Source organism: Pseudoduganella lurida, assembly GCF_007830455.1.
In the GTDB taxonomy this organism is placed as follows: domain Bacteria; phylum Pseudomonadota; class Gammaproteobacteria; order Burkholderiales; family Burkholderiaceae_D; genus Rugamonas; species Rugamonas lurida.
The window spans coordinates 1-57,671 of the sequence record NZ_VLLB01000006.1; the positions used below are offsets into that span (position 1 = coordinate 1).

At 66.3% G+C, this 57,671-nt stretch carries 49 protein-coding genes and 1 tRNA gene (1 of these 50 running past the window's edge); 29 read left to right on the forward strand and 21 right to left on the reverse strand.

All coding sequences use genetic code 11. The features are described from left to right. Positions 1–256: 256 nt before the first annotated feature. The 4 genes from proB to rplU all read right to left on the reverse strand — a co-directional run bounded on the left by proB (position 257) and on the right by rplU (position 3,764). On the reverse strand, positions 257–1,375 hold the full coding sequence (gene proB, locus IP91_RS16945; protein WP_145650279.1) for a glutamate 5-kinase: 1,119 nt from the start codon (positions 1,373–1,375) through the stop codon (positions 257–259). Between the two features lie 558 nt (positions 1,376–1,933). Next, positions 1,934–3,043 carry a GTPase ObgE gene (gene obgE, locus IP91_RS16950; RefSeq protein WP_145650280.1) on the reverse strand — a complete coding sequence of 370 codons (1,110 nt, stop codon included), beginning with the start codon at positions 3,041–3,043 and terminating at the stop codon, positions 1,934–1,936. A gap of 109 nt (positions 3,044–3,152) precedes the next feature. Next, the gene (rpmA, locus tag IP91_RS16955) at positions 3,153–3,416 is read right to left on the reverse strand and encodes a 50S ribosomal protein L27 (RefSeq protein ID WP_145650281.1); all 264 of its coding nucleotides are present in this window, start codon (positions 3,414–3,416) and stop codon (positions 3,153–3,155) included. Between the two features lie 36 nt (positions 3,417–3,452). Next, complete coding sequence (gene rplU, locus IP91_RS16960; RefSeq protein WP_145650282.1) at positions 3,453–3,764, reverse strand: 50S ribosomal protein L21; 312 nt, start codon at positions 3,762–3,764, stop codon at positions 3,453–3,455. A 218-nt stretch (positions 3,765–3,982) separates the two neighbouring features. On the opposite strand from rplU, the gene ispB reads away from it, so the two are divergent. From ispB to IP91_RS16980, 4 genes are all read left to right on the forward strand, one after another. Then, complete coding sequence (gene ispB / locus IP91_RS16965; protein ID WP_259772465.1) at positions 3,983–4,966, forward strand: octaprenyl diphosphate synthase; 984 nt, start codon at positions 3,983–3,985, stop codon at positions 4,964–4,966. A gap of 170 nt (positions 4,967–5,136) precedes the next feature. Then, positions 5,137–5,832, forward strand: coding sequence for a FadR/GntR family transcriptional regulator (locus IP91_RS16970; RefSeq protein ID WP_145650284.1), 696 nt, complete (start codon positions 5,137–5,139; stop codon positions 5,830–5,832). Positions 5,833–6,009: 177 nt separating this feature from the next. After that, positions 6,010–7,413, forward strand: a complete 1,404-nt coding sequence (locus IP91_RS16975) for a glycoside hydrolase family 88/105 protein (RefSeq protein WP_145650285.1) — start codon at positions 6,010–6,012, stop codon at positions 7,411–7,413. A gap of 10 nt (positions 7,414–7,423) precedes the next feature. After that, on the forward strand, positions 7,424–8,644 hold the full coding sequence (locus tag IP91_RS16980) for a BT3233 family polysaccharide utilization protein (protein ID WP_229474583.1): 1,221 nt from the start codon (positions 7,424–7,426) through the stop codon (positions 8,642–8,644). Between the two features lie 168 nt (positions 8,645–8,812). On the opposite strand, the gene arsC is transcribed toward IP91_RS16980, so the two are convergent. Next, complete coding sequence (arsC, locus tag IP91_RS16985; protein WP_145650287.1) at positions 8,813–9,160, reverse strand: arsenate reductase (glutaredoxin); 348 nt, start codon at positions 9,158–9,160, stop codon at positions 8,813–8,815. Positions 9,161–9,292: 132 nt separating this feature from the next. On the opposite strand from arsC, the gene IP91_RS16990 reads away from it, so the two are divergent. The 7 genes from IP91_RS16990 to IP91_RS17020 all read left to right on the forward strand — a co-directional run bounded on the left by IP91_RS16990 (position 9,293) and on the right by IP91_RS17020 (position 15,125). Next, positions 9,293–9,369, forward strand: a tRNA-Pro gene (locus IP91_RS16990). Between the two features lie 151 nt (positions 9,370–9,520). Then, positions 9,521–10,036 (forward strand): hypothetical protein, encoded by a 516-nt coding sequence (locus IP91_RS16995; RefSeq protein WP_145650288.1) that lies wholly within the window; start codon positions 9,521–9,523, stop codon positions 10,034–10,036. 318 nt (positions 10,037–10,354) lie between these two features. Further along, the gene (locus IP91_RS17000) at positions 10,355–11,377 is read left to right on the forward strand and encodes a glycosyltransferase family 2 protein (RefSeq protein ID WP_145650289.1); all 1,023 of its coding nucleotides are present in this window, start codon (positions 10,355–10,357) and stop codon (positions 11,375–11,377) included. A 15-nt stretch (positions 11,378–11,392) separates the two neighbouring features. After that, positions 11,393–12,373 (forward strand): hypothetical protein, encoded by a 981-nt coding sequence (locus IP91_RS17005; RefSeq protein ID WP_145650290.1) that lies wholly within the window; start codon positions 11,393–11,395, stop codon positions 12,371–12,373. Then, positions 12,357–13,088 (forward strand): hypothetical protein, encoded by a 732-nt coding sequence (locus IP91_RS17010; protein ID WP_145650291.1) that lies wholly within the window; start codon positions 12,357–12,359, stop codon positions 13,086–13,088. The genes IP91_RS17005 and IP91_RS17010 overlap by 17 nt, the downstream gene beginning before the upstream one ends. Then, complete coding sequence (locus tag IP91_RS17015) at positions 13,085–14,194, forward strand: glycosyltransferase family protein (protein WP_145650292.1); 1,110 nt, start codon at positions 13,085–13,087, stop codon at positions 14,192–14,194. Before IP91_RS17010 ends, IP91_RS17015 begins: the two co-directional genes overlap by 4 nt. Positions 14,195–14,204: 10 nt before the next feature. Then, positions 14,205–15,125, forward strand: a complete 921-nt coding sequence (locus IP91_RS17020) for a fatty acid desaturase family protein (protein WP_145650293.1) — start codon at positions 14,205–14,207, stop codon at positions 15,123–15,125. A gap of 42 nt (positions 15,126–15,167) precedes the next feature. Here IP91_RS17020 and IP91_RS17025 read toward each other — a convergent pair whose 3' ends face one another. From IP91_RS17025 to IP91_RS17035, 3 genes are all read right to left on the reverse strand, one after another. After that, on the reverse strand, positions 15,168–16,532 hold the full coding sequence (locus IP91_RS17025; RefSeq protein ID WP_145650294.1) for a TonB family protein: 1,365 nt from the start codon (positions 16,530–16,532) through the stop codon (positions 15,168–15,170). A 272-nt stretch (positions 16,533–16,804) separates the two neighbouring features. After that, positions 16,805–17,947: a hypothetical protein gene (locus tag IP91_RS17030; RefSeq protein WP_145650295.1), complete on the reverse strand. Its 1,143-nt coding sequence runs from the start codon at positions 17,945–17,947 to the stop codon at positions 16,805–16,807. Between the two features lie 508 nt (positions 17,948–18,455). Then, positions 18,456–20,129: an ABC transporter substrate-binding protein gene (locus tag IP91_RS17035; RefSeq protein WP_158643164.1), complete on the reverse strand. Its 1,674-nt coding sequence runs from the start codon at positions 20,127–20,129 to the stop codon at positions 18,456–18,458. 259 nt (positions 20,130–20,388) lie between these two features. Between IP91_RS17035 and IP91_RS17040 the strand changes: the two genes are divergently transcribed. Then, positions 20,389–20,955 (forward strand): YdcF family protein, encoded by a 567-nt coding sequence (locus IP91_RS17040; protein WP_145650297.1) that lies wholly within the window; start codon positions 20,389–20,391, stop codon positions 20,953–20,955. Positions 20,956–20,976: 21 nt separating this feature from the next. Here IP91_RS17040 and IP91_RS17045 read toward each other — a convergent pair whose 3' ends face one another. After that, positions 20,977–21,417 (reverse strand): hypothetical protein, encoded by a 441-nt coding sequence (locus IP91_RS17045; RefSeq protein ID WP_145650298.1) that lies wholly within the window; start codon positions 21,415–21,417, stop codon positions 20,977–20,979. A gap of 221 nt (positions 21,418–21,638) precedes the next feature. On the opposite strand from IP91_RS17045, the gene IP91_RS17050 reads away from it, so the two are divergent. The 7 genes from IP91_RS17050 (at position 21,639) to IP91_RS17080 (ending at position 29,557) form a co-directional block, all read left to right on the forward strand. After that, positions 21,639–23,429 (forward strand): glycoside hydrolase family 2 protein, encoded by a 1,791-nt coding sequence (locus IP91_RS17050; RefSeq protein WP_145650299.1) that lies wholly within the window; start codon positions 21,639–21,641, stop codon positions 23,427–23,429. 106 nt (positions 23,430–23,535) lie between these two features. After that, positions 23,536–24,402 carry an STAS domain-containing protein gene (locus IP91_RS17055; protein ID WP_145650300.1) on the forward strand — a complete coding sequence of 289 codons (867 nt, stop codon included), beginning with the start codon at positions 23,536–23,538 and terminating at the stop codon, positions 24,400–24,402. An 8-nt stretch (positions 24,403–24,410) separates the two neighbouring features. Beyond that, positions 24,411–24,767, forward strand: coding sequence for an STAS domain-containing protein (locus IP91_RS17060; RefSeq protein WP_145650301.1), 357 nt, complete (start codon positions 24,411–24,413; stop codon positions 24,765–24,767). 47 nt (positions 24,768–24,814) lie between these two features. Further along, positions 24,815–25,201: an anti-sigma regulatory factor gene (locus IP91_RS17065; protein WP_145650574.1), complete on the forward strand. Its 387-nt coding sequence runs from the start codon at positions 24,815–24,817 to the stop codon at positions 25,199–25,201. Next, positions 25,186–26,244, forward strand: coding sequence for an ATP-binding SpoIIE family protein phosphatase (locus IP91_RS17070; protein ID WP_145650302.1), 1,059 nt, complete (start codon positions 25,186–25,188; stop codon positions 26,242–26,244). Before IP91_RS17065 ends, IP91_RS17070 begins: the two co-directional genes overlap by 16 nt. Continuing rightward, positions 26,241–27,989: an ATP-binding protein gene (locus IP91_RS17075; protein ID WP_145650303.1), complete on the forward strand. Its 1,749-nt coding sequence runs from the start codon at positions 26,241–26,243 to the stop codon at positions 27,987–27,989. Before IP91_RS17070 ends, IP91_RS17075 begins: the two co-directional genes overlap by 4 nt. An 8-nt stretch (positions 27,990–27,997) precedes the next feature. Continuing rightward, positions 27,998–29,557: an ATP-binding response regulator gene (locus IP91_RS17080; RefSeq protein WP_145650304.1), complete on the forward strand. Its 1,560-nt coding sequence runs from the start codon at positions 27,998–28,000 to the stop codon at positions 29,555–29,557. Positions 29,558–29,657: 100 nt separating this feature from the next. Here IP91_RS17080 and IP91_RS17085 read toward each other — a convergent pair whose 3' ends face one another. Next, on the reverse strand, positions 29,658–30,893 hold the full coding sequence (locus IP91_RS17085) for a M20/M25/M40 family metallo-hydrolase (RefSeq protein WP_145650305.1): 1,236 nt from the start codon (positions 30,891–30,893) through the stop codon (positions 29,658–29,660). An 8-nt stretch (positions 30,894–30,901) separates the two neighbouring features. Continuing rightward, the gene (locus tag IP91_RS17090) at positions 30,902–32,110 is read right to left on the reverse strand and encodes a urate hydroxylase PuuD (RefSeq protein ID WP_145650306.1); all 1,209 of its coding nucleotides are present in this window, start codon (positions 32,108–32,110) and stop codon (positions 30,902–30,904) included. Positions 32,111–32,222: 112 nt separating this feature from the next. Here IP91_RS17090 and IP91_RS17095 point away from each other — a divergent pair, with 112 nt between their 5' ends. Then, positions 32,223–33,161 carry a LysR substrate-binding domain-containing protein gene (locus tag IP91_RS17095; RefSeq protein ID WP_145650307.1) on the forward strand — a complete coding sequence of 313 codons (939 nt, stop codon included), beginning with the start codon at positions 32,223–32,225 and terminating at the stop codon, positions 33,159–33,161. A gap of 260 nt (positions 33,162–33,421) precedes the next feature. Continuing rightward, positions 33,422–35,173, forward strand: a complete 1,752-nt coding sequence (locus IP91_RS17100; RefSeq protein ID WP_145650308.1) for an allantoate amidohydrolase — start codon at positions 33,422–33,424, stop codon at positions 35,171–35,173. Here the strand turns inward: IP91_RS17100 and IP91_RS17105 are convergent. Further along, the gene (locus IP91_RS17105; protein ID WP_145650309.1) at positions 35,160–35,885 is read right to left on the reverse strand and encodes a sulfite exporter TauE/SafE family protein; all 726 of its coding nucleotides are present in this window, start codon (positions 35,883–35,885) and stop codon (positions 35,160–35,162) included. The genes IP91_RS17100 and IP91_RS17105 overlap by 14 nt on opposite strands. 85 nt (positions 35,886–35,970) lie before the next feature. Here IP91_RS17105 and IP91_RS17110 point away from each other — a divergent pair, with 85 nt between their 5' ends. Both IP91_RS17110 and IP91_RS17115 read left to right on the forward strand, forming a co-directional pair. Further along, on the forward strand, positions 35,971–36,879 hold the full coding sequence (locus IP91_RS17110; protein ID WP_145650310.1) for a LysR substrate-binding domain-containing protein: 909 nt from the start codon (positions 35,971–35,973) through the stop codon (positions 36,877–36,879). A gap of 51 nt (positions 36,880–36,930) precedes the next feature. Continuing rightward, positions 36,931–37,572: a CatA-like O-acetyltransferase gene (locus IP91_RS17115; protein ID WP_145650311.1), complete on the forward strand. Its 642-nt coding sequence runs from the start codon at positions 36,931–36,933 to the stop codon at positions 37,570–37,572. Between the two features lie 58 nt (positions 37,573–37,630). On the opposite strand, the gene IP91_RS17120 is transcribed toward IP91_RS17115, so the two are convergent. The 7 genes from IP91_RS17120 to aptA form a co-directional block, all read right to left on the reverse strand. Beyond that, positions 37,631–38,902 (reverse strand): Zn-dependent hydrolase, encoded by a 1,272-nt coding sequence (locus tag IP91_RS17120; RefSeq protein ID WP_307724425.1) that lies wholly within the window; start codon positions 38,900–38,902, stop codon positions 37,631–37,633. A gap of 13 nt (positions 38,903–38,915) precedes the next feature. Next, positions 38,916–40,307, reverse strand: coding sequence for a dihydropyrimidinase (gene hydA, locus IP91_RS17125; protein WP_145650312.1), 1,392 nt, complete (start codon positions 40,305–40,307; stop codon positions 38,916–38,918). Then, positions 40,304–41,797, reverse strand: coding sequence for an NCS1 family nucleobase:cation symporter-1 (locus tag IP91_RS17130; RefSeq protein ID WP_145650313.1), 1,494 nt, complete (start codon positions 41,795–41,797; stop codon positions 40,304–40,306). Before IP91_RS17130 ends, hydA begins: the two co-directional genes overlap by 4 nt. A 112-nt stretch (positions 41,798–41,909) precedes the next feature. After that, the gene (preA, locus tag IP91_RS17135) at positions 41,910–43,220 is read right to left on the reverse strand and encodes an NAD-dependent dihydropyrimidine dehydrogenase subunit PreA (RefSeq protein ID WP_145650314.1); all 1,311 of its coding nucleotides are present in this window, start codon (positions 43,218–43,220) and stop codon (positions 41,910–41,912) included. Continuing rightward, a complete protein-coding gene (locus IP91_RS17140; protein WP_145650315.1) occupies positions 43,220–44,587 on the reverse strand; it encodes an NAD(P)-dependent oxidoreductase in 1,368 nt (455 codons plus the stop codon). Before IP91_RS17140 ends, preA begins: the two co-directional genes overlap by 1 nt. Before the next feature lie 146 nt (positions 44,588–44,733). After that, a complete protein-coding gene (locus tag IP91_RS17145; RefSeq protein WP_145650316.1) occupies positions 44,734–46,248 on the reverse strand; it encodes a CoA-acylating methylmalonate-semialdehyde dehydrogenase in 1,515 nt (504 codons plus the stop codon). 385 nt (positions 46,249–46,633) lie between these two features. Further along, a complete protein-coding gene (gene aptA, locus IP91_RS17150; RefSeq protein WP_145650317.1) occupies positions 46,634–47,950 on the reverse strand; it encodes an omega-aminotransferase AptA in 1,317 nt (438 codons plus the stop codon). Between the two features lie 193 nt (positions 47,951–48,143). Here aptA and IP91_RS17155 point away from each other — a divergent pair, with 193 nt between their 5' ends. Together IP91_RS17155 and IP91_RS17160 are read left to right on the forward strand one after the other, a co-directional pair. After that, positions 48,144–49,625, forward strand: a complete 1,482-nt coding sequence (locus tag IP91_RS17155; RefSeq protein WP_145650318.1) for an aminotransferase-like domain-containing protein — start codon at positions 48,144–48,146, stop codon at positions 49,623–49,625. After that, positions 49,615–50,259, forward strand: a complete 645-nt coding sequence (locus IP91_RS17160; protein ID WP_145650319.1) for a TetR/AcrR family transcriptional regulator — start codon at positions 49,615–49,617, stop codon at positions 50,257–50,259. The genes IP91_RS17155 and IP91_RS17160 overlap by 11 nt, the downstream gene beginning before the upstream one ends. A 37-nt stretch (positions 50,260–50,296) precedes the next feature. Here the strand turns inward: IP91_RS17160 and IP91_RS17165 are convergent, their stop codons facing one another. Further along, positions 50,297–51,346 (reverse strand): choice-of-anchor A family protein, encoded by a 1,050-nt coding sequence (locus IP91_RS17165; protein WP_145650320.1) that lies wholly within the window; start codon positions 51,344–51,346, stop codon positions 50,297–50,299. Positions 51,347–51,618: 272 nt separating this feature from the next. On the opposite strand from IP91_RS17165, the gene IP91_RS17170 reads away from it, so the two are divergent. The 3 genes from IP91_RS17170 to IP91_RS17180 are packed head-to-tail and all read left to right on the forward strand — an operon-like array spanning position 51,619 to position 53,621. Beyond that, positions 51,619–51,900 (forward strand): hypothetical protein, encoded by a 282-nt coding sequence (locus tag IP91_RS17170; protein WP_199754633.1) that lies wholly within the window; start codon positions 51,619–51,621, stop codon positions 51,898–51,900. Positions 51,901–51,939: 39 nt separating this feature from the next. After that, positions 51,940–52,854 (forward strand): sensor histidine kinase, encoded by a 915-nt coding sequence (locus IP91_RS17175; protein ID WP_145650321.1) that lies wholly within the window; start codon positions 51,940–51,942, stop codon positions 52,852–52,854. After that, a complete protein-coding gene (locus IP91_RS17180) occupies positions 52,851–53,621 on the forward strand; it encodes a LytR/AlgR family response regulator transcription factor (RefSeq protein ID WP_145650322.1) in 771 nt (256 codons plus the stop codon). Before IP91_RS17175 ends, IP91_RS17180 begins: the two co-directional genes overlap by 4 nt. Before the next feature lie 70 nt (positions 53,622–53,691). Here the strand turns inward: IP91_RS17180 and IP91_RS17185 are convergent, their stop codons facing one another. Beyond that, the gene (locus IP91_RS17185) at positions 53,692–56,694 is read right to left on the reverse strand and encodes a TonB-dependent receptor (protein ID WP_145650323.1); all 3,003 of its coding nucleotides are present in this window, start codon (positions 56,692–56,694) and stop codon (positions 53,692–53,694) included. 746 nt (positions 56,695–57,440) lie between these two features. Between IP91_RS17185 and IP91_RS17190 the strand changes: the two genes are divergently transcribed. Beyond that, positions 57,441–57,671, forward strand: partial view of a VOC family protein gene (locus IP91_RS17190; protein WP_145650324.1) — the 5' portion only. The gene runs 213 nt beyond the window's last position; the window shows 231 of its 444 coding nt (coding positions 1–231); the start codon lies at positions 57,441–57,443; the stop codon falls past the right edge of the window.

Genomic DNA, 57,671 nt, shown 5'->3' on the forward strand with positions numbered 1-57,671 from the left:
TGTCGCTATAGGCTGACCCTCGGGCTCTTCAGGCCCCCAGACCCATCAAGCTGACATGCTCGCAAACACAATTTACGCCATCTTCAAGATATAAGACCCCGACACGGACACGGCCTCAACCAGAGATCGTCAGTCCGCCTGAGGTCTGGCGGCGTTGAAATCAAGGACGGATTCCGCAATCTCCAACGTCATGAGGACGCAGGCACGGTCGAGCTCGTGTCCATGTCGGGGTCTGACCCCAGGGTGGACACACGCTCTACAGCAGCACGAGATTGTCGCGGTGGATCAGCTCGGGCCCTTCGACGAAGCCGAGGATGCCTTCGATCTCCGCGGACGGTTTGCGCAGGATGCGCCGCGCCTCGCCGCTGGTGTAGTTGGACAGGCCGCGGGCAATGGGGATGCCGGCCGGGCTGACGCAGGTGATCACGGCACCGCGGCCGAATTCGCCGCGCACCTCGGTCACGCCGATCGGCAGCAGCGACTTGCCCTCGCGTGACAGCTTCTCCACCGCGCCCGCGTCGATCACGACCTGCCCCGCCGTGTGCAGATGATCGGTCATCCACTGCTTGCGCGCCGTGAGGTGGCCCGTCTGCGCCTGCAGCTCGGTGCCGATCGCTTCGCCTGAGGCGAGACGGGTCAGCACCTCCGGCTCGCGGCCGAATGCGATGACCGTGTGCGCACCGGATTTTGCGGCGCGCTTGGCGGCCAGGATTTTCGTAAGCATGCCGCCGCGGCCCAGGCTGGAACCGGCGCCGCCCGCCATCGCTTCCAGTTGCGGATCGCCGGCGCTGCCCTGCTCGATCAGGAATGCGGCCGGATCCTTTCTCGGGTCGGCGGAATAGAGGCCGCGCTGGTCCGTGAGGATGATCAGGGCGTCGGCCTCGATCAGGTTGGCCACGAGCGCGCCCAGCGTGTCGTTGTCGCCGAACTTGATTTCGTCCGTGACCACCGTGTCGTTCTCGTTGATGATCGGGACGATGCCCAGCGACAGCAAGGTCGTCAGCGTGGAGCGCGCGTTCAGGTAGCGCTCGCGGTCGGCCAGGTCAGCGTGCGTCAGCAGCACCTGCGCGGTACCGATGCCATGGGCGCGGAAATTCGTTTCGTAGATCTGCGCGAGGCCCATCTGGCCGACGGCCGCGCAGGCCTGCAGTTCGTGGATGCCGGTGGGACGGTGCTCGAAGCCGAGGCGCAGCATGCCCTCGGCGATGGCGCCGGAGCTGACCAGCACGACCTGCTTGCCGCGCAGCCGCAGCGCGGCGATCTGGGCGGCCCAGCGTTCGATGGCGGCCTGGTCGAGGCCACGACCATCGTTGGTGACGAGCGAGGAACCGACCTTGACGATCAGGCGGCCGGCGTTCTGGATGACGGAATTCATGGGGCGGCGAATCTCTTGTTCAACGGTGATCGGGTCGCCGGGCCGTTCGCCCCGCTTTGCCGCGGACGCAGCGCTCCACCGCGGTTGGCGGAAGGCGAGGTCACAGTCGAGAGAATTTTAACCGGTAACGCCGCGCTCCACCGAACAAGATTAGGATCGACGCGATAGTGGACCCGGCGACCTGGGCATCGAGGCACGCCACCCGCGTGATCGCCAGCCATCCCCCAGCTTCCAGGTGACAGAGCAAACGGTAACGCGCTGTCACCCGCGCCGGTGGAATCGAGACACGCCACGTCGGCGATTGCCGGCCCTTCCCCAGCTTCGGTGACAGAGCAAACGGTAACGCTGTCACCCGCGCCGGTGGAATCAGGACACGCCACGTCGGCGATGGCCGGCCCTTCCCCAGCTTCGGTGACAGAGCAAACGGTAACGCTGTCACCCGCGCCGGTGGAATCGGGACACGCCACGCCGGCGATTGCCGGCCCTTCCACAACTGGCGACGACAGCGCCAATGCAAAGGGCCCGCAGCGCGGGCCCTTCGTTACAACGTCTACCAGGTCAGTCGATGACCTTGAAGCGGGGATCGTCCGGATCGATCGACGAGATGCCGCGCGCTTCTTCCGTCATCTGCGTTTCTTCGGAACGCTGCACCGTGTGGCGCTTCTCTTCCAGGTACTGGTAGATGGCGGTGACGAGTTCCTGCGTGCCTTCGCGGGACAGCGCGGAGATCTCGAACACGGGACCCTTGAAGCCGAACTTCTTGACGAAGTCCTTCACGCGCTTGGCGCGCTCCGCTTCCGGCACCACATCCAGCTTGTTCAGCACCAGCCAGCGCGGCTTGTCCAGCAGCGCTTCGTCGTACTTCTCCAGCTCCTTGACTAGCGCCTTGGCTTCCTTCACCGGATCCACGGTCGCCTCGAACGGCGCCAGGTCGACGATGTGCAGCAGCAGGCCGGTGCGCGACAGGTGGCGCAGGAACTGGTGACCCAGGCCCGCACCTTCGGCGGCGCCTTCGATCAGGCCAGGAATGTCGGCGATGACAAAACTCTTCTCGTGCGACACGCGCACCACGCCCAGGTTCGGATGCAGCGTAGTGAACGGGTAGTCGGCGATCTTCGGCTTGGCGTTCGAGACGGCCGTGATGAACGTCGACTTGCCCGCGTTCGGCATGCCCAGCAGGCCCACGTCCGCCAGCACCTTCAGCTCCAGGCGCAGGGTGCGACGTTCGCCTTCCTTGCCCTCGGTCTTCTGGCGCGGCGCGCGGTTGGTCGAGGTCTTGAAGTGGATATTGCCCCAGCCGCCCTCGCCGCCCTTGGCCAGCAGCTCGGTCTGGCCGTGTTCGGTCATGTCGGCCAGCATCTCGCCCGTCTCGTCGTCGAGAATCAGCGTGCCGACGGGCACGCGCAGGGTGACATCGTCGGCGCCCTTGCCGTAGCAGTCGGAGCCGCGGCCCGGTTCGCCGTTCGACGCGCGGTGCATCTTCGAATAGCGGTAGTCCACGAGCGTATTGATGTTACGGTCGGCCACGGCCCAGATGGTGCCGCCCGTGCCGCCGTCGCCGCCATCGGGGCCGCCGAACGGGCGGAATTTCTCGCGCCGGAAAGAGGCGCAACCGTTGCCGCCGTCGCCGGCGATGACTTCGATACGTGCTTCGTCGATGAACTTCATGAATACCGCCTTAAACTAAGCGCCTGAAAATGAAAAAAGGCTCTACCGTCGGCAGAGCCTTTCGATAAGAAGGCTTGCGCCTTGCTTTACCGCGTTGTCTGGATACTGATTACTGAGCAGCCGGAACGACGGTAACGAACTTGTTGTTGCCAGCGCCCTTGGTCACGAACTTGACCACGCCGTTCACCAGTGCGAACAGGGTGTGGTCCTTGCCCGTGCCCACGCCTTCACCAGCGCGCACCGGGGTGCCGCGTTGACGAATGATGATGCCGCCGGCATTGATCGTTTGACCGCCGTAAACCTTCACGCCGAGGCGCTTTGATTCGGAATCGCGGCCGTTGCGGGTAGTACCGCCACCTTTTTTGTGTGCCATTTATTGCTCCTTGAAGACTAATTCAGACAACAGCGATTAGCCGTTGATCGAAACGATTTGGATTTCGGTGTAGTTCTGGCGATGGCCCTGGTGCTTCTGGTAGTGCTTACGACGGCGCATCTTGAAGATCTTGACCTTGTCGTGACGACCTTGGGAAACCACTTTCACCAGAACCGTTGCACCTTCAACCAGTGGAGCACCAAACTTGATGGTGTCGCCCGCGCCAACGGCGAGGACTTGATCGATGGTGAGTTCGGAACCAATGTCAGCAGGTATCTGTTCTACTTTGAGTTTTTCGCCAGCGACAACTTTGTATTGCTTGCCACCGGTTTTTATGACCGCGTACATGATTTGAAACCTCATCAAATGTTAAGAAAATCCCCCGCTCGACACCCTGGCAGCGATGAAAACTGCCTGGACGGATGCCGGGGAACCAACGATTATACATGGCAGGCAAAATCGCGTCAAAAACTATTCACAAAGGCATGCGCTCGTGGTATGTCGGCAACGAGAAGCGTGCATGTCGTATAATTCGCGGCAACTCTATCGACCCAAGCAGGCTTGCCTTGTCCACCCCCGCCACCAGCCAGAACAGCATCATCAGCACCATCGCGCCCGACATGGACGCCGTCAACGGCGTGATCCGCGCCCGCCTCCATTCGGAAGTGCCGCTGGTGAACCAGATCGCTGAATACATCATCAGCGCGGGTGGCAAACGGATCCGTCCCGTGCTGGTGCTCCTGGTGGCCAACGCCTACTCCTATCAGGGTGCCGCGCACCACGAACTGGCCGCGGTGGTCGAATTCATCCACACCGCCACGCTGCTGCACGACGATGTCGTCGACGAATCGTCGCTGCGCCGCGGCCGCGCCACGGCCAATGCGCTGTTCGGCAATGCCGCCTCGGTGCTGGTGGGCGACTTCCTGTATTCGCGCTCGTTCCAGATGATGGTCGCGCTGGACAATATGCGCGTGATGCAGATCCTGTCGGATGCCACCAACGTGATCGCCGAAGGGGAAGTGCTGCAGCTGCTGAACATGCATGACCCGGACGTGACGGAAGAGAGCTACCTGAAGGTGATCCGCTCGAAGACGGCCAAGCTGTTCGAGGCGGCCGCCGAACTGGGCGCGCTCGTTTCCGGTGCCAGTGATGCGCAGATCGCCGCCGCCGGCGAATACGGCCGCTCGCTGGGCACCGCCTTCCAGCTGATCGACGACGTGCTCGATTATGCGGGCGACGCCAGCGAGATCGGCAAGAACGTCGGCGACGACCTTCGCGAAGGCAAGCCCACGCTGCCCCTGATCTACCTGATGGAACACGGCACCGAAGCGCAGCGCCAGCTGGTGCGCGCCTGCATCGAGTCGGGCGACGAGCAGCACTTCGACACCATCCTTTCCGCCATCACCTCCGGCGGCGCGCTCGACTACACGCGCCGCGCTGCCGAAGCGCAGGCCGACCGCGCCATCGACGCGCTGGGCAACATGCCGTCCGGTCCGTACAAGGACTCGCTGCTGCAGCTGGCACGCTTTGCGGTGGACCGGACGCACTGAGCATCCGCCAGGGCCGCGGTACCGAGCGGCCCTTCCAAAATAAAGCCTTCTTCCGGGCAACGCGGATGTTAACATCCCTGCAAGTCGGCAGTACAATCGACCGCAGAGACACCGTGCACGACGCACGGACCACAACGATAAACGAGCGTTCCCACCGAGGGCACCCATCCATGAGAAAAAACTCCGCCGCCAGTGAGCCCCACGTCGCCGAGCCGCGGCTGTACCGCGTCGTCGCCGAACGCGTGCAGCAGATGATCCAGAGCGAGAAGATCGGCCCGGGCGAGCGCCTGCCGGCCGAACGGGACCTGGCCGGCAAGCTGTCCGTCAGTCGCGCCTCGCTGCGTGAAGCGCTGATCGCGCTGGAGCTGGGCGGCGTCGTCGAAGTGCGGGGCGGCTCCGGTGTCTACGTCTGCGAGAAGCCCCTGCCCGCCGCGGTGCCGGAAACGGGTCCCGGCCCATTCGAGGTGCTGGCCGCACGCAGGCTGATCGAAACCGAGATCGCCGGCATCGCCGCGAAGGTGGCTACCGGCGCCGCCGTCGACGCGATCCTGAAGGCTGTCGAGGAAATGGAACACACCCACCACGACCGCGCCAGCAACGAAGCGGCCGACCGCAACTTCCACCTGGCGATCGCCCGCGCCACCGGCAACACGGCCCTCGTCAGCGTCATCGAATGCCTGTGGAACAACCGCGGCACGCTGTGGCAGAAGCTGAAGGAACACTACCAGACGGACGAGCTGCGCCTGCAGACGCTGCCCGACCACCGCAAGATCCTGGAAGCCATCGCCTCCCACGACCCGGCCGGCGCCCGCCAGGCCATGCGCGCCCACCTCGAACGCGTCACCCGCACCTTCTCGCGCGGCTGACCCCCGCCTCTACAGCCGAGCCCGTGTCCACCTTGGGGTCAGATCCCAAGGTGGACACGGGCTGGACAATTGCGGCGGTTGGCCGCCTTGCGCAAGTGGCCAGACCAATCTAGAATGGCCTGACCAATCGTGACCTCGTTGGTCGCCCTCATTGGCCCCATAAAATACGGAGACAAGGTGAAGAAACCGACCAAACTGCTGGCCGCCCTGGCCTGCTGCACGCTGCTGGGCGCCGCCCATGCCGAAGGCCCCTACCGCAATCCGGACAACAAGAGCCTCAAGGATCCTTCCGAAGGCACGTATCCGATCCCGTACAAGATGCCCGTCGTGGCCGAGATCACCGAGCAGCTGAACCGCATCCGCGCCTACATGGACCAGGCCACGCCGGCCCACGTCGTCAACAAGAAGACGGGTGCGGAGATCACCGACTTCAAGACCCCGATCGCCGATGCCGCCATCGCGGAAAGTGCCGGCGACTACGGCCTGATGGTCTACGAGATGGGCGTGGTGCACGCCGGCCTGCTGAACGCCGCTGCCGCCACCGGCGACAAGAACTTCACCGCGATGACGAAGCGCCACTTCGATTTCTTCGCCAAGACGCTGCCCTACTTCCGCGCGCAGGAAGACAAGTTCCACCTGGAGCGCGCCAACAGCTTCGCCCGCACGCTGGACCCGCGCTCGCTGGATGACTCGGGCTCCATGTGCGCCGCCCTGATGCGCGCCAGGGCCGCCAAGGTCGGCCCGGACCTGTCGCAGATGATCGCCTCGTGCAGCGATTGGGTCGCCAACAAGCAGTTCCGGCTGGAGGACGGCACGATGGCGCGCAAGCGTCCGCAGGCCGTGTCGCTGTGGGCCGATGACATGTACATGAGCATTCCCGCGCTGGCCGAACTGGGCAGGATGACGGGCGAGCGCAAGTACTTCGACCTGGCCGTGGCCAATGTGATGGGCATGTCCTCGCGCATGTTCAATCCCGAGCTGAACATCTTCACGCACGGCTGGCACCAGCACGTGCCGAACTCGCCGCGCTTCTACTGGGCGCGCGCCAACGGCTGGGCGGTGCTGGCGATGAGCGACCTGCTCGACGTGCTGCCGAAGGACCATCCTGGCTACGAGAAGGTGCTGAACCAGCTGCGCCTGACGTTGAAGGGCGTCGCCGAACTGCAGTCCGGCAGCGGCCTGTGGCACCAGATGATCGACCGGAACGATTCGTACCTGGAGACGTCCGCCTCGGCGATGTTCGTCTACACGATTGCCCATGCGATCAACCAGGGCTGGATCAGCCCTACGGTGTATGGCTCCGTCGCCACGGCCGGCTGGTCGGGCCTCGTCACGAAGATCAACGACAAGGGCCAGGTCGAAGGCACCTGCGTCGGCACCACGCTGGCATCGGACCAGGTGTACTACTACCACCGCCCGACCAGCGTGCACGCGCTGCATGGCTACGGCCCCACGCTGCTGGCCGGCGCCGAGATGATCAAGCTGCTGAAGAACCCGAAGGTAAGCGTCGAGTACAAGCTGCGCACCTACCACTTCCAGCCGAAGGATGGCGGCAAGACCGACTACCGCGAACACCAGTAAAAGGATGATGATGACGACGATGAACCGCTCCTGCATGGCTGCACTGGTTGCAGCGCTGGCCCTCCCGGCCGCCCACGCCGCCACGCTGCGCGTGACGCTGACCCAGGATCTCGACACGGCCCGTCCTTCGGAAACCGTGGCGATCCCGTGGACCGACGTGAACGCCGCCCTGCCCGGCGCGCTGATCCAGCGCATCGCGGTGAAGGACGCCAATGGCAACGTGGTGCCGCACCAGGTGACCAACGTGGCACCGCAGGCCAAGGACCCGAAGAACATCGGCGCCGCCTACGGTGAACTGCTGTTCCAGCACAGCTTCAAGGCCGGCGAGAAGAGCGTCACGTACACGGTGGAGAAGATCGAGACGCTGGTGCCCGTCTTCCCTACCAAGGTGTTCGCCCGCTACGTGCCGGAACGCCTGGACGACTTCGCGTGGGAGAACGACAAGCTGGCGCACCGCACCTACGGCCCCGCGCTGATGGCGCCGGCCCCAAGCGGCAGCGGCAAGGAAGTGCTGCAGACGTCCGGCCTGGACCTGTGGTTCAAGCGCGTGCCGTATCCGATCGTCGACCGCTGGTACAACAAGGGCCATGACCACTATCACCATGACGAAGGTGAGGGCATGGACAACTACAACGTGGGCAAGTCGCGCGGCGCCGGCGGCACCGGCATCTGGGATGGCAAGACGCTGCACGTGTCGCAGAACTACGCGGGCTGGAAGGTGCTGGCCAACGGCCCGGTGCGTTCCATCTTCGAGCTGCGCTACGACAGCTGGGACGCGGCCGGCACGCCCGTCACCGAAGTGAAGCGCTTCACGACGGACGCCGGCAGCTACCTGGACCGCATCGACAGCATGTTCGAGTTCAAGGGCGCGGCCACGCTGACGGCGGCGGTGGGCCTGAACAAGACACCAAGCGACAAGGGCGAAGACGGTAAAGTCGCCGTCCGGCGCGACAAGACCGCCGGCACGCTGCTGCAGTGGGTCGAGCAGAAATCGAAAGGCGCCTTCGGCACCGCCGTGATCCTGCCGACGGCGCAGGACTTCGTCGACGACCCGCTGAACAATCTGGTGTACGCACCGGTCAAATCGGGCGAAGCGCTGCGCTACTACGCGGGCGGCGCCTGGAGCCGCGCCGGCGAGATCACCACGGCCGCGCAGTGGCAGGCGTACGTGGCCGATGCCGCCAAACGCTACGCCCACCCGGTCAAGGTCAGCCTGCAGACGCAAAACTGATCCTGCAGAACAGATCCTGCAGAACTGATGATGCAGAACTGACGCGCGGAACGGATCGCGCGTCGCAGCACCCAAGCGCGCCCGCCGTGACTGGCGCCGTTTCGAACGGCACCAGTCACGGCGGGCGTTCTGGCTTTCCAAGAGGATCTCCCTTTAGAGGATTTCCCTTCAGAGGATTTCCTGCACGGTCGCCGGCGGGCGGCACAGGCGCACGCCCTTGTCCGTCACGACGAACGGCCGGTTGATCAGCGCCGGATGCGCCATCATCGCGTCGAGCAGATCGTCGTCGGTGCGCGCGGGATCGGCCAGGTTCAACGATTCGTGCACATCGCCCTTGTCGCGCATCGCCCCGCGCACCGTCAGCCCGGCCTGCGCGATCATGTCCCGCAACCCCTCCCGCGCCGGCGGATTCTTCATGTAGTCGATGACGACGGGTTCGATGCCCGCCGCGCGGATCAGCGCCAGCGCGCCGCGCGAATTGCTGCAGGCATTGTTGTGGTAGATGGTGACGTTCATGGCGGTTTCCTGGATCCTTTGCAGAGAACGCAGGATGGTAATCCATGCGCGCCGGGGTGCCAATGAAACGCCATGCTCCGGTGGAACAGTTGCCATATCACCCCATTCTGGTCTAAAATTTGTCTCACCCGTCGGGGTGTAGCTTAGCCCGGTAGAGCGCTACGTTCGGGACGTAGAGGCCGGAGGTTCGAATCCTCTCACCCCGACCATTGATTCAATATGCGACAGCAGCCTGCGGGCTGCTGTTTTCGTTTACGCCACCTCCTTTGCGATGCTGCCTGGGACGGACTGTGAACATGGGTGATTTCAAGTAGGGAAGAATCCCGCTTCGAGCAGCGCCGACGGCGCAAAGGAATACAAGTGAAAACACCGCTTGCTGGACTGCTGCTGTGCGCCCTCGCTGTCCAAGCCGACGCCAGGCCAAGTTCCACCCTGATTGAAGCGTGCCTGCGTACCGAGACCATGCCGCCCAGCGTGCTTTACACCTCGTTAGCGGCAAATGCCTTCGAGGTGATGGAGGACGAGGATGCCGGCAAAATCCATATCACGCTGCAACACGGCCGCGACAAGGTCGGGATTTGGGAAGTGAAGAACTCGCAAGAGTTCGGCCTGATATTCAATGGAAAAGAGATGCCATTAGCACTTATCGAGCGTCTCGACCACGGCGAACCACCCGCAGTATTCAATCCATACGAAGCCATCTGGGGCAAAGCGCACGAGGGCCGCGAGTCATACATTTGCACCACGTTCAACTTTGGCGGCCTGGGGAAAAGCGGCACTTTCCAGAACCGGCGCGGGCTTTACCTGATCGAACGCCGCCCGCACCCGGGGGCAATTTTCTACACGACAGGCAAAGTTGTACTGGAAGAAAATTAATTTAGCCGCAGTGTCTGCACGACCGACAGGCGTCTTCCATGCGTTGAATGGCCCGTTTCGAGTCATCGCCTGCCCACCTTCCGCTTCTGTAGGCCTCCCGCCACAAAACCTGCATGAGCACGAGGGTGTTGCTCTAGAACAAGTCAAGTCTGCTGAAGCGAAGCAGAATGGCACCTCTACAGGCCGCGAAGCTTTCGCCGGCCTGACTGCCACGAATTCATTTCTCCAGTCGAATTGCTGGATCACCGACGGTCTGTCACACAAGTTCGCAGCATTCATCAATCAACGGCCCGCGTTTGGTCGGGCAACGGAATGCATATGCCACATGAATCCATCGCCGCGCGCACCGCACTGGTACTGGAGACGAACAATTTGCGCGGCGGCGCCGACCCGGATGCGGTCGGCGCCAGCCTGCTGCATGTGATCGGCCTGCTGACCCGGCAGACTGTCGCGCTGGACGCGCTGGCGCAAGTGATCGTCACGCACGATGGCCTGAGCGAGCGCATTCGCACCAGCGCCGAGGAACTTGCCGGCCGCAGCATCGACTTCGTGCGCATCGATGCCGGCACCGGCTACTACCAGGCGAAAAACGAAGGATTCGATGCCGTCCATGGCGACCGCTGCGACCATGTCTGCTTTGCCGACGCCGACTGCAATCCCGCACGCGACTGGCTCGAACAGCTGATCGCGCCACTGGCCAATGCAGCGCCGCCGGCCGTGGTGGCCGGGCGCACCAGCTACGCGGCCACCGTTGCAGGCACCGCCCTGACCACCATCGACTTCATGTACTTCCCCAGTCCCCTGGAGGCGGGTGCGACGCGCAATTTCTACGCGAACAACGTGGTGTTCTCACGCGAAGTATTTGCGCGGCACCGCTACCAGCCGCTCGACGGCATCTATCGCGCGCACTGCCAGGTACTGGGACTACGCCTTCAGGCCGCCGGCGTGGCCCTGCACTACGCGGCACGGGCACATACGGAACACAAGCTGCCTGATACCGGCTTCGAGCTGCTCAAACTGCGCTGGTTGCGCGGCCAGGACACCCTCGGTCTGACTCCCCACCTGGTGCACACCTATCTGCCCCGGTCGCTGCGATGGCTGGGACACAGCGGTCCGGTTGGCCCCCTTTGCGTGCTGACGGCACGGCTCTGGTACAGCCTGCGCGCACTCAATCACCAGGATGCTGCGCCAGTACGCGGCATGCGCCGGGTATCGGCCATTGTGCTGATCGGGATGTTTTCCGCGCTGGACATGCTCGGCGCCCTGTGCGGGGGCCTGGGTATCCGCACCTCGACCGCCAGGGGCGCCGACGCTCAGGCGCTCTCCTACCACCAACGCTGACGACTCGGAGACATCATGCGCTTGCACCTCTACAGGACCATCCTGCAATGGACAGCCCTCGGCGCGCTGGCACTGTCCGGCAACGCCGGCGCCAGCGACCTGGCGGGACAGGGATCGCACTACTTCGCCTCGGCGAGCGGCTGCCCGCTGCCGAAGATCAGCATGCGCGCCGTGCTGTGCAATCGCATCGCCCTCGACGACCAGGCCACCACGGCCACCGTCGATACCGGCACGCACCGCATTCACTTCGACAACACGCGCCGTTACGGCAGGAAGACCATCGTTGGCGACGTGCTGTTGCAAGGCTCGGCACTGGACGAGGCGGGCCGCCGCGTACCCGTAGGCGTGCACCTGATACTAAGCAAGGACGGCGACAGCTGGTCGTTCAGCGGCCATCCGCACACGCCGGTCATGGGACGGTTCAGCGAGGTCCGCATCGACCCGTATCTGGTGGATGTGCCGTCGGAAAGCGGCCGCCGCGTACTGATCTCGGCCGACCAGGCTGCGAAACTGGTCACCGATCCGGCGCTGGCGGCGCGCCTGACCAGCCACCTGGTCCAGGTACGCGACACCCGCGGCACGCATCCGGGCGACGCCGACATCACCATTTTCCTCGGCGCGGGAAAGGCGTCCAAGCCGGTGCTGCGCGCCAGGCTGCAGGGTACCGGCGCCGCAGACGCCCTGCTGGCGCAAGGCACCTGGTCGTTCGAGCTGGAAGCGTTGACCGGCAGGATCCCGGACCAGGTGGTCCGGCGCGAGCTGTTCCTGTATGGCCTGAGCGGCCAGCCGACGCTCGATCCGCTGATGCAGCATGGCTTTGCCTCGCGTGACAGGCTGACCATCGGCGCGGTGGACGGCCGGGGCTATCTGCGTTACGGCGACCGTCAGCAGGCCTTCGACGGCGCGGCAGACGCAGCGGCGGCCTTCCTGCAGCAAAGCTTTATCGGGCTCGTACTGGGTACCCGGTTCGCGGCAGCCGATGCATCCGCACGCTGACGAAGCGCCGCTGCCGGCGGGCCTGGCGGAGCCGGCATTGCGGGGCTGGCCGGCCGTGCAGGCACACTGGGTCGGTACCATCAAGCGTGCCGCCCTGCGCCAGCTGCACGCGAGCGTGGCCGGTGAACGGCTGCTGCTGCGTATCTACCTGATCGGCGAAGAGTCGAGCGAGATCGCGCTGCAGTCCGACCTGCTGGGACAGCCGCCCGCCTGGCTGGCGCGGCAGATGGGCCGGCACCTGGCGGACGAGCGGCTGCACGCTGCCCTGTTTGCTGCCGAGATCGAGGCGCGCGGCGGCATCGCGCAACTGCCTTTGTCTGCGCGGCCGGATGCGCTCACCCTGCGCAAGATCTCCCAATGGCGAACGCTTGCGCAGCGCTGCGCCACCAGCTTTTCCGCAGGCCACCTCATTCCCGCCTTCGCGATCGGCCTGTGCGCCGAACAGACCTTCGCGCGCGTGCTGCGGCGCCATTGCGCGCTGCTTGGCGAAGCGCATCCGCTCTTTTCCCTGCTGGCCCGCGTACTGCGCGACGAAGACCGCCACGTGCGCCTGTGCCAGCATACGCTGGCGCAACTCGTGACGCCTTCCGAGCATGGCCGCCTGGCTGCGCTGCTCGACGAGATTCGCGCCATCGACCGAGCCTGGGGTGTCACCGGTGCACTCATCATGTACCTGGCTGGCGCGGCGTTGCGCGTGTGGCCCGCACGCGCATGAAACCGCTCAGGCTCGCCTATCTGGCAACCGCCGACGCGCGCGGCCACCTGATGCGTGCGCAACTGCTCACTCATGCGTTGCGCGACCACGGCGCCCAGGTCGACGTGCTCACCACATCGGACGAGGGCGCCGCCTTCCTGGCCGGCTTCGGCATCGCTGCGCGGGTGCTGTCGCGCCACTACGCAGTCCAGTTCGACGCCCGGCAGAACATGCTGCGCGCAGAAACCGACGCCAATATCGCCAGCTATGTATTCCGGCCGTCGCGGATGTGGCGCGACATCCTGCACCTGCGTGTCGCCCTGCGCGGTGCAGACCTGGTCGTGAACGACTCGTTTCACCCGGCACTGCTGTTCATGGGCTGTATGCCGGCGTGGCGCGGCAAGATAGTCCATGTCTACGGCACCAGCTTGCGGCAGGCCGTGCAGAACAATTTTTCGGGGCGCTTGCCAGGCCTCCTGTCACGCCTCTTCCGACGCATCGTGGGATGGCAGATCGATGCCAGCCTGGCCCGCATCGAGCACGATTTCAGCTATGCGGCGACGCGCGACGGTGCCACGTTCCGCCTGCCGACGCCGGTCGTGGTGGCAGACACGGCACCACCCCGCGCCCAGCCCTGCGCCGCCGTCTACCTCAATCCCCATTTCCGCGATCCCCGCCTGGCCGACGGCCTGGAAGCAGGCCTGGACTGCGCCGGCGTGCACGCAACGCTGGTCGGCGAAGGCTATGCCGGCCGCGCTGGCTGGACAGCGCAGGACGCCGCCTGGGTGGAACAGGCTGCCGCAAGCAACCTGATCGTCTCGGCGCCCGGCATGGCGGCCTTGTCGGTGGCCCTGGTCTACCACCGCCCCATCGTGCTGGTGCTGACCGAGCAGCCGGAGCAGAAGATCAACGCCGCGCGCGCCGCCGAGCTGGGGCTGGCGCACCGCATCGTCCTCTGGCGGGGTGACGCGGCGGCGTTCGCGCGGCACATATCGACTGCCTGCAACGATCTGCTGCAGGGCACCGTCTGCCTCCCGGCACAGGATGGCCGCGCCGTTGCCGGCGCACGCCTGCAAAGCTGGGTCGCGCTGCTGCACGAGCTGGCCACGCGGGGGGAGCACCGATGAGGCAACCATCATGAGACATGCATTGCCCGCCCATCTCACCACGGTCAGCAATCCACGCGCGCTGCTCGCCATCGCTCTCGACTGGGCACTGATCATTGCCTGCTTCGTCGCGGCGATTCGCTTTCCCCATCCACTGGTGTTCCTGGCGAGCGCCATTCTCATCGCACGCACCCAGCTCGCGCTGGCGGTGCTGATGCATGAAAGTGCGCACGGCACCTTGCTGTCGCAGCAGCGCCTGAACGATATCGCCGGCCAGCTGTTCGCGGCCGCGCCACTGCTGCTGGTCATGGACTTCTACCGGCGCGGGCACCTGCAGCATCACCGTGCGCCAATGGCGGCAGACGATCCGGTTGCCATCACATTCGGCATCGACGACTATCCGGTCACGCGGGAGGAGTTGAGGTGGCGCCTGTTCAAGGACGCTACCGGCATTGGCTACTTCCTCAGCGTGCGCAGGCTGGTGCGCGCCCGGGAGCGTGCCCGCACGCCGCTCCGGACCGCCAGCCAGGGCAAGGCGTTCCACGCAATCGCCAGCATCGTAGCAGTACAGGGCACGATGATTGGCCTGCTGGCTGCAGCCGGCCATGCGGCGTTATATGCGGGCCTCTGGATCCTGCCGGCGGTCACCTTGCTGCCACTGTTCGGACGCATCCGCGCCATCACCGAACATGCCGGCTACCGGGCTTCGGAAGACCAGCGCCTCAGTGCCCGTACCGTCGTACGACGCAGCTGGCAGACCTTTTTCGTCGGTCCCCATGCCATCCATTACCACATCGAGCATCACGAATATCCGCGCGTGCCCTTTTATCGGCTGGCCCGGGTGCATACGCTGATGGCACAGCAAGGCCGCCTGCCGGCGGCCAACCTGTACCGCTCGTATGGCCAGGTGCTGAAGGACGTCAGCCAGCTCGCGAACACCGGCAGCCACTGAGCGCGCGTGCAGGCATGGCCAGCGCCCGCATTGAAGCTGCGCTCAATCCAGCGTAAACACATACTCCATCGTGGTCCACACCGGCTCAGCGCCATCGTTCCCCGCCACCTTGAACCGGCACTGCGACAGCGCCTTGCGCGCCGCGTTATTCAGCTCGCTCGATCCGCTGGACTTCTGCACTTTCGATTCCATCACCCGGCCATCGCTGCCGACCAGCAGCGCCAGCCGCACCGTACCGCTCTCGCCGTTCTTGTAAGCGTTCTTCGGATAGGCCGGCAGCGTGCAGGCCCGCGGGTCGGCAATCACGGCCTGGCGCAACCCGGCATTGGCATTGGGCGCGTTCGGGACATTGGCCGGCAGCGTGCCCGCCGGGCCGGCATCGGCCGTGTTCCGGCCGAGAACGGGCGCTACGCTTGCCCGGCCCGCCTCGCCCGCGATGACGGCATGGTTGCGAGCCGGCTCAGGCGGCGGCGGGCGCTCGCTGACCGACTGCGAATGTGGTGCTTCGGTTTGCGTGACCGTGGCGGCATTCGGGACGGGTGCCGCCGGCGTGCCGTTCGCACTGGCTGCCACGTCTGTCCGTTGTGGCGCCGCTTGCTTCGCCCCTGCAGCCGGTGCCGCCGCATTCGCTGCCTGTCTGGGCAGGTCGAGCTTGTGCAGGCCCAGGCCCATGCTCTTCAACATGGCCGTCAGGCGCTCGAAATCCGATGCCTTGGCCGCGGCGCTCGCTGCATCCTGCCCACGCGGCAGCGGCGCGGACGGGGATGGTGTCGCGCTGACCGATCGGGAAGCGGCGGCATCCGGTGCTGGCAGCGCATCGCGATCGGACGCCGTGCCCGACTGGCCAGGCTGGCCGGACGATGCCACTCGCGGCTGCTGCGTCGACGTGGTGGCGCTCGTCGCGCCCGGCGTGGTGGCATTACCGGATGCCTCGAGCGCCGCCTGTTCCAGCAGCAGCATTTGCCGGTTCTCGCGCCAGATCGACCAGCAAATGCCCACCGCAAGAACCGCCACGAGGCAGGCGGAAAACGCGGCGATGCGCCCGCTGCGGCCGGCCGCGTAGCGGCGCAGACGAGCCCGGACTGTGCCGGTGGCGGATGCCGCGCGCTCATCGGCGGCATCGCGCGCAGGATGGCCCGCTGCGCGTGCCTCATGAACACCGGCGTACTGCGTGGACGCACCTTGCCCTTGCTGGATCTGCAGATCGTACAGTTCCCTCCGGTCCGCATCGGACAACACGCTGTAGGCGAGGTTCAACCGCGCCATCACGCTTTCCGCGTCACCGCTCCCGACATTCTTGTCCGGATGATGCTTCTGCGAGAGCGAGCGGTAGGCTGCGCGGATGACTTCGGCGGGGGCATCGCGGGTGACTTTGAGCGTCTCGTAATGGCACTGGAAGTTTCGCATCGGAGCTGGATTCGCGATTCATGCCTGCACGCATCGACCGCGAAGTTACAAAGATGATAATGAACAAAAGATACTATAGGGAGTATCGGATGCTAACTAGCTTTTACTGTCATTATCAGCGCGAAAATTGCAAAAATACAACAATTCTCTTCAGCATCGCCCGGCAGCGTGATCGCGGTGCACGCTGCAATGCCCGACGGTCGGTGTCCGGGTCGCTCGGTTGACGTCGACTGAGGCCGGCAATGGCGCCCGTCGCCGGCCCGGCCCGCCCGTCAGCGTGCGAGGGGCAGCGTGTGCAGCAAAAGGCTGCCGTTGCTTTTGCGGGTGACGACGACCAGCCTGTCCTCCAGCGCCAGCACATTGACGGGTTCGCCACTGATGCCGGCGACCGCGGCCTCGGCGCCGCTCGGGCGCGCGATGGCCACCAGCCGCGCCGGGTCCTGCGAGCGGCCGCAGGGCGAGCGTATGGCGTACACGGTTCCAGCAGTGGCGCTGATGCTGCCGGTCTGGCAGAACGTGCTGGCCAGCGTGCGGCTGTCCTTCAACTTGCCGTCCGGCCCCACCACCGTCAGGGTCGTGCTTTTCCCCACCACGGCGAGCGATACCACATCGGCTGCCGCCGTCACCGTCGTGGCAATGTCCTCGGCCTTCGCTTGCACCGGGCGCAGACTGAACTGGTATTTGCCAGCCACGATTTTCGACACGGCGTAATCGTCCGCCAGAGCATCGGCAGCATCGGACGCCGGCAGGAAATTGCCCGCCACATGCAGCGCACCGTCGGCCAGCCGGGCCGAGGCGCCGCTGGCAAAGGCGCCTTTTTCCACCCGGCTCGTTCGGGCTTCCTTCAATAACGGGTCCACCCTGGCGAAGAAGATCGCATTGGCCTGGCGGCCGGCTTTCACGTCGTTCGTCATGCCGCTCACCGTGACGCCACCCGCATCCGCACCAAGGGCATACACGAAGGCATTTCCGGAACCGGTTGCAAGCGGCTTGACAGCGGCGACCCTGCCCTGGTCGTCGAACCGGTACAGGTACACCTGCGCACGGTTCAGCGAACGCTCCGAATGCGAGTCGACATTGGCCGCCACGTACAGCGACCTGCCATCCGAGCCGCAGGCGATGAAGCGGCTGGCAGCCTGGCCGTCCGGTGCCGCCACTGCCTGCTGCCACAGCACCTTGCCCTCGGCGAGGCTGTACAGCGTGACCGTGCCGCGCGACTGCAGATCACCATCCGGATCCATCGCCTGGCCGACGATGCACAAGCGGCCGCCCGCTACCGGCGCGATCTGCCGGACGTAGGTCGACAGGTGCGGCTGGCTCAGGACGACCGGCGCAGTGGTTGCAGCAGTTGCCGGTACCAGGGCGGCGACGCCCAGCCAGGCCAGCGCCAGCGTTTCAAGCGAAGCAAATTTCATCGAGCGTCGTCATTTAAAATTCTTAAAAGTTTATTTTATATTAATAATCAATTTAGAATATCGCCCTTCACGTCCTTCTCCGCCAACCCGAACCAGCCTCCGTTCGAACCACTCCTGGCCGGAAACGTCATCAAGCAGGACGAGTACGACCGCGCTGTCGATGCCAGCCGAACCGGCGCTCGACTCCACGGTCATGACACTGATCTGGAGGATGGTGGCAAAAGCGATCGGCCAGGAGTGCTGCTCTGCGCTGTTCGCCGGACTGGAAGCGTTGCAGGAGACCGGCATCCAACAAGGCAGCACCCGCGCATGGCCATCCCTGCCGAAGCGGACGACGTGCAGGCTGGCGGCCGGCCAGGCGGCGGCACGCGCTGCCGACGGGGGTGGCTGGAAGAGGATTGCCGGGCTGCTGCTGGCCGGCGCCGGCGCGTTCCGTTTTTCCTGCCGCCGGCCACGTGTCCGGCTGCGCGGACCCGGCCGTGCTCAGGAATCCGGCATGTGCACGGGACTACTTTACCGGCGTGCCGTCCGGCTCCAGCCACGCGCCCGTGAGGATCGGCGTGTTGTGCGTGGTATCGAACAGCACGCCATGCAGCCGTTTCGAATAGGCGATCAGGTGGTGGCTTTCGTGCAGCGGCACCACCGGCACCAGTTCGGTCAGCAGCTTCTGCGCCTGGCGGTACAGGCTGTCACGCTCCCCTGCATCCTGCGACTGGCGGGCGCGCAGCAGCAGGTCGTCCAGCTGCGGATCGGCGAGGCGGCCGGTATCCTGGCCAAAGGTGTTCTGCCGCGCGACCTGGCTGCCGTGATACAGCAGGAACAGCACATCCGGGGTCGCCGCCGACCACCAGCCGCCCGTCAGCGCATCGTACTGGCCGGCACGCACCGTTTCCGACAGGGCGTCGCCCTTCACCGGCTTCAGGCGCAGCTCGATGCCCGCCTTCTTCAGGTCCGACTGGATCGCCAGCACCGATGCCGGCGGCGTGCGCTCGTCGCCCGTCGTCAGCAGCTCGGCACTCAGGCGCCGGCCGTCCTTGCTGCGGATGCCGTCGGCGCCGCGCTGCGACCAGCCGGCGGCATCGAGCAGGCGCGCCGCGCCGGCCGGGTCGTAGGCCAGCACGTCCTTGTAGGTAGCCACGTAACCGGGCGTATTCGTGCCCAGGAAATCCGCTTTCGGGATGAACTCGCCGGAACTCATGTCGCGCGTGACCGTGGCGCGGTCGATGGTCAGCGCGGCGGCGCGGCGGATGCGCACATCGTCGAACGGGAAGCGCGCCGTGTTGAACGCCAGGCTGCGCATCGGGCTGCCGGGACGCACCCGGTTCGAAAACACCAGTTCGGGATCGGCGCGCAGCTTGCGGCCATCCGTCAGTGCCGCTTCGAAGGTGAGCTGGTGCTGCCCGGCCTGCAGGGCGGCCGTGCGCGCCGCATCGTCGTGTACCGCCTCGATGACGATGCCCTCCAGGTAGGCCGGCCCCTTGTGGCGCAGGTAGTCCGGCGCCCACGCATAATCGGCGCGCCGCTTCAAGACGGCCCGCTTGCCGGGCAGGTAGTCGGCCAGCACGAAGGGGCCGGTACCGACCGGACGCACCGCTATGCTGTCCGGGTCGGCGAGGATCTGCCGTGGCGAGATGAAGCCCAGCCAGGTCTGCGCCAGGAACGACAGGAAGGCCGGATACGGCGCGTCCAGCCTCGCCTCGAAGGTATAGCGATCGACCGCCACGCCCTCGCGATACGGCGACAGGTAGGCATTCGAGATGCGCGACTGCGTGCCAAGCTGCTTGATGCGTTCGAAGTTGACGCGCACCGCCTCGGCATCGAAGCGCGTGCCGTCGCTGAAGGTCACGTCGCGCCGCAGGTGGAAGGTGTAGACCCGCCCATCCGGCGAGACCTGCCACGATGTGGCCAGCCAGGGCGTGGCCACGCCGGCGTGATCGAGGTAGACCAGGTTGTCGAACACCAGACGGCTTTGCCACAGCAGGTTTCCGGCATGCAGCCGGTGGATGTCGAACGATCCCGCTTCGTAGGAGGCGCTGGTGTGCAGCACGCCGCCGCTGCGGCCGGCCGACTGTTCGATGTAGTCGCTGGCCGGATAGTGCAGCGACGCTGGCGCGGCCTGCGCAATGGCGGCGGCCATGCCGAACGTGAAGAGCAGGCTGGCGAGAAGACGGACAGGGGGCATGGATTGTGGGCGGCCGGTCGGGACAGCGGCGCGACGTTGTGATCGGGAGGGCAAGACTACCGCCCCCTCCCCGTCCGGCCAACCAAGAATTTTTGCTATCGATATTCCGGCCGATGGCTGTCCCGCTGCACCCGGACCAGCCGGAAGTGGCATCATGGCGCATGTCCCTGCTCATTGCTCGTATCGTGCCAGTCCTTCGCAGTCGCTCCCGGCCCCGGAGCGGTAACATGGAAGCATCAAAGCATGAAAGCATGAAAGCATGAAAGCGGTGAAAGCGTTCCTCTACCCCGTCATCCTGCTCCTCCTGGCCTGCGCCGCCGCCATCGCCGCCGACGGCCTGCGCGACGACGCCCGGGCAAGCGACGTTGGCGTGGTGCTGGGATCGAAGGTGATGCCGGACGGGACACCGTCCGGGCGCCTGCAGGCACGCCTCGACAGGGCCGCCGAACTGTACCGGCAGGGCCTGGTCAGGCACATCATCGTCAGTGGCGGCACGGGCAAGGAAGGCTTCAGCGAAGCCCGTGTCATGGCCGACTACCTGGCCGGCCGGCAGGCGATTCCCCGCGCCGCCATCCTGCTCGACGAAGCAGGCAACACGACGGAGGCAACGGCGCGCAACAGCGCGGCCCTCATGAAGGCGCATGGCTACACGAGCGCCATCGTCGTCACACAATTTTTCCACATCACGCGCAGCCGCTACGCCCTGCAGCGCGCCGGCGCCGCCACCGTCCATGGGGCGCACGCCCGGTATGCCGAGGCGCGCGACGCGTACTCGCTGGCGCGGGAACTGGTGGCGCTGCCGGCCTACTGGCTCGAGGCCCGCTGAGCCGGAGCAGCTGCCTGCCGGCTACTTCCGGAACATCACGGCCTCGCCACGCCCGGCGTGGCCGCATTTCTTCGGCAGCTTCTTCTTCATGGCAGCGTCGTCGAACGAGACCCATGCCGGCCGTCCCTTGCCGGGTACCGGCATGCTGAACACCACGCTCCCGTCCGCGTCGTAGAACACCGCGATCGGCGCCGTCTCCCTGCCGTCGTCGCCCTGGGGATTGAAGACTTCCAGCTCGACCTTGTCGCCCAGGTCCTCGAAGCCGGCCACGGCACGGCCGTCGCGCTGGTAGGTGCAGTCCGGCCCGCTCTGGCGGTAGTGGTAGTCGAAGGACGGCACGCCGCGCCGGTCGGTGCGCCAGTTCTGCACCGACAGCGAGCGCGTCACCGCGCCTTCCCGGAGAGTCAGGTCGAGCGGCGGCGGAGCGGCCTGCACGCCGGCGGCACCGGCAATACACAGCACAAGGGCAGTCCCCCAACGATCGCATCCCGTCATACTTACTATCCTCCTGTCGTGTCCACCCGTGTCGCCGCTCGGCAGCGGGACTTCCGGCAGTGGTGGCGCCAGATTGTACCGGCATGCCGGGCGCGGCCTTGCCCGCATGGCGCGACGGAGCAACGCCTTGGCGGCCGCACGCTTGATCCGTACCGCCCGCCATCGGTCATTCGCGCTACCATGCCGCGATGACAACGCCCGACCTCCACCCCACGCCCCAGTTCACCCGCCCGCGCTGGGCCAGCCTCGATGGCGCCTGGGAGTTCGCGTTCGACGACGCGGACCTCGGCCGCGGCGCGGGCTGGCACGATGGCCGCGCGCTGCCGCTGTCGATCGAGGTGCCCTTCCCCTACCAGAGCGAACGCTCCGGCATCGGCACGCAGGACATCCACGAAATCGTCTGGTACGCGCGGGGCTTCGAGGTGCCGGAGGACTGGCGCGACGACGACCTGCTGCTGCACTTCGGCGCCGTCGACTACAGCACCGAAGTGTGGATCAACGGCCGGCTGGCGGGACGCAACCGTGGCGGCCACGTGCCCTTCTCGTTCGACGTGGCACCGTTCCTGCAGCCCGGCAGCAACCGCATCACGCTGCGCGTCGAGGACCGCCAGGACCCGTGCCAGCCGCGCGGCAAGCAGTCGGCCTCCGGCAAGCCGGTGCGCATCTACTACTGGTGCACCACCGGCATCTGGCAGGGCGTCTGGCTCGAACCGGTGCCGGCCCTGCGCATCGATACGCTGCGCATCGTGACGGCCGAACCGGATGGCCGCCTGTCGGTACAGGTGCAGCTGCATGCGCCGAGCGCCGGCTGGACCGTGGAACTCGATGTGCTCGATGAATCGGGAAACCGCGTCGCGTTTGCCCAGGCGGAGACGCCGATGGCGACCGTCACGCTGGAAGCGCGCATCGATGCGGCGCGGCCGTGGTCGGACCGCGATCCCTACCTGTACGGCCTGCGGGTGCGGCTGGTGCGCGACGGTGCGGTGCTGGACGAAGTGGCGTCCTATTGCGGCCTGCGCCGCTTCGAGGCGCGCGACGGCCGGTTCTGGCTGAACGGCGAACAGACCTTCCTGCTGATGGCGCTCGACCAGGGCTACTGGCCGGACACCAACCTGGCCGCGCCGTCGCCGGCGGCGCTGCGCGAGGACGTGGAATGGCTGCGCCGCCTCGGCTTCAATGCCGCGCGCAAGCACCAGAAGATCGAGGATCCGCGCTGGCTGTACTGGTGCGACCGCCTGGGCGTGCTGGTGTGGGAAGAGATGCCGAATGCGCGCAGCTGGTCGCTCGATGCCGAGGAAGCGCTGCTGGCCGAATGGGAGCGCGCCGTGGAGCGGGACCTGAACCATCCCTGCATCGTGGGCTGGGTGCCGCTGGTGGAAAGCTTCGGCTTCGGCGCGCTGCACCGCCATCCGGGCCAGCACGCGTTCATCGAAAAACTCGTGCAGCGCACGCGCCGCATCGATCCGACCCGCCCCGTCATCGACAACGACGGCTGGGAACACACGGACCTGACCGACGTCTGCTCGATCCACGACTACACGCAGCCCGGCGAAAAGCTGGCCGCCCGCTATGCCGAGGCGAATGCCACCGGCGTGCCGCCGCTGCAGGGCTGGTACAAGGACAAGCCGCTGTTCCTGCCCGGCGGCCGGTACCGCGGGCAGCCCGTGGTGCTGTCCGAAGTGGGCGGGTTCCTGAGCGTGCCGGAGGAAGCCGGCGCGCCGCGCGACCGGCTGTTCGACTACTACGGCAGCGTCGGCTCCGCCGAGGAGCTGCTGGCCAAATACCGCGATCTGATGGAGCACCTGGGCACGCTCACCTTCCTGGCCGGCTTCTGCTATACGCAGTTCACCGACGTGGAACATGAAAAGAACGGCCTGCTCACCTTCGACCGGCAGCCGAAGATCGACCCGGCAGCGGTCGCGGCCCTGCACCGCGCCCTGCTGGACCGGTTCGGAGGCTGCGCTTGCGATGATTCGTGAACAATAAGATAACGTGTGGCTTGGAAATTGTTCCACCCCGTATCATGTGTTCGGTAGCGAACTGTTACACTAACCGGTTCAGATCGACATTTTTCTCGGAGAACGCATGAGCATGGCATCGACCGGCCACCTGGCCACCGTCATTAGCGCAAATCAGGAATCCCTGCTGGCAGGCTGGCTCGATGGCATGCTGTCGCGGCTGGTGCGTCGCGACAAGGCGGCCGAAGGCGAAATCCGCCAGCAGGCGGCCCGCTTCATCCCGCTCGTCGTCAAGGCAGTACAGCAGGGCCAGACCTACGACTTCGCCGCCCCGGCGTGGGCCGAAGTGCGCCAGGCGCTGGCGGAGATTTCCGCATCGCGCGTGCGCCAGGGCTTCTCGCCCACCGAAACGGCCACCTTCATCTTCTCGCTGAAGGAGCCTGTTTTCGCGCTGCTGCGCCAGCAGCTGTCGGGCGATCCGGCCACGCTGGCCGCGGAAGTGTCGGACACCGGCGCGCTGTTCGACCGCATGGGCCTGTTCACGGTCGAGGAATACCAGAAGGGCCGCGAAAGCGTGATCATGCGCCAGCAGCAGGAACTGCTGGAGCTGTCCACGCCCGTCGTGCAGCTGTGGAAGGATGTGCTGGCACTGCCGCTGATCGGCACGCTCGACAGCGCGCGCACCCAGGTGGTGATGGAAAACCTGCTGCAGAAGATCATCGAAACGGGCGCCTCCATCGCGATCATCGACATCACGGGCGTGCCTACCGTCGATACGCTGGTGGCGCAGCACCTGCTCAAGACCGTGGCCGCGGCGCGCCTGATGGGTGCCGACTGCATCATCAGCGGCATCCGTCCGCAGATCGCGCAGACCATCGTGCACCTGGGCGTGAACCTGGAAGACGTGATCACCAAGGCCACGCTGGCGGACGCCTTCCTGGTCGCGCTCAAGCGCGTCGGTGCGTCCGTCGTGCGCGTCGACGCGGCGAACTGAGGGCACACATGGAACGCATTCCCATTCTGAAGATGGGCGACCTGCTGCTGGTGACGATCCAGGTGGACATGCATGACCGCCTGGCGATGACCCTGCAGGACGACCTGACCGCCCGCATCGTGAAGGACCGCGCCCGCGGCGTGCTGATCGACATCTCGGCGCTCGACATCGTCGACTCCTTCATCGGCCGCATGATCAGCAACACGGCAGCCATGGCGCGCATTCTCGATGCGCGCACCGTCCTGGTGGGCATGCAGCCCGCCGTGGCGATCACGCTCGTCGAACTGGGCCTCACGCTGCATGGCGTGCAGACGGCGCTGAACGTCGAAAAAGGCGTCACGCTGCTGCGGCAGCAGGCCCTGTAATCTTCGAGAGGCGCACCTTGAGCTATACAGACGTCGACGTGCAGGTGATGCCGATCCATACCGACGAGGATGTCGTGCGGCTGCGCCAGGCCGTCCGCGAGCAGATGATCGCCGCGGGGTTTTCGCTGATCGAGCAGACCAAGATGATCACGGCGGCCAGCGAACTGGCGCGCAACATCCTCCGCTACGGTGGCGGTGGCGACACACATATCCAGAAAATGCTGGAAGGCACGCGCAAAGGCATCGAGCTGACCTTCATCGACCAGGGCCCCGGCATACCCGATATCGACCGGGCACTCACCGACGGCTACACCACCGGCGGCGGCATGGGTCTCGGCCTGTCCGGCGCCAAGCGGCTGGCGGACGAATTCGACATCGAATCCTCACCAGGCAATGGCACCAAAGTCAGAATCAGTAAATGGAAACCATACTAGCGGCGGAACATCGCCAGAGCTGCCACCCGCTGAGCGATGCCAGCCAGGTGGCAGCGGTCCGCCGCGCCGCGGTGGACCTGTGCAACAGCCTGGACTTCGATGAAACGGCCGCCGGCGAAGTGGCGATCGTCGTCACCGAGGCCGCCACCAACCTGCTGAAACACGCCGGCCATGGCGAGATCCTGCTGCGCCCCCTGCAGCACAACGGCGCGCACGGCATCGAGATCCTGGCGGTGGACAAGGGCCCGGGCATCACCAACCTGGCCGCCAGCCTGGCCGATGGCATCTCCACGGCCGGCAGCTATGGCGTGGGCCTCGGTGCCATGCGCCGCCTGTCGTCCGAATTCGACATCTACAGCAGCCCGGGCCGCGGCACCGTCATCCTGATGACGCTGTGGCCGCGTGCCGTGAAGGCGCTGTCGCCGGCCGAGGCGGCACGCCGCGCGCCTGCACTGCGCTGCGGCGCCGTGTGCCTGCCGATGCATGGCGAGCATATTCCCGGCGACACCTGGTCGCTGGCCCTCGATGCCACCAGCGCCACCGTGGTGGTGGCCGATGGCCTGGGCCACGGCCCCCTGGCCGCCCAGGCCTCCGAACTGGCCGCCGCCACCGTCGCGCGCGATCCCGCCCTGCCCGCCGCCACGCTGCTGGAAGACATGCACGGGGCCATCCGTGCCACGCGTGGCGCCGCCGTGGCCGTGGCCCGCATCGACATGCTGGCCGGCGTGGTGCGCTTCGCCGGCGTCGGCAATATCGCCACGCACCTGATCAGCGGCCCGGAACGGCGCCAGCTGGTCTCGCACAACGGCATCGTGGGCAGCAATATCCGCAAGGTGCAGGAGTTCGATGCGCCGTGGGACGAATACACGCTGATGATCCTGTGCTCGGACGGCATCGGCACGCGCTGGCACCTGGACGACTACCCCGGCCTGGCGTCCTGCCACCCGGCCATCATCGCGGCCGTGCTGTACCGCGATTTCAGCCGCGGCCGCGATGACGTGACGGTCGTCGTGCTGCGCGACCAGCAGGGCTGGCGGCCATGACGCTGCGCATCCTCAGCCTCGGCATCGGCCAGGAACTGGACGTGGTGGCCTCGCGCCAGCGCGCGCGCCAGATCGCCGCGCTGTGCGGCTTCAACACGCAGGACCAGGCGCGCATCGCCACCGCCGTCTCGGAACTGGCCCGCAACGTCTACAACTATGCCGGCACCGGCCGCGTCGAGTTCTCCATCGAAGGCGAAACGGTGCCGCAGCTGATGGTGATCCGCATCGAGGACAAGGGCCCCGGCATCCCGCACCTGGCCATGGTGCTGGCCGGCCGCTACCAGTCGTCCACCGGGATGGGCATGGGCATCCTGGGGGCGCGCCGCCTGATGGACCAGTTCGACATCGTTGCGGAAGCCGGTGCCGGCACCACGGTCACGCTGAAGAAGCTGCTGCCGCAGGATGCCCCGCTCGTGACGCCGGCCGCGATCGGCGCGATGGGCGGCGAGTTCGGCGCGCTGGCGCCGGACGTGACCGTGTCCGAGGTCCAGCAGCAGAACAAGGAACTGCTGGCCACGCTGGCCGAGCTGAAGACGCGCCAGGACGAACTGGTGCAGCTGACCCGCGAGCTGGAAGACACCAACCGCGGCGTGGTGGCCCTGTACGCGGAGCTGGACGAGAAGGCCGACCACCTGCGCCGCGCCGACGAGATGAAGACGCGCTTCCTGTCCAACATGACGCACGAGTTCCGCACGCCGCTGTCGTCGATCCGCGCGCTGACGCGGCTGCTGCTGGAGCGCATCGACGGCGACCTGTCGCCCGAGCAGGAAAAGCAGGTGCGCTTCATCGCCAAGGGCGCCGAATCGCTGACCGAGCTGGTGGACGACCTGCTCGACCTGGCCAAGATCGAGGCCGGCAAGATCGACGTGCGCGCCGCGCCGTTCGAAGTGAGCGAAATGTTCTCCGCGCTGCGCGGCATGCTGCGCCCGCTGCTGCTCTCGAGCACGGTGGAACTGCTGTTCGACGCGCCGGCCGAGCCGATCACCATGGTCACGGACGAGGCAAAGCTGTCACAGATCCTGCGCAACTTCATCTCGAATGCGCTGAAGTTCACCGAGAGCGGCCATGTGCGCGTGACCGCGACCCTGCTGCCGAACGGCGATGCGGTGCGCTTCGACGTGGAAGACACGGGCATCGGCATCGCGCCCGAGCACCAGCAGATCATCTTCGAGGAATTCTCGCAGGTCGAGAACCGGCTGCAGCATCGCATCAAGGGCACCGGCCTCGGCCTGCCGCTGTGCCGCAAGCTGGCGCAGCTGCTGGGCGGTTCCGTCACGCTGCGCAGCACGCCGGACCAGGGCTCCACCTTCTCCACCACGATCCCGCTGGCCTTCGATGCCATGCCGGAGCCGCACGTGTTCCGGCCCGATACGGCCGATACGGGCGGCGTGCCCGTGCTGGTGGTGGAAGACGACCGCACCACCCAGCTGCTGTACCGCAGCTTCTTCCGCAACACGCCGTTCCGCGCCGTCATCGTGCGCAGCGTGTGGGAAGCCGAGCAGGCCTGGGCCGTGGAAGCGCCGGTCGCGGTGCTGCTCGACCTGTACCTGGTCGGCGGCGACAGCTGGCGCTGGCTGGCGCAGATCAAGGGCGACGAACGCCGCAAGCACGTCCCGGTGATCATCGCCTCCGAAGTGGCGGACCAGCAGAAGGCGTTCTCGCTGGGCGCCGACGCCTACTTCTGCAAACCCGTCGCACGGGACGAGCTGCTTGAACGGCTGCATGCCCTCTGTCGTATAAACTAGAGACCATCATGAAGGCACCTTCTTCCGAACCCCTGATCCTGAACGTCGACGACACGGACGCGGCACGCTATGCGAAAACGCGCATCCTCCAGCGTGCCGGCCTGCGCGTGATCGAGACGGGCAGCGGCACGGAAGCGCTGCGCCTGGCACAGGAAGAATCGCCCGACCTGGTGCTGCTCGATACCAAGCTGCCGGACATCAACGGCTTCGAGGTGTGCCGCCGCCTGAAGCAGAATCCGCTGACCACGCCCGTGCTGGTGCTGCAGACGTCCGCCTCCTACCTGGCTTCGCCGGACAAGGTGCGCGCGCTGGACAGCGGTGCCGACAACTACCTGTTCGAGCCGATCGAGCCCGAAGAACTGGTGGCCAATGTGTGCGCACTGCTGCGCCTGGGCCGCGTGGAGCGCGAGCTGCGCGACATGGACCGTCGCAAGGACGAGTTCCTGGCCATCCTCGCCCACGAGCTGCGCAATCCGCTGGGCCCGATCCGCAATGCCGTCGAACTGCTGCGCAGCCTCGACCCGCATTCCTCGCCGGCCCAGGAGAACGCCCGCCAGGTGATCCTGCGCCAGACCGACCACATGGTGCGGCTGGTGGACGACCTGCTGGATGTGTCGCGCATCTCGCAGGGCAAGATCACGCTGCGCCGCGCCGAAGTGGAGCTGTGCGCGCTGCTGAAAAGCGCCGTGGAAACGGCCGATCCGAACATCCGCGCGCGTCAGCATGCGCTCACGCTGCAGCTGCCGGACCACGAGATCTGGGTGGACGGCGACAGCGTGCGCCTGACGCAGGTGGTGGGCAACCTGCTCAACAACGCCGCCAAGTTCACGCCGCCGGGCGGCCGCATCGCGCTGTCGGTCTGCACCGAAAGAGACGATGCCGCGATCCGCGTGACGGACAATGGCATCGGCATCGCCGCCGAGCAGGCCGGTTCGATCTTCGACCTGTTCGCGCAGGCCGGCCATGCGCCGGACCGCGTGCAGGACGGCCTGGGCATCGGCCTGTCGCTGGTGCGCACCTTGGTCAACCTGCATGGCGGCACCGTGACCGTCACCAGTCCCGGCCTTGGCCAGGGCAGCACGTTCGAGATCCGCCTGCCCACGCTGGCCCGCTCGCCGGCGGCGGACGCCAGCGACTGCCCGGCCGAAGGCGTCACGGCCGTGCCGGTGGCGCAGCCCGCCGCGGCCCCCGCCGATACCTACCGCATCCTGGTGGTGGACGACAATGTGGACTCGGCCGAAATCGTCGCGGCCCTGCTGCAGTTCTCTGGCCACGAAGTGCACATGGCGCACGACGGCGCCGGCGCCATCGAGGCCGCGCTGCGCCTGAAGCCGGACGTGGTATTCCTGGACATCGGCCTGCCGGACATGAGCGGCGTGGAAGTGGCCGCCACGCTGCGCGGCCATGCCGAGCTGGCGAAGACCGTGCTGATCGCCCTGACCGGCTACGGCCAGGACAAGGACCGCATGGGTGCCATGGCCGCCGGCTTCAACCACCACCTCACCAAGCCCGTGAACATGGAAACGCTGAACGACACCATGCGCACGTTCATGCGGCCGGAGAAGTAGACACCGGAAGCATCATGAAGGGGACAGGCACCTATTTTGGAGCAACACCCGGTGTTGCTCCAAAATAGGTGCCTGTCCCCGATGTCCGCCGGCCTGCGACCTAAGGCGCGCCCAGCAAATCCAGCAAGGTCAACGCCACCACCTTGGTTGCCTTGCGCAGATCCTCCAGCAGCAGCCGCTCGTCGGCCTTCTTCGCATTCGACTCCGGCACCGTGCGGGGCCCGGCGCCATACAGCACCGCCGGAATGCCCTGCTCGCCATACAGCCGCGCATCCGCGTACAGCGGCGTGCCCTGCGCCGTGATCGCTTCGCCCATCACCGCCTGCGCATTCTGCTGCAGCGCCGTTACCAGCCGCTCGGAGCCCGGCAGGGGCCGCAGCGCATGCGACAGCAGCAGCCGGCGGATCTCCAGGCGGATGCCCGGCTCGCCGCGCACCGAGTCCTCGATCAGCGCTCGCACCTGCGCTTCCACCGCCACCGGATCCTCTTCGGGAATCATGCGGCGGTCCATCTTCATCACCACCTTGCCCGGCACGACGTTGGTGTTGGTACCGCCATCGATGCGGCCCACCAGCATCGTGGGCGAGTCGATGCCCGGCACGTTCGACTTGATCTTCTTCAGTTCCGGCAGCTGGCCGTAGACCGCGTTGAGGATCTTCGCGGCCGCCTGCAACGCGTCGACGCCCGTCTCCGGCATCGCGCCATGGCCCGACTTGCCGTGCACCGTGATCTCCAGCTGCAGGCAGGCGTTGTGCGCGGTGACGATGTTGTACGCGAAGCCCGCCGCGATCACCAGGTCCGGCCTGGTGATCTTCTGTGCGAGCAGCCAGCCGGGGCCCAGCAGGCCGCCGAACTCCTCGTCGTACGTGAAGTGCAGCTCGATGCCGCCCTTCAGCGGAATGCCCAGCGCTTCGAGCGCGCGCGTGGCGAAGATGTAGGTCGAGAAATCGCTCTTCGACACGGCTGCCGCGCGGCCGTAGATGTAACCGTCCTCGATCACGCCGCCGTAGGGTGGACGCGTCCAGCCATCGCCGGGCGGCACCACGTCGCCGTGCGCGTTCAGGGCCACGGTCGGCCCGCCCGCTGCATAGGGACGGCGCACCACCAGGTTGGTGATGCTCTCCATGCCGTAGTCGCGCACCACATCCGCCGGCACCGCGTGCTTCTCGGCACGCCAGCCATACGCGCCCACCATGTCCGCCACGCGGTCCGCATGCGGCGCGTTGTTGCCGGGCGGCGTATCGGTGGGCACCTGCAGTACCTGCTGCAGGAAGGCCACCTGTTCGTCGAAGTGGGCGTCGATCCAGCCAATCAGTTGATCCTTGTGTGACATCATTTCGCTCCTCATTTGGCACCACCGGCCAGCCACGCGGCGACCTTGGTGCGCTCGTCGTCCGTCATATTGGTGAGGTTCCCGATCGGCATGGCCTTCAGCTCCACCACCTGCTTGTGGATCTGCTGCGCGTGCTGGCGGATCTGGTCCGGCGTATCGAACACCACGCCGGCCGGCGCCGTGGCGAAGCCGGGCTGCGTGGGATGCGCGGAGTGGCAGGACAGGCAGCGCTGGTCCATGATCGCCTTCACTTGCGCGAACTGGTCAGGCACCGCGGCGGCAGCAGGTGCGACGGCGACCGGCTTCGGTGCGATCGCGATCGCCACCAGGGCCAGCAGCGCCACGCCGATGACCGGATAGCGCCATTCCACGCGGCCCTTGTGGCGCAGGTTGAAGAAGTGGCGGATGAACACGCCGGCCGCCATGATGAAGGCCAGCACCAGCCACGCGTGTTCGTGGCGGTAAGTCATCGCATAGTGGTTGCTGATCATGATGAACAGCACCGGCAGCGTGAAGTAGTTGTTGTGGACGCTGCGCTGCTTGGCGCGGATGCCGTGGATGGCATCCGGCCGGCCGCCGGCGCGCATCGCGTCGACCATCTTGCGCTGGCCGGGGATGATCAGCATCGCCACGTTGGCCACCATGATCGTGCCGATCATCGCGCCCACGTGGATGTAGGCGGCGCGGCCGGACAGCAGGTGCGTGAGCGCATACGTGGCCGCCACCAGCAGCAGGAAGATGACGATGCCGAACCACAGGTCATGCTTGCCCAGCGGCGAGCGGCACAGCAGGTCGTAGACGATCCAGCCGGCGACGAGGAAGCCTATGCCGATGCCGACCGATTGCCAGGTGGTCAGATCGGCGACGGCGCGGTCGATCATCATCGCCTGCGCGTTGAAGTAGTAGGCGATCGTCAGCAGCGCGAAGCCGGACAGCCAGGTGGAATAAGCCTCCCATTTGAACCAGTGCAGTTCCTTCGGCAGTTCGGCGGGCGCCACCAGGTACTTCTGCGGGTTGTAGAAGCCGCCGCCGTGCACGGCCCACAGCTCGCCCATCACGCCCTTGTTCGCCAGGTCCGACCCGGGGGCCGGCGGGCGGATCGAGTTGTCCAGCCAGACGAAGTAGAACGAGGCGCCGATCCAGGCGATGCCGGTGATGATGTGCAGCCAGCGCACGAGAAGGTTCAGCCATTCGAGGCCGTAGGGGAGGAAGGCTTCCATGCAATGAGGTCAGAAGAGTGGCAATGTATAGAAGATATAGGGTCGGGGCGGTACGCGACATGAAAATTCGCGTATATTCGACATATTCGTATAGCTATAGCAACAGTCGCCCATGTCCGCCCTGCCGCAACACCTCGATATCCACCTGATCCGCATCCTGTACCTGCTGCTGGTCGAGAAGAATGTCTCGCGCGTGGCGCTGAAGCTGAACCAGCCGCAGCCCTCGATTTCCGCCTCGCTGCGCAAGCTGCGCGAACTGACGGGCGATCCGCTGCTGGTGCGCGGCGCGCGCGGCATGGTGCCCACCCAGCATGGCGAGAGCCTGCTCAAGCCGGCCAAGCGCATCCTCGACGAGACGGAGAACCTGTTCGTCAAGAAGACGCCGTTCGTGCCGCAGGAAGAAGCGCGCACCTTCAACATCGCCGCGCCGGACTACCTGGACAGCCAGTTCCTGCCGAACGTGGTGGCGCTGCTGCGGCGCGGCTCGCCGCGCAGCCGCGTCGTCATCCACAGCCTGGGCCCGGGCGTCGATTACGTGCGCATGCTGTCCGATGGCGACATGGACCTCGTCATCGCCAACTGGGACGAGCCGCCGCAGCACCTGCACATCTCCAAGCTGTTCGAGGATCCGATCGTGTGCGCGATGAACGCCGCGTCGCCATATGCGAAGCGCACCGCCAGCGATGCGATGACGCTGGAGGATTACCTGTCGCTGCCGCACGTGGCGCCGTCGCAGATCGTGCAGGGCCACGGCGGCGTGATCGACTCGTTCCTGGAGCGCCAGAACCTGCGCCGCAACGTGGCCGTCGAATCGGCCTACTTCGGCCTGATCCCCTACATGCTCACGCAGACGGACCTGGTGCTGACGACCGGTCGCCAGTTCCTGCGCTTCTACGAAAAGTCCCTGCCGCTGAAGACGTTCACGGTGCCCATCAAATTCCCGCCGATGCGCTTCTACCAGCTGTGGCACGAGCGCGTGCACCAGGGCCCGGAACACAAATGGCTGCGGGACCAGGTCACTGTCGCCGCGAAGGCGCTGGCCACGAGATAGCCACCGCCGAGCTCGTGTCACACCGTAGGGTCAGGCGTAGTGACACGAGCTCTACAGTAGTTGGATCCAGGCATTTATAGGTAGCTCTGCCTAGAGTGGCAGAAATTCCTCAGGAAGCCTAATGCTGAGTGCGTGTCACTACGCCTGACCCCATGGTGTGACACAGACTCATCAGTAAGGTGGCATAGGAGCTATACGTTCCAGGCGAGTCGTTAGCCCGATGGGCGGTTTATCATTTGTACTTAACCTAGGACCCTGCGATGCCGACACTGACCGACCTGAACGCCCTCCCCGCCGACGCCTTCGTGCACGCCCTGCACGGCATCTACGAACACTCGCCGTGGATACCTGAACGGGCAGCGCCGCAGCGGCCGTTCGCCAGCGTGGCGGCGCTGAAGCAGGCGTTGCAGGCGGTGGTGACGGCGGCCACGGCGGACGAGCAGCTCGGCCTGATCCGCGAGCACCCGGAACTGGCGGGCAAGGCGGCCATCGCCGGCCAGCTCACGGCCGAGTCGACCAGCGAGCAGGCCAAGTCCGGCCTGAACCTGTGCAGCCCCGAGGAATTCGCCACGCTGCAGGGGCTCAATGCCGACTACAACGCGAAGTTCGGCTTCCCCTTCATCCTGGCCGTGAAAGGCCCGACGGGACAGGGCCTGACGCGCCAGGCCATCATCGCCACCTTCGCGCGGCGCCTGAAGAATCCGCGCGGTGCCGAAGTGGCCGAGTGCCTGCGCCAGATCCACCGCATCGCCGAGATGCGGCTGAACGACCTGCTCGGCGTGCAGCTCGCCTACGGTCCGCAGATCATGCAGTGGGCGGAAGACCTGGCCCAGTGGAGCGACGACGTGGATGGCCTCACCTGCGCCTACATGACGAACGCGCACCGCCGCACGGCCACGCAGCTGGCGGACTGGATGCGCGACGCCGGCATGCAGGTATCGATCGACGCCGTCGGCAACGTGGTGGGCCGCTACCCGAGCGATGCGCCCGATGCAAAGACGCTCATCACGGGCTCCCACTACGACACGGTGCGCAACGGCGGCAAGTACGACGGCCGCCTCGGCATCCTGCTGCCGCTGGCCCTGGTGCGCGGCCTGCGCGCGCGCGGCGAGAAACTGCCCTTCCACCTCGAAGTGATCGGCTTCGCGGAGGAAGAGGGAGTCCGCTTCCGCAGTACCTTCCTGGGCAGTAATGCCGTCGTCGGCCGCTTCGACATGAACCTGCTCGATGCCGCCGATGCGGAAGGCGTGACGATGCGCCAGGCGCTCGAAGCGGCCGGCCACGACGAAGCGGCCATCCCCGCCATCGCCCGCAAGGCCGAAGACATCCTCGCCTACGTCGAAGTCCACATCGAACAGGGCCCGGTGCTGCTGGGCCGCGGCCTGCCGCTGGGCGTGGTGACGGCGATCGCCGGCAGCTCGCGCTATCTCGTCGAACTGACGGGCCTCGCCAGCCACGCCGGCACCACGCCGATGGACATGCGCAAGGATGCCGCCGCGGCGGCCGCCGAGACCGTGCTGCTGGTGGAGGAACGCTGCGGCCGCGTGCCGTCGCTGGTGGGCACGGTCGGCCAGCTGGCGGTGCCGAACGGCTCCGTCAACGTGATCCCGGGCGCCTGCAAACTGTCGCTTGATATCCGCGCGGCCGAGGATGGCGTGCGGCTCGATGCGGTGAAGGACGTCCTGGCCGGCATCGAGGCCCTCTGCGACAGGCGCGGCGTGGAATTCGCGCTGCACCCGATCGTCCAGGCGCCCGCCGCACCATGTGCGCCATGGCTGATGGACCAGCTGGGTGATGCCGTCGAGCGCAGCGGCCTGCCCCGCTTCGACCTGCTGTCCGGCGCCGGCCACGATGCGATGGCAATGGCGGCGCTGACGGACGTGGCCATGCTGTTCACCCGCTGCGGCAACGGCGGCATCAGCCACAACCCGCTGGAGACGATGACGGCGGACGATGCCGACATCGCCGCCACCGTGCTGCTGGACTTCCTGCGCAGCTTCAAGCAGCGCTGAAGGACAGGTGCGCGCCCAGCGCGAACAGCGTGACGAAGAAGCAGCGCCGGAACAGCGCCGGTTTCAGGAGCAACCGCAGCCGCTCGCCCAGCAGCAGGCCCGCCAGCGCCGGCAGCTGCGCCGCGAAGGACATGCCGGCCGCCGCCGGTTCCCAGGCGCCGTGCGTGGTCAGCGTAACGGCCAGCGCCAGCGTCGACACGGTGAACGACAGCCCCATCGCCTGCACCAGCTCCTCCTTGTCCAGCCCGAGCGCCTGCAGGTAAGGCACGGCGGGGATCACGAATACGCCGGTTGCCCCCGTCAGCAGGCCGGTCGCCGCACCGACGATGGGGCCCAGCCAGCTTTCCTGCCCGGGCCGTACCTGCCAGCGCCACGTCGACAGGCCGAGCAGCGCATACAGCACCAGCGCGATGCCCAGCAAGCCCTTGCCATCGGCCTGCGCGAACAGCGCGCCGCCGACCAGCGTGCCACCGCAGACGCCCAGCAGCATCGGCCGCAGGCGCAGCCAGACTTCGTACAGGCCGCGCCGCGCCAGCATCTGCCACACGTTCGTGAAAAGCGAAGGCACGACCAGCAGGGCCGCGGCCTGCAGCGGCGGCATCACCAGTCCCAGCAGGGCCATGGCCACCGTCGGCAGGCCCATGCCCGTCACACCCTTCACGAAGCCGGCCAGGGCGAACACCGCGCAGATATAGAGTAGATTGTTTTCCATGGCCGCAGTATGCCGCCCCGCCAGCCATCGGAAAATCTGGAATATACTGCTCCAGCCTTCGTGCTATCCGAAGGCTGGAGATCGCATGCGCTTTGACCTGACCGACCTGAAACTGTTCCTGCGCGTGCTGGAGACCGGCAGCATCACGGCCGGCGCCGCACATGCCCACCTGGCGCTGGCCTCGGCCAGTGCACGCATCCGCGGCATGGAGGATGCGCTGGGCGTGCCGCTGCTGCAGCGCAGCCGCCGTGGCGTGGAAGCCACCGCCGCAGGCCGCACGCTGCTGCACCACGCGCGCCTGATCACGCAGCAGATGGAGAAGATGCGCGCGGACCTGGGCGAATATGCTTCCGGTCTGAAAGGGCACATCCGCCTGCTGTGCAATACGTCGGCGCTGACGGAATTCCTGCCCGATGCGCTGGCCGCCTTCATGGCCACGCACCCGCAGGTGAACGTGGACCTGGAAGAGCGCCTGTCCAGCGACATCGTGCAGGCGATGCGCGAGGACCTGGCGGACGTGGGCATCATCACGGATTCGGTGGACAGCAGCGGCCTGGAAACGCGCCTGTTCTGCGAGGACCGGCTGGTGCTGGTGCTCGGCCCCGGCCACCCGCTCGGCAAGGGCCTGCGCCGCAACGGCAGCCTGCCCTTCGCCGCCACGACGGAGCACGATTTCATCGGCCTGGCCGGCGACAGCGCGCTGCAGCAGTTCCTCGGCGAACAGGCCAATCGCCTCGGCAAGCGCCTGCGCTACCGCGTGCGGGTGCGCAGCTTCGACGCCGTCTGCCGCATGGTGGCCAGCGGTGCGGGCCTGGCCGTGGTGCCCGAGTCGGCCGTGCTGCGCTCGCGCGACGCGGCCAACGTGAAGGTCGCGAAGCTGGCCGACCCATGGGCCAAGCGCCGCCTGCTGCTGTGCATGCGGGGCTACGCCGACCTGCCCGGCTACGCGCGCGAACTGGTCGATGCGCTGGCCTCCTTCCACGACACGGCATGAAGGCATGCGACAATGCCGCGCCCGGATCGACACGACTTACACGGAAATCGCATGGAACACTTCGAACGGCGGCGCGACCGCTTCCAGCTCTTCGACGGCATGGACAGCGCCGCCGTCAACCTGTGCTTCACGATGGAACTGCCGGATTTCCGGCCCTGGTGCAGGGAACAGGGCCTGCCGCCCTTCCACGTGCTGCTGTGCGCCGTGCTGCGCAGCGTGCTGAAAATCGAGAACTTCCGTTATCGCGTCTTCGAGGGCGAAGTGATCAGGGTCGATGCGCTGGTGCCGTCGTTCACCGTGATCAACCAGCACAACGACCTCAATTTCGCGATGTTCGACTGGTCGGACGACCTGCGCACCTTCGTCGCACGGGGCGTGGCGGCGCGCGAACAGGCGTCCGGCATGACGGAGCTGAACAGCTTTTACCGCACGCTGTCGCCGCGCGCGGCCAAGAACCAGGTTTTCATCACCTGCATCCCCTGGCTGAACTTCCACTCGATCCAGCATCCGGTCGCCGCGCTGGACTGCCCGGACATCCCGTCCCTCGCCTGGGGCAAGTTCCGCGACGGCGCGCCCGGCGAGCTGCTGCTGCCCTTCTCCGTCCAGGCCCACCACGGCTTCGTGGACGGCTTCCACATCCACCAGCTGGCGCAGCAGATCGCTGAAGAGCTACGGCAGATCATGGCCGACTGAGACGCTGGCCGGACAGGCCGCAATGGCGGCGCGCCGGCCTGCGCGGTCAAAGCAGGCGTCAAACCACCTTTGCCCGCTCCAGCATCGCATGCAGCAGCACATTGCAGCCGGCCTCCAGGTGGCCCGGCTGGGCGTCTTCGATCTCGTTGTGGCTGATGCCGTCCTTGCACGGCACGAAGATCATGCCGGACGGGGCGAGGCGCGCGGCGTAGATCGCGTCGTGGCCGGCGCCGGAGACCACGTCCATCGCCGAGTAGCCCAGCTTTGCGGTGGCGCTGCGCACGGCGCCCACGACATCGGGATGGAACGGGCAAGGCGGGTAATACGATACCCGTTCCAGCTTGATGGAGAGCCCCGATGCCGCGGCGGTGTTCTCGACGAACGCCGAGATTTCCTCGTGCATTTTGTTCAGCAGCTCGTCGTTCACGTTGCGCAGGTCGATGGAGAATTTCACTTCGCCGGGAATCACGTTGCGGCTGTTCGGGAACACCTGCATCATGCCGACCGTGCCGCGGCCGTACGGCGGATAGCGGTTGGCGATCGCCACCACTTCCGGGATGATCTGCGCGGCCACCTGCATCGCATCGCGGCGCAGGCCCATCGGCGTGGGCCCCGCGTGCGCTTCCATGCCGGTCACCGTGCAGTCGTACCACGACAGGCCCATCACGGCCGGTACCACGCCGATCACCTTGTCGGCATCTTCCAGCACGGGGCCCTGCTCGATGTGCGTCTCGAAGTAGGCGCCGATCGGATGATCGCCTGGCACCTGCGTGCCCTTGTACCCGATGCGTTCCAGTTCCTCGCCGACCGTCTTGCCATCGACATCCTTCGCGGCGTAGGCCGTCTCCAGCGAGAAGGCGCCGCAGAACACGCCGGAGCCCATCATCACGGGCACGAAGCGCGAGCCTTCCTCGTTGGTCCAGAACGCCACCTCGATCGGCGCCTCCGTGCGGATGCCGTGGTCGTTCAGCGTGCGCACCACTTCCAGGCCGGCCAGCACGCCGTAGTTGCCGTCGAACTTGCCGCCGGTGGGCTGCGTGTCGATATGGCTGCCCGTCATGACCGGTGGCAGCGCGTCGTTCGTGCCGGCGCGGCGCATGAACACATTGCCGATCTGGTCGATGGTGACCGTCATGCCGGCCGCTTTTCCCCAGCCGACGACGAGGTCGCGGCCCTGGCGGTCCAGGTCCGTCAGCGCCAGGCGCTTCACGCCGCCCTTCTCCGTGGCGCCGATCTGCGCCAGTGCCATCAGCGCATCCCACAGGCGCTTGCCATCCACGCGCAGGCCGTTCAATACACTCATTTTCTCTTCCCTACTGAGGTCGTTCATATCGATTCCTTGTTCAGGCGGTGACGGGGACAAAGGCGGGGCGGTCGATATGGCGTCCGGCGCCCTCGACAGCCATCAGTTCGCCGCGGTGGAACACCACCTTGCCGGCGGCAACGGTGGTACCGGGAATGCCCTGCACGGTGCGGCCTTCGAAGACATTGAAGCCGCCCTTCGAATGCTGCGTCTTGGCCGAGATGGTGCGCGTGCCGGCCGGATCCCAGACGACGATGTCCGCATCCGCGCCGGCCTGGATCACGCCCTTGCGCGGATAGATATTGAAGATCTGCGCCGCATTGGTCGAGGTGATGCGCACGAATTCGGAGGGCGTCAGCAGGCCCTTGTTGACGCCTTCGTCCCAGATCACGGCCATGCGCTCCTCGACGCCGCCGCAGCCGTTCGGGATCTTCGTGAAGTTGTCGCGCCCCGCCGCCTTCTGCTCGCCGCAGAAGGTGCAGTGGTCGGTGGCGGTCGTGTGCAAGTTCCCGCCCTGCAGGCCCTGCCACAGCGCACGCTGGTGCTCCTTGCTGCGGAACGGTGGGCTCATCACGTGGCCCGCCGCGAATTCGAAATCGGGCGACTGGTAGACGCTCTCGTCGATCAGCAGATGCCCCGCCAGTGCCTCGCCGTAGACGCGCTGGCCCATCGCGCGGGCGCGCGTGATCGCATCAAGCGACTCCTTGCACGACACGTGCACGATGTACAGGGGCGTTTGCAGCACGTTGGCAATGGCGATGGCCCGGTTGGCCGCCTCTGCTTCCACGGCCGGTGGACGCGACAGCGGATGCGACGCCGGCCCCGTCAGGCCCTTCTTCAGCAGGTCCTGCTGCAGCTGGTAGACCAGCTCCCCGTTCTCCGCATGCACGGTGGGGATCGCGCCCAGCTCCAGCGAGCGGCGGAAGCTTTTCACCAGCGTTTCGTCATCCGCCATGATGGCGTTCTTGTACGCCATGAAGTGCTTGAAACTGTTCACGCCATGGTCGCGCACCAAGGTGCCCATCTCCTCGTGCACGAGATCGGACCACCAGGTGATCGCCACGTGGAAGGTGTAGTCGCCGGCCGCCTTCGCCGCCCAGCCGCGCCACTGGTGATAGGCCTCCAGGGGGGACTGCTGCGGATTCGGGATGACGAAGTCGATGATCGTCGTGGTGCCGCCCGCCAGGCCGGCGGCCGTGCCGGTAAAGAAATCGTCCGCCGTGACGGTGCCCATGAACGGCAGGTTCATGTGCGTGTGCGGGTCGATCCCGCCCGGCATCACGTACTGGCCGCCGGCGTCGATGGTCTGTGCGCCAGCCGGCGCCTCCAGGTTGTCGCCCACGGCGACGATGCGGCCGCCGTCGCACAGCACGTCGGCACGGAAGGCGCGGTCGGCATTGACGACGGTGCCGCCGCGAATCAGGATGCTCATCGGGTTTCTCCATTCAGTACTGGCGTGGCGGTGTCCAGCGCCGGAGCACGCATCAGCGCACCGTAGACGATGGCGGAAATGGCGATGCCGACGAACCAGGCGTACGTATAGATCGTCTTGAACAGATCGCTCACGGTCGGGAAGGCGGCCGGGAACGCGGCGTTCAGGAAGCCCGGCACGTTCGGCGCCACGCCCACCGCGAACGCGGCGATCGCGGCCAGGTTCCAGCCGTTGCGGTACGAGTAGATGCCGTTGTCGCGGTACAGCTCCGCCACCTGCAGCTCCGTCTTGCGCACGAAGTAGTAATCCACGATCAGCACGCCGGCGATGGGGCCCAGCAGCGCCGAGTAGCCGATCAGCCACGTGAAGATGTAGCCCTGCGTCGTCTCCAGCAGCTTCCACGGCATCATCGCCAGCGCGATGCCGGCCGTGATGAAGCCGCCGGTGCGGTACGAGATCGTCTTCGGCGCCAGCGCGGAGAAGTCATATGCGGGACCGACCAGGTTCGCGGCCAGGTTGACGCTGACCGTATCGACCAGCAGCACGACCAGCGCCACCAGCACGGCCACGCCCGTCATGCGCGCGGCCAGGTCGACCGGGTCCCAGATCGCCTTGCCATACAGGACGACCGTGGCGGAGGTGACGATGACGGCCAGCGCCGCCAGCAATCCCATCGGCACCGGCAGGCCGACGGACTGGCCCACGATCTGGTCCTTCTGCGAATGGGCGAAGCGGGTGAAGTCGGGGATGTTCAGCGCCAGCGTGGCCCAGAAGCCCACCATCGCCGTCAGCGAGGGCCAGAACGCCGTCCAGAACTGCCCGGCCTTGGCACCGCCCGGCGCGAACGCGGACGGCTGGTCCAGCAGCGGGCCGAAACCGCCGGCCTTCTCGTTCACCCACCACAGCAGCACGAAGCAGATGGCGATCTTCAGCGGCGCCGTGTACGTCTCCAGCTTGCGGATCGAATCCATGCCGTGCACGATGTACCAGAACTGGATCGCCCAGAACGCCAGGAAGCAGGCCAGTTGCGCGCCGTTGATGCCCAGGCCCGCGATCTTGTCGCCGCCGATCTCGTGCCCCATCAGGACACCGAGCAGCGTGTAGATCATCTGGCCGCCGAACCAGGTCTGGATGCCGTACCAGCCGCAGGCCACGATGGCGCGCATCAGCGCCGGCAGCTTGGCGCCGGACGTGCCGAACGAGGCGCGTGCCAGCACGGCGTACGGGATGCCGTACTTGGTGCCGGCATGGCCGATGGCCAGCATCGGTACCAGCACGATCGCATTGGCCAGGAACACGGTGCCAACGGCCTGCCAGGCCGACATGCCGCCTTCGACGAGGCTGGCGGACAGCGTGTAGGCGGGAATGCACATCACCATGCCGACCCACAGCGCGGCGAAGTGGTACCAGCGCCAGGTGCGCTGGGCGGCCGTAGTGGGGGCGAGGTCTGCGTTCCAGAGGTTGGGGTTGGCGTTCGGTTCGTGGGTCACTGGGGGCTCCGGATAAATGGCGACAGTTGCGTTGGTGGGGTCTGGCGACGAGCCGATGACTTTCGCAGACATCGGGGTCAGTCCCCGAACGGCCGGGGACAGACCCCAAAATTCACGCGGCGGTGGGCACCTTCTCGGCGCGGGGATTGCGCGGATCCTGCGTCCAGTTCATGTATGGCTTGCCAGTCTGCTGCGGCAGCATCGTGATGCAGTTCTGTACCGGGCAGGTGATCTCGCACAGGTTGCAGCCCACGCACTCTTCCTCGATGACCTCGTAGGTGCGCTTGCCCGTCGCTTCGTCCACCAGCCGGGCAATGGCCTGGTGCGACGTGTCCTCGCACGCCACGTGGCAGCGCCCGCAGCCGATGCAGTCCGCCTGGCTGATGTGCGCGATCGTCTTGAAGTTCATGTCCAGGTACTTCCAGTCCGTCGTGTGCGGCACGGCCTGGCCGCGGAAGTCCTCGATCGTGCGGTAGCCTTTGGACTCCATCCAGCGCGCCAGGCCGTCCTTCATCTCTTCGACGATGCGGAAGCCATGCAGCATCGCCGCCGTGCACACCTGCACGCAGCCGGCGCCCAGCGAGATGAACTCGGCCGCGTCGCGCCAGTTGTTGATGCCGCCGATGCCGGAGATGGGCAGGCCCAGCGTCTCGGGATCGCGGGCGATCTCGGCCACCATGTTCAGCGCGATCGGCTTCACGGCCGTGCCGCAGTAGCCGCCGTGCGTGCTGGCGCCGCCAACGACGGGCAGTGCCACCATCCGGTCCAGGTCGATCGACGTGATCGAGTTGATCGTGTTGATCAGCGAGACGGCATCCGCGCCGCCCTTCTGCGCCGCACGCGCCGGCTGGCGCACGTCCGTGATGTTCGGCGTGAGCTTGACGATGACGGGCAGGCGGCTGTGCTTCTTGCACCATGCGGTAACCATCTGCACATACTCCGGCACCTGGCCGACGGCAGCGCCCATGCCCCGCTCCGGCATGCCATGCGGGCAGCCGAAATTGAGCTCGATGCCGTCGGCACCCGTCGCTTCGACCTTCGGCAGGATATCGGCCCAGTAGTGCTCCTCGCAAGGCAGCATCAGCGAGACGACGATGGCGCGGTCCGGCCAGGCTTCCTTGACGGCGGTGATCTCGCGCAGGTTGATGTCCAGCGCGCGGTCCGTGATCAGCTCGATGTTGTTGAAGCCGATGACCTCGCGGTTCTTGCCGTAGATGGCGGAGTAGCGCGACGACACGTTGACGGCCGGCGGATCCTCGCCCAGCGTCTTCCACACGACACCGCCCCAGCCGGCTTCGAAGGCGCGGATCACGTTGTAGGCCTTGTCGGTGGGCGGCGCGGAGGCCAGCCAGAACGGATTCGGCGACTTGATGCCGCAGAAGTCGATGCTCAGATCGGCGCCGCTGCTCGCGAAGGTACTCATTATGCTGCCTCCAGTTTCATCAGGATGTCGGCATGGATCGCCATGGCCGCGAGTTTGCCGTGCTGGACCGCCTGCACCGTCAGGTCCTGCCCCGGTGCCACGCAGTCGCCGCCCGCATAGATGCCCGGCAGGACGGTGCGGAAGTGTTCGTCGACGTGGATGCGGTCGCCGTCGCGCTGCAGCAGCGTGGCCAGCGGATCGGCCAGCGAGCCGTCGTCCATCGTCTGCCCGATCGCCTTGAAGATGGCGTCCGCCGCGATTTCGAAGGTTTCGCCCGTGCCGGCCAGGCGGCCGCCATCGAGGCGGGTCTTTTCGAAGCGCATGCCCCTCACGCGGCCGAAGCCGTCGAGCAGCACGGCCAGCGGCTGGGCCCACGTGACCATGCGCACCTGGTTGGCCTTGGCGATGTCCTGCTCATGGTGCGTGGCCGTCATCGCATCGAAGCCGCGGCGGTAGACCAGCGTGACTTCCTCGGCACCCAGGCGCCCGATCTGCACGGCCATGTCGATCGCCGTGTTGCCGGCACCGATGACGATGGCGCGCTTCGGCACCGGCAGCGCGGCCAGGTCGCGGGCCTGGCGCAGTTCGGCGATGTAATCCACGGCCGCCAGCAGGCCGGCGGCTTCCTCGCCCGTCAGGCCCAGCTTGCGGCTGGCGCCCAGGCCCAGGCCCAGGAACACGGCGTCGTAATTCGCGTGCAGGTCCTTCAGGTGCAGGTTGTCGCCCAGGCGCTGGCCGTGGCGCACTTCGATGCCGCCGATCGACAGCAGGAAGTTCACTTCGCGCTGCGCGAAATCTTCCGTGAGCTTGTACTTGGCGATGCCGTATTCGTTCAGGCCGCCGGCCTTTTCCTGCGCTTCGAAGACGACGACATCGTTGCCCAGCATGGCGAGACGGTGCGCGCACGACAGGCCCGCGGGACCGGCGCCGACGACGGCGACCGTCTTGCCGGTGGACCGGGCGCGCTGGAACGGCTGCTCGGTAAAGCTCATGTTATCGAGTGCGTAGCGCTGCAGCAGCGCGATCTTCACCGGCTGGCCTTCCGCATCGTGATTGCGCACGCAGGCATCCTCGCACAGGATCTCGGTGGGACAGACGCGTGCACAGCTGCCGCCGAAGATGTTCTGTTTCAGGATGCCAATGGCGGCGCCGTCGACATTGCGGTCGTGGATATTGCGGATGAAGCTGGCCACGTCGATATCGGACGGGCAGATGCGCGTGCACGGCGCGTCGTAGCAGTACAGGCAGCGCGCGCTTTCGATCGCGGCCTGGCGCGCGTTCAGCGGCGGCATCAGGTCGGTGAAGTGCGTGGCCAGTTCCGCGTTGGAGGCGCTGGCGTGCGGGATGTAATTGAGTGAATCGAGCATGGCTGGGGTTCCTGGCTTGGTGGCTTGAATCCTGAATCCTGTTGAGACTTCACTGTGCGGGCAAAGGGCCGGGGTCAGTCCTCGATGGGGCAAAACCCGGCGGGACGGCCCCCGGTGCGCAGCAGTCCCGGGCGTCGAAACTGCCTTTACTTCATTTGAGGGAATGCAAATTCCGCGCCAGCGCTGGCAGTGCTGTTGACCGATGCGGGCCAGCGCTGCATCACGGCCTTGTGGCGCGTGTAGAAGCGCACGCCCTCGGGACCGTAGGCATGGTGGTCGCCGAACAGGCTGCGCTTCCAGCCGCCGAAACTGTTGAACGCCATCGGTACCGGCAGCGGCACGTTCACCCCCACCATGCCCACTTCGATCTGCCGCACGAACTCGCGCGCCACGCCGCCATCGCGCGTGAAGATCGCCACGCCGTTGCCGTATTCGTTGCGGTTGATGAGTTCCACGGCGGTGCCCACGTCCGGCAGCCGCATCACGCACAGCACGGGACCGAAGATCTCTTCCTTGTAGATGGTCATGTCCTCCGTCACGTGATCGAACAGCGTGCCGCCCACGAAGAAGCCGTTGGGCCGGTCGGCCACCTGGTAGTTGCGGCCATCGACGAGCAGCTGGGCGCCCTGCTCCACGCCGCTGCCGATCAGGCGCTCGATGCGCCCCTTCGCCGCAAGCGTGACGACAGGACCCATCTCGGCATCGTGCGCCGCGCCGTCGCGTACTTTCAGTGCAGCCGTGCGCTGTTGCAGTGCGCTCACGAGCTTGTCGCCCGCATCACCGATCGCGACGACGACGGAGATCGCCATGCAGCGTTCGCCGGCCGAACCAAACGCGGCGCCCATCAATGCATCGACGGCCATCTCCATATCCGCATCGGGCATCACGACCATATGGTTTTTCGCACCGCCCAGGGCCTGGACGCGCTTGCCGTTGGCACTGCCTTTCGCATAGATGTATTCGGCGATCGGCGTCGAGCCCACGAAGCTGACCGCCTGAACGGACGGGTGTTCCAGCAAGGCGTCGACCACCAGCTTGTCGCCCTGGACCACGTTGAACACGCCGTCCGGCAGGCCCGCCTGCTTCAGCAACTGCGCATGCAGCAGCGCCGGCGACGGATCGCGTTCGGAGGGTTTCAGGATGAAGGTATTGCCGCAGGCGAGCGCCACGGGGAACATCCACATCGGCACCATCACGGGGAAGTTGAACGGCGTGATGCCGGCCACGACGCCGAGCGGCTGGCGCATCGACCACGCATCGATGCCGCGCGCGATCTGGTCGGTGAATTCGCCTTTGAGCAGTTGCGGAATGCCGAGCGCGAACTCGACGACTTCGATGCCGCGCGCCACCTCACCGCGCGCATCGGCCAGCGTCTTGCCGTGCTCACGGGTCAGCATGGCCGCGAATTCCTCCGTGTGGTCCTGGCACAGTTGCAGGTACTTTGCCAGCACGCGGGCACGGCCCAGCGGCGGCGTGTTGGCCCAGGCAGCAAAGGCTTCCCTGGCGGCGCGTGCGGCGGCATCCACTTCTTCCGCCGTACCCAGCGCCACGCGGGCCACCGGTTCGCCGAGGGCGGGGTTGAAGACATCGGCGTAGCGGCCGCTCGTGGTATCGGACTTGGCGCCGTTGATGAAGTGGGTGATGGTGTCCAGGGTGCTCATGGGTGCCTCGGTTGGTGATCCTGCGTTGTGATGATGTGGGCAATGGCCCGTGGCGGTGGCGCCACGGGGTCTGGCTCCGCCACTGTTTGCCTGCGCTGTTACACGTTGCCTGTGCTGCGGTGCCTGACCCCAGCTTTTACTTCGCGCTCCTGCACCGCGCGAACTTGCGTTGAAGGCTGGGGTCAGGCACCGCGGCCACTGCCGCCGACTTCGGTCAAGCACGTTGCCGGCGGAGCCAGACCCCGGCTGCTCTACGGTCCTCGCCCAAAGGCTGGGGTCAGGCACCGCAGCCACTGCCGCCGACTTCGGTCAAGCACGTTGCCAGCGGAGCCAGACCCCGGCGGATCCACCGCTGCGACTCATTCCGGCGAATCCGCCGCTGCGGTTAATCCAGCCCCTTCAACACCTTGGCCAGCTTGCCGAACAGCTCGTCGATATGCTGTTTCTCGAACACCAGCGGGGGAGACAGCGCGATGATGTCGCCCGTCACGCGGATCAGCACCCCGTCGGCAAACGCCTGCTTGAACGCGGCATAGGCACGCGCGCCGGGCTTGCCGGGAATCGATGCGAGCTCGATGCCGGCGATCAGGCCGATCACGCGCAGGTCGATCACGTGCGGCAAGTCCTTCAGCGAATACACCGCGTCGGCCCAGTAGTCCTGCAGGCCTTTCGCATGGCCGAGGATGTCCTGTTCCTCGAACACTTCCAGCGTGGCGAGCGAGGCCGCGCAGGCCAGCGGGTGGCCGGAGTACGTGTAGCCGTGGAACAGCTCGATGCCGGCCGGCGCATCCAGGAACGCGTCGTGCAGGAAGGCCTTGGTGAACACGGCGCCCATCGGCACGGTGCCATTGGTGAGGCCCTTGGCGGTCGTCATCATGTCCGGCTCGACGTCGAAGTAGTCGGCGGCGAACGGCGTGGTCATGCGGCCGAAGCCGGTGATCACTTCATCGAAGATCAGCAGGATGCCGTGCTTCGTGCACAGCTCGCGCAGCCGCTTCAGGTAGCCCTTCGGCGGAACCAGCACGCCGGTGGAGCCGGCGACGGGTTCCACGATCACGGCGGCGATCATGGACGCATCGTGCAGCGTGACGAGGCGCTCCAGTTCATCGGCCAGGTGCGCGCCGTATTCCGGCTCGCCGCGCGTGAAGGCATTCTTCTCCAGGTTGTGCGTGTGCGGCAGGTGATCGACACCGGGCAGCAGCGGGCCATACGGCTTGCGGTTCGCGGCGATGCCGCCGACGGAAATGCCGCCGAAGCCCACGCCGTGGTACCCGCGTTCGCGGCCGATCAGCCGGGTACGCGAGCCCTCGCCCCGTGCGCGGTGGTAGGCCAGCGCGATCTTCAGCGCCGTGTCCACTGCCTCGGAACCGGAGTTCGTGTAGAACACGTGGCCGTAGCGGTGATTGGTGTAGGCCATCAGCTTGTCGGCCAGTTCGAACGCGGCCGGGTGGCCCATCTGGAAGGTGGGCGCGAAATCGAGCTGCCCCACCATCTCGCGCACGGCCGCCACGATCTTCGGCTGCGCGTGGCCGCAAGGGACGCACCACAGGCCCGCGGTGCCATCGAGGATGGCATTGCCGTCGACGTCCCGGTAATGCACGCCGGCCGCGGAGACCAGCAGCCGCGGGCTCGCCTTGAAATCGCGGTTGTTCGTGAAGGGCATCCAGAACGATGCCAGGGAGTCGGGACGGGTTTCGTTCATGTGGTCTCCAGTGGGGCGGGTCGGGCTGCAGCTGCCCGTGAATTTGTTTGCCGATGCCAGTCGATTCTTTACCAGTTGGCAAAACCTTGATGCAATAATAGACACGCCACCCGCGCTGGCACAGATACACAATCGCGAAAGCGCTCCAACCGTACAGGTCTTAAAACCACTACAGTTTGACGGGGAAGGTCCGATGGCAGTCAGCCGCAACATTGCGCAAGATCAAAACGCAGAAGCATCAAAAAGAGTTGTTTCGTGGCCGGTCATCCCGATTTCCCGGGCGGACAAGGGCAGTCTCGTGGAAAAGATCGTGACGGTTCTCACCGGCATGATTTCGGGAAAGGAATTGCGGATCGGTGCAAAAATGCCCTCCGTGCGGCAGTTCGCGAAGTGTAATGGCGTGAGTACCTTTACAGTTGTCGAGGCCTACGACCGGCTCGTCACGCTCGGCCTGCTGTCCTCGCGGCGCGGTTCCGGCTACTACGTGGCCCGCCAGGACGTGCCCTCGCAACTGCCGCCCGCCGCCGCCGCGGGACCCGTCACGATGGATGCGCTGACCTCCGACCTGTACTCAGGCATGTCCGATGCGCTGCCCGTGGGCGCCGGCTGGCTGCCGCCCGAATGGTATGGCGACGATACGATCCTGGATGCCGTACGCCACGCGATGCGCATCCCCGCCAACCGCCTGCGCGGCTACGGCCATCCGCTGGGGTTTCCGGCGCTGCGCCAGCACCTGGCCAGCACGCTCTCCGAAGAGCTGTTCCCCGTCGAGCCGGACCAGGTGCTGCTCACGCATGGCGCCACGCACGCGTTCGACCTGGTGCTGCGCACGCTGACGCGGCCGGGCGACACGGTGCTGGTCGAGGACCCCGGCTACAGCAACCTGCTCTCGCTCATCCGGCATCATGGCTGCAACGCGGTCGGCATCCCGCGCGGCGACGCGGGCCTGGACCTGGACGTGCTGGCCGAACTGGCCCGCGAGCGCCAGCCGAAGCTCATGTTCGTCAACACGGTGCTGCAGAATCCCCTCGGCACGTCGCTGTCGCAGGCGCAGGCGCACCGGCTGCTGGCGCTGGCCGAGCAGCACGACTTCTGGCTGGTGGAAGACGATATCTACCGCGAACTGGCCGGCAAGGGCGAAGCGTCGCTGGCGGCGATGGATGGGCTGCGCCGCGTGATCCGTGTCGGCAGTTTTTCCAAGACGCTGTCGCCGGTGCTGCGCGTGGGCTCGATCTGCGCCTCCGCCTCGCTGCTGCCGGAACTGGTGCGCGTGAAGATGCTGACGGGGCTGACGACCTCGGAGGTGAACGAACGCGCGGTCTACCACGCCGTGACGGCCCGCCCCTACCGCCGCACCGTGGAGAAGCTGGTGGCGCAGCTGGAAGCGGGCCGCGAGCGCAGCATCGATGCGCTGGCCGAAGCGGGCCTGCAGCCGGTGGCGCGGCCCCGGGGCGGCATGTTCGTCAGCGCCGGCTGGCCGGTGGCGCCCTCGCCTGCCTTCAACGCGCGCGCCATCGCGGACCAGGCGCTGCGTGCCGGCATCCTGCTGTCGCCGGACGAATTCTTCCTGCTGCGCGACAGCGCCAGCGTGTGGTTCCGCTTCAACGTGGCGTTCGCCCACGAAGCGGTGCTGCGCAACTTCCTGCGCACCGTCTGGAGAGACCATGGCCAGTGACACCCCCACCCGCCGCGTGCTGAACCGCAGCCGGCTGGAAGCGGACATCGCCGCCGTTGCCGTGCGCGTGTTCGCCGAATGCGGCTACGAAGGCGCCTCGGTCGCCACGATCGCGGAAGCCGCCGGCCTGTCGAAGCAGAACCTGATGTACTACTTCCCCACCAAGCAGGAGCTGTATCAGCGCGTGCTGGACGATGTGCTGGACGACTGGCTGGCGCGCATGTCCAGCCTGGCCGAGGCGGACGAGGACTCGGTGCCGGGCGACGTGCTGCGCGCCTACGTGCAGGCGAAGCTGCGTTTCTCGCGCGAGCAGCCGTATGCGTCGCGCGTGTATGCGATGGAGGTGATCGGCGGCGCGCAGCTGTACGGTGAACAGATCCGCGCGCGCGTGGTGCCGGTGCTGAAGCGGGATATCGACGTGTTCGAGCGGTGGATCGCGGCGGGCCGCATCGCGCCCGTCGATGCCACGCACCTGCTGTTCGCCATCTGGGCGATGACGCAGTCGTATGCGGACTTTTCGGCGCAGATGGGACTGGTGCTGGGCCGCCGCCAGCTGACCCGCCGCGATTTCGACGCGGCCGAGGAGACCATCGTGCGGATGGTGCTGGCGGCGGTGCGGATGCCGGGGAGCTGACGTCCCCTGCCTTCCGGATCCGATGTCGTTACAACGATCAGATGTCTTTACGGCGGCGGCGCAGCTGCAGGCCGCCCAGCACGGCCAGGCCGGCGGCGAACAGCGCCAGGCTGCCTGGTTCCGGTACCGCCGAAACCGGCGGCAGGTAGCCCGTGAACGGCTGCAGGTGGATTTCGCCGGCGCCCTGCGCCAGTTCCTTGACGAACACGCCGCCTTCCAGGTTCTGCGAGTTGCTCAGGTAGGCATCGGTGGCCAGGATCGCGCCGCCGAACTGGGCGGTGATGTTCAGGCTGGTCGCTTCGTAGAAGTTCCAGATCGCCTTGCTGCCGATCGCCTGCGCGCTGCCGCCCAGGAAGTTGGCGCCGATCGAGGCGGTCGTCACGTCGGTATTGAAGATCACGGTGCTGGCGCCGTTCAGGTTGAACTGGAACTCGCCCAGCCTGAACAGCGATTCGTCGATGGCGGTCAGGTCGAACACGGCCACGCCGCTGCCGTTGGCCACCGCGTTGAACGTGGCCTTGTTGCCGCTGACGGCCACGCTGCTGCCGGTGGACGACAATTTCGACAGCGACGTGGACAGGCCATTGAGCACCTGCGAGAAGTCGGTCGTTTGTGCCGCCTGCACGCCGGACAGGGCGGTGGCGACCGTCGCGCTCATCACGCCGCCGTTGGTCTGGCCACCCGAAAAGCCGCCGGCCGCGTACATGGCGCCGTTGAAGTTGGTGTTCGACGCCGCGCCCGCCACATACGAAGCGCCCGCATTGACGGTGGAGTTGGACATGGCACCGCCCACCACGGCGCCGCCGCCGTTCACCTTGACGTTGCTGACCGAGCCGGCCGCCGTCAGGCCTGCATATGCCGAAGCCGGCGTCGACGACCAGTGGCCACCGAATTCGCCGCCCGACACGGCGCCGCCTGCCCATGTGCGGCCGTCGATGTGCGACTGCGAATGGATGTTCGTGAGGGACACCACGTTGAACTGGTTCAGTACTTCCGTGGCCGTCAGCGGCGAGATGGCGGCGGCGTGGGCAGGGACGGAAGCGAAGGCGGTGGCCAAGAAGGCCGCGGTCAGGCTGGTGCGGAACATGGTTTCCTTTCGCGGCTTGGCCGCAGCATGGGTTGTACGTTGGATGATTGCAGGTTGAATAACTAAGCTTTCCTATAGGATAGCATAATTGCATGTTTATTTGCACCAAGTCAAATTCCTAATGGAAAATCCAGCATGTTTCTTGCGCCGTCGCCACACCACTCGTCCGCCGCCGATGCAAGTCGCCCCCGCGAATGCCCCATTCGTCGGATCGCCATTTGCATGGGCCCGGCGCGCCGCTACAGTGGCATCATCACAACGAGGAGGACACGATGAAAACCATCAACAAGACTTTCATGGAATCGGTCGGTGAAGCGGCGGACGAACTGGCGCGCATCGTGCGCCATGCCGCGCGGCGCATCAACCGCATGCCGTGGCCCGGCCTGCTGGCGCTGTGCGTGCTGCTGGCGCTGTTCGTGACGGTGCTGCCGCTGGCGCTGACGCTGTTCGTGGTGCTGCTGCTGGTGAAGCTGGTGGCGGGCGCGCTCGGCTGGTCGCACTACCAGCGCCGCCACCGTCCCGTGGCACCGGCGGCCGACACGCGCGCAGAATGATGCAGAAAACGGGCGACTGATGAACCGGGCGGAGCGGCGATGAAGGCAGCAATGGGAGGCGGCGCGCGCAGCGCACTGGCATTCGTGCGGGACCTGGGCGACACGGCCAGCACCCTGTGGTGGCAGTTCTTCGACTGGCTGGCGCAGGTGCCGTTCCGCCAGCTCTCCATCATGTGGGTGCTGGCGCTGCTGCTGGCCTGCACGCCGGTGGTGATGCCGCACCAGGCGTTCGCCTTCATCGTCATTTCCTTCGGCCTGAAGGTGCTGGCGGGCGGCAAGCGCAAGGCCGAGCTGCAGGCACGCGACGCCAGCGCGCAGGCCGGCACGGAAGGCCTGGAGCGCCGCCTGGTGGAAGCGCAGATGGCCGCGCTGCAGGCGCAGGTGGAGCCGCACTTCCTGTTCAACACGCTGGCACTGATCGGCCAGCTGATCGAGACGGACCCGCCGCAGGCCGCGCGCATCCACCAGCACCTGATCGACTACCTGCGCTCGACGCTGCCGCAGATGCGCGCCCGTGGCAACGGCACGCTGGCACGGCAGATCGCGCTGTCCCGCTCCTACCTCGCCATCATGCAGGCGCGCATGAAGACGCGGCTGGCCGTGTCGATCGACGTGCCGCCGGAACTGGCCAGCGCCACGTTCCCGCCGATGACGCTGCAGATCCTGATCGAGAACGCCATCAAGCACGGCCTGGAGCCGAAGATCGAGGGCGGCCGCATCGACATCCGCGCGTTCGTGGACGGCGCCGTACTGCAGGTGGACGTGCAGGACGACGGCGTGGGCTTCTCGCGCTACGCCGGCGACGGCATCGGCCTGGCCAATGTGCGCGAGCGCCTGAGGCTCGTCTACGGCACGCGCGCCGCACTGCTGATCGAAACGCCGGCCGAAGGCGGCTGCAAGGCGTCCGTGCGGGTGCCCTATGCGCCGGACATCTTCATGGAGCAAGCGGCATGAGCACGCCCGCCACGGCACTGATCGCGGACGACGAGGAACCGATGCGCGCCATGCTGCGCGCGCGGCTGCTGGAATGCTGGCCCGAACTGCAGATCGTGGCCGAAGCCCAAAATGGACTGGAAGCCATTGCGCTGGCCGGCCAGCACCGGCCCGACATCGTCTTCCTCGACATCCGCATGCCCGGCCTGTCCGGCATCGAGGCCGCGCGCATGCTGTTCGACCGGTGCCACATCGTGTTCGTGACGGCCTACGACCAGTACGCGATCGAGGCCTTCGAACAGGGCGCGCTGGATTATCTGCTGAAACCGGTGGGCGGCGAGCGGCTGCGCACCACCTGCGCGCGTCTGAAAACGCACCTGGCCCAGCACCGCGGCGAGCATCCCGACATTGCCGGCCAGCTGGCGCGCCTGCTCGACCAGCGCGACAAGGCCGGCCGCCGCGAGTACCTGCACTGGGTGCAGGCCCAGGTGGGCAACAGCCTGCGCATGATCAGCACGCGCGAGATCCTGTTCTTCCGCGCCGACGACAAGTACACGCGCGTGCAGACGGCGGCGGGCGAAGTGCTGATCCGCAAGACGCTGAAGGAACTGGCGGACGAACTGGATCCGGACGAGTTCTGGCGCATCCACCGCTCGACGCTGGTGCGCGTGGACGCGATCGCCGAAGTGACGCGCGACCTGCGCGGCCGCCAGATGGTGCGGGTGAAGAATTTCCACGAGGAGCTGGAGGTCAGCCGCGGCAATACGCACCTGTTCCAGCAGATGTGACCTGGTAAACACCACAAAAAAAAACGGGGCCACGAAGGCCCCGCTTTTGCCTGCGACATTCAAACGAGCGTCAGAACTTGTAGCGCGCTCCCACCATGTAGCGCGGTCCGCCCTGCGTGGCATTCAGCACCATCGACTTGGTGCGGCCATGGATGCGCTGCGTTTCGTCGTTCAGGTTGATCGCCTCCAGCGACAGGCTGATGTTCGGCGTGAGGTTGTAGCCGATCGACAGGTCCAGCTGGCCATACGGCTCCACGTATTGCGGATTGGCGCCCGCCTGGTCCGTGACCGAGGACAGGAACTCGTCGCGCCAGTTGTAGGCCGCGCGGATCGACCACTTGGCATCTTCGTAGATCCCCACGATATTGGCCGAATCGGACAGGCCCACCAGCGCGAACTGGTTGCCGGCACTGGCGTTGTCGTATTTCAGGTTCGACTTCACGTAGGTGTAGTTGGCCTGGATGCCGAAGCCGGTGCTGCCGAACATGTGCTGCCAGTTGACTTCGGCGCCCTTCAGGTTGGCCGACTTCTCGTTGACGAACGTGGTGATCTGGTACTTCGCGGCCGGATCGCCCGGGATGCCCGAGATGGTGCCGGTGGCGTGCCCCAGCGCGTTCTCGCCGGTGTACGTGACGCCCTGCTGGCCCCGGAAGTTGCGGAGGATGTAGTCGCGCAGGCAGTTGGTGTCCGTGGCGATGCAGCCTGCCGCCAGCGCCGCGTTCCAGTACTTGCCGCCCACCGGCGTCGTCACGTTGCCGGAGGTTTCCGTCAGCACCGTCTGGCCCGCATAGTTGGACAGGCTCTTGTGGAACACGCCCAGCGAGACGAGGCTCTGGCGCTGGTAGTACCACTCGGCCGACAGGTCGATGTTCTTCGACTTGACGGGTTCGAGCTGCGGGTTGCCGCGCGAGCCGGTGCCGTAGCTGACGGTGCCGGTCGGGTTGATCGTCGTGCCGCCCTGGATCTGGTCATAGCGCGGCCGGCCGATCGTCTGGCCATAGCTGGCGCGCACCTTGAAGTCCGGCCGCACGTCCATGTCCCAGTCGACGCTCGGCAGGAAGTGGTGGTACTTGCCCTTCAGCGTCATGAAGTCCTTGGTACCGAACACGTACGGCAGCTCGTTCTGCGACACCCAGTTCACGCCCGACACCGTCTGCGACAGCGCGGTGGACGTCACGTCCGTCTTCTCGTAGCGGAAGCCCACGCCGGTGTGCATCGGCATCGCGAAATCCCACTCGGTGTTCAGCTGCAGGTGCAGCGCGCGGCTCTTCTCCGTGGTGCGGCGGTCGTAGTCCGGATTGTCGAGGCTCGGCAGGTAGGAAGCCGGCATGCCCGTCGCATCGGAGGCGCGCTGGCGCATCGCCGCGAAGTTGAACAGGTGGATCTGCTGGAACAGCGCGGGATCGTCGTGGCCGCCCAGCTTGTCGAAGTACTGGCCCAGCGAGTCGAGGCGCCACAGGCTCTGCGGATAGTCGGCCGGCGTGGTGGCGCCGCCCCAGGTATCGCGCTGCACCTGCTGGAACGCCGAGCGGTTCTTCACGTTGGTGAGCGACACGCCGAAGTTCAGCTCCGACGCCTCGAACAGTTTCAGGCGGCCGCCGCCCTGGGCCTGGTCGATCTCCATCTTCTGGTAGCCGTCCTGGAACCACGAGCCGGAGACCTGCATCGGCGCGCGGTTGAAGTCGGCGCCCTGGATCGACAGCACCGGCATCTCGTGCGTGAAGTCCACGCCCGTGTTGCCGCGGCTGAAGCTGACGGTGGCCAGGTCGTTATTGGAACCGAACGGGCTGTCCTTCTTCGACACGGCGGTGGAATGGTGCGCATCGAAGGTGAAGCGCAGGTCCGGCGTGGCCTTCCACTGCAGGTTGAAGCCCAGCGAATTGTTTTCCGACTTGGTGGCGAAGTCGCCGCCGTTCATGGCGATGTCCTGGTTCGCCACGTTCTCCTGGTAGTACAGCGGCGAGGCGATCGGGCCATCCGTCCACTTGCTGACGGACGGGCCGAAGTTGAACCACGCGGACAGCTCGTGGTACTTGGTCTGCACCTTGTTCTGCGAGTAGGTGTAGTCGAGCGTGGTGGTCAGGTCCTTCTGCGGGCGGAACTGGAACGTCAGCTGGCCGTTGGTACGCTGGCGCTGCGAGCCGCGCATGAAGTACGAGATATTCTGCGGCACCGAGTACACGTCGCTTGCGTCCGGGCGGTTGGTGATGTCGCCGAAGCCGGTCTCGCCGGCCTGGGGGATGGTGCCGGTGCCGGTCTGGCTGCCGAGGTACGGGCCCTTCCAGCCATTGGTGATCGAGGCCGTGTTCACGCCCAGGTTGCGCTCCTGGTAGCTGGCGCTGACGGCCACGCCGAACATGCCATCGGCCCAGGTGGTGCTGTAGATGCCGGAGATTTCCGGCGTGTAGGAATGCTTCGCCTTGTCTTCCTGCGGCAGGTTGTCGTTGGACGTATCGTAGACGGCCTTCACGCCCACGCTGGCCTGCTTGCCGATGTCCAGCGGGCGCGCCGTCATGATGTTGATGGTGGCGCCGATGCCGCCCGGCGGCGTATCGGCGCGCGCGCTCTTGTACACCTGGATCTGCGACACGGACTCGGAGGCCAGGTTCGAGAAGTCGAACGCGCGGCCGGCCAGGTCGCCCAGGTTCGAGGTGGGCATCTGGCGGCCGTTGAGCAGCACCATGTTCAGGTCCGGGCCCACGCCGCGCACGGTAACCTGCGCGCCCTCGCCGCGGTTGCGATCGATCGACACGCCGCTGATGCGCTGCAGCGATTCGGCCAGGTTGGTGTCCGGGAACTTGCCGATATCGTCGGCCACGATGCCGTCGACGATGCCGTCCGAACCCCGCTTCAGGTTCAGCGTGGACTGCATGCTGGCGCGCAGGCCCGTCACGACGACGGTGGCGGCCGGGGCTTCCGTCAGGGGCGTGGTGGCGGTGGCCGTGGTGGCGGTGGCCGCTTCCTGGGCGTAGGCCGGTGCAACGAGGGTGGCGCAGGCGCCTGCCACGGCCAGAGTGACCAGGCGCAGGCGGGTAGCGGGACGCGGGGCGCCCCTGCGATGTGGGTGTAACACGGTGTCTCCTCTTCTCTTCGTGGAACGCCTTGTTGCGGCGTCTGTGGTGGTGCTGAATTCACCCGCTCCGGCTGGTTTTTATGTCCGGAACGTGTTCGCCCTGGTCGTCACGCGTTTGACAAGGCATGCGCTTAGGCGAACTCATGCGAAGAGAGTAGAGTTAGCGCAACCATCGGTCAATCGAATGAGCGGAAAAATATTGTTCATTCATGTGGCTTTCCGACGAGATTGCGGCGGGGCGGTACCGCTCCGGCATGCCGCGGCCTACAGCGCGATGGATGTCGCGAAAACGTTTTCATTATCAAATCAACGACTTCCCGCCGATAATGTTTGAAAACGTTTTCTTAACATCGCCGCCCGGGATGCCAGGGTGGCCGGACCACCTGATAACGCGGCCTGAAAGGCAGTTGTTGCAAAATTCGTACATTTCCATCCGACACGTACGACGTTGGTGTGCAATCGATTGCATGGCCCGCGCTTGGTCTCCGCGGCATGGCGGTCCTGGTCGCGCGCCCGGTATGGCAAAGCGCGCAGAGGGGCAGAAGGTGCTGCGCAACCATCATCGGCGGGGAACCGGCCCTGCTGCTCGGTTGCGCCGTGGAGCGCGTCGGAAACACCTGTTTTATTGCGGCTATCAAGTGGCAATGCTGCGCCGCCGCAGGCTGCCTGACCTCGCTTGCCGCGCCTATTGTGCTGGTCTATATTGGGGATTCGCCTGCCCGCCCACCAATGCGAAGGGAGAAACGATGATGCAGATACCGAAGCCGACGCGCGCCACGATCCTGCCCTGTTTGCGCTACCGTGACGCGCCCGCCGCCATCGAGTGGCTCTGCAGTACGCTGGGTTTCGAAGCCTCCCGCGTGACCTTCAATGAAGACGGATCCGTGGCCCATGCCCGCCTCACCTACGGCAACGGCATGCTGATGCTGGGCTCCCTTTTCGACACCGACTACGGCCGCCTGCTGAAGCAGCCGGCG

Excerpts from the sequence above, each read along its gene's own strand:
- IP91_RS17035 (WP_158643164.1), bottom strand. The coding sequence starts at position 20,129 with ATGCCCCCTGTCCGTCTTCTCGCCAGCCTGCTCTTCACGTTCGGCATG.
- IP91_RS17080 (WP_145650304.1), top strand. The coding sequence starts at position 27,998 with ATGAAGGCACCTTCTTCCGAACCCCTGATCCTGAACGTCGACGACACG.
- IP91_RS17170 (WP_199754633.1), top strand. The coding sequence starts at position 51,619 with ATGAAAACCATCAACAAGACTTTCATGGAATCGGTCGGTGAAGCGGCG.
- IP91_RS17095 (WP_145650307.1), top strand. The coding sequence starts at position 32,223 with ATGTCCGCCCTGCCGCAACACCTCGATATCCACCTGATCCGCATCCTG.
- IP91_RS17015 (WP_145650292.1), top strand. The coding sequence starts at position 13,085 with ATGAAACCGCTCAGGCTCGCCTATCTGGCAACCGCCGACGCGCGCGGC.
- IP91_RS17085 (WP_145650305.1), bottom strand. The coding sequence starts at position 30,893 with ATGATGTCACACAAGGATCAACTGATTGGCTGGATCGACGCCCACTTC.
- IP91_RS17155 (WP_145650318.1), top strand. The coding sequence starts at position 48,144 with ATGGCAGTCAGCCGCAACATTGCGCAAGATCAAAACGCAGAAGCATCA.
- arsC (WP_145650287.1), bottom strand. The coding sequence starts at position 9,160 with ATGAACGTCACCATCTACCACAACAATGCCTGCAGCAATTCGCGCGGC.
- IP91_RS17010 (WP_145650291.1), top strand. The coding sequence starts at position 12,357 with ATGCATCCGCACGCTGACGAAGCGCCGCTGCCGGCGGGCCTGGCGGAG.
- IP91_RS17105 (WP_145650309.1), bottom strand. The coding sequence starts at position 35,885 with ATGGAAAACAATCTACTCTATATCTGCGCGGTGTTCGCCCTGGCCGGC.
- IP91_RS16970 (WP_145650284.1), top strand. The coding sequence starts at position 5,137 with ATGAGAAAAAACTCCGCCGCCAGTGAGCCCCACGTCGCCGAGCCGCGG.
- IP91_RS17075 (WP_145650303.1), top strand. The coding sequence starts at position 26,241 with ATGACGCTGCGCATCCTCAGCCTCGGCATCGGCCAGGAACTGGACGTG.
- rpmA (WP_145650281.1), bottom strand. The coding sequence starts at position 3,416 with ATGGCACACAAAAAAGGTGGCGGTACTACCCGCAACGGCCGCGATTCC.
- IP91_RS17090 (WP_145650306.1), bottom strand. The coding sequence starts at position 32,110 with ATGGAAGCCTTCCTCCCCTACGGCCTCGAATGGCTGAACCTTCTCGTG.
- IP91_RS17070 (WP_145650302.1), top strand. The coding sequence starts at position 25,186 with ATGGAAACCATACTAGCGGCGGAACATCGCCAGAGCTGCCACCCGCTG.
- IP91_RS16980 (WP_229474583.1), top strand. The coding sequence starts at position 7,424 with ATGACGACGATGAACCGCTCCTGCATGGCTGCACTGGTTGCAGCGCTG.
- IP91_RS17180 (WP_145650322.1), top strand. The coding sequence starts at position 52,851 with ATGAGCACGCCCGCCACGGCACTGATCGCGGACGACGAGGAACCGATG.
- IP91_RS17020 (WP_145650293.1), top strand. The coding sequence starts at position 14,205 with ATGAGACATGCATTGCCCGCCCATCTCACCACGGTCAGCAATCCACGC.
- proB (WP_145650279.1), bottom strand. The coding sequence starts at position 1,375 with ATGAATTCCGTCATCCAGAACGCCGGCCGCCTGATCGTCAAGGTCGGT.
- hydA (WP_145650312.1), bottom strand. The coding sequence starts at position 40,307 with ATGAGCATCCTGATTCGCGGCGGCACCGTCGTCAATGCCGACCGCGCC.
- IP91_RS17100 (WP_145650308.1), top strand. The coding sequence starts at position 33,422 with ATGCCGACACTGACCGACCTGAACGCCCTCCCCGCCGACGCCTTCGTG.
- IP91_RS17025 (WP_145650294.1), bottom strand. The coding sequence starts at position 16,532 with ATGCGAAACTTCCAGTGCCATTACGAGACGCTCAAAGTCACCCGCGAT.
- IP91_RS17145 (WP_145650316.1), bottom strand. The coding sequence starts at position 46,248 with ATGAGCACCCTGGACACCATCACCCACTTCATCAACGGCGCCAAGTCC.
- IP91_RS17050 (WP_145650299.1), top strand. The coding sequence starts at position 21,639 with ATGACAACGCCCGACCTCCACCCCACGCCCCAGTTCACCCGCCCGCGC.
- rplU (WP_145650282.1), bottom strand. The coding sequence starts at position 3,764 with ATGTACGCGGTCATAAAAACCGGTGGCAAGCAATACAAAGTTGTCGCT.
- IP91_RS17165 (WP_145650320.1), bottom strand. The coding sequence starts at position 51,346 with ATGTTCCGCACCAGCCTGACCGCGGCCTTCTTGGCCACCGCCTTCGCT.
- IP91_RS17160 (WP_145650319.1), top strand. The coding sequence starts at position 49,615 with ATGGCCAGTGACACCCCCACCCGCCGCGTGCTGAACCGCAGCCGGCTG.
- IP91_RS17175 (WP_145650321.1), top strand. The coding sequence starts at position 51,940 with ATGAAGGCAGCAATGGGAGGCGGCGCGCGCAGCGCACTGGCATTCGTG.
- IP91_RS17120 (WP_307724425.1), bottom strand. The coding sequence starts at position 38,902 with ATGAACGACCTCAGTAGGGAAGAGAAAATGAGTGTATTGAACGGCCTG.
- IP91_RS17060 (WP_145650301.1), top strand. The coding sequence starts at position 24,411 with ATGGAACGCATTCCCATTCTGAAGATGGGCGACCTGCTGCTGGTGACG.
- IP91_RS17065 (WP_145650574.1), top strand. The coding sequence starts at position 24,815 with ATGCCGATCCATACCGACGAGGATGTCGTGCGGCTGCGCCAGGCCGTC.
- preA (WP_145650314.1), bottom strand. The coding sequence starts at position 43,220 with ATGAGTACCTTCGCGAGCAGCGGCGCCGATCTGAGCATCGACTTCTGC.
- IP91_RS17040 (WP_145650297.1), top strand. The coding sequence starts at position 20,389 with ATGAAAGCGGTGAAAGCGTTCCTCTACCCCGTCATCCTGCTCCTCCTG.
- IP91_RS17140 (WP_145650315.1), bottom strand. The coding sequence starts at position 44,587 with ATGCTCGATTCACTCAATTACATCCCGCACGCCAGCGCCTCCAACGCG.
- IP91_RS17000 (WP_145650289.1), top strand. The coding sequence starts at position 10,355 with ATGCCACATGAATCCATCGCCGCGCGCACCGCACTGGTACTGGAGACG.
- IP91_RS17030 (WP_145650295.1), bottom strand. The coding sequence starts at position 17,947 with ATGAAATTTGCTTCGCTTGAAACGCTGGCGCTGGCCTGGCTGGGCGTC.
- aptA (WP_145650317.1), bottom strand. The coding sequence starts at position 47,950 with ATGAACGAAACCCGTCCCGACTCCCTGGCATCGTTCTGGATGCCCTTC.
- obgE (WP_145650280.1), bottom strand. The coding sequence starts at position 3,043 with ATGAAGTTCATCGACGAAGCACGTATCGAAGTCATCGCCGGCGACGGC.
- IP91_RS17110 (WP_145650310.1), top strand. The coding sequence starts at position 35,971 with ATGCGCTTTGACCTGACCGACCTGAAACTGTTCCTGCGCGTGCTGGAG.
- IP91_RS17005 (WP_145650290.1), top strand. The coding sequence starts at position 11,393 with ATGCGCTTGCACCTCTACAGGACCATCCTGCAATGGACAGCCCTCGGC.
- IP91_RS17055 (WP_145650300.1), top strand. The coding sequence starts at position 23,536 with ATGAGCATGGCATCGACCGGCCACCTGGCCACCGTCATTAGCGCAAAT.
- IP91_RS17115 (WP_145650311.1), top strand. The coding sequence starts at position 36,931 with ATGGAACACTTCGAACGGCGGCGCGACCGCTTCCAGCTCTTCGACGGC.